Raw genomic sequence first — 57671 nt, 5'->3', positions numbered from 1 at the left:
CCGGACGTGTCGAAGGTGTCGAGTACAGCGCCGAGCACGCCGTGATCGGTGGCGAAGACTACTTCGTCATCGTGCACAACGAGGTGCGGGACGGCGTGAAGGCGGAGAACTTCGCGATCGACATCGCACCGGTCGACGATCTGTCGGCGCGCCGAGAGCTGATCGCCCACGATCCCGACCGTCGGATCGAGGACCTCGACGCCTTTGCCGACTACCTGGTGCTGTCGTATCGGTCGGGCGCGTTGCCCAGGATCGCGATCGCGGATCTGCGACGCGTACAGGGCATCCCGACCATCGACGACTTCGTCGAGCCGCATTTCGACCAGGAGCTCTACTCGGTGGGGCTCGGTGGCAATCCGGAATGGTCGACGCCGCGGCTCCGCATCGGGTACGGCAGCTTCGTCGAACCGACCGAGATCCTCGATCTCGACGTCGCCACGGGCGAGCGCACCCTGCTCAAGCGGCAGGTGGTCCTCGGCGGGTACGACGCTTCCGAGTACGAGCAGACGCGCCTGTGGGCGCCCGCCGCCGACGGCACCGCGATCCCGCTGTCGGTGGTGCGCCGTCGGGAGACCGACGCGAACCGTCCGGCGCCGCTGCTGATCTACGGCTACGGGTCGTACGAGACGAGCATCGATCCGTCGTTCTCGGTGTCGCGGTTGTCGATGCTGGACCGCGGCGTCGTGTTCGTGCTCGCGCACGTGCGCGGCGGCGGTGAGATGGGCCGGTACTGGTACGAGAACGGAAAGACGCTCACCAAGAAGAACACCTTCACCGACTTCGTCGACGCCGCACGGTATCTCGTCGACGAGGGGTGGACGACGCCGCAGCAGCTCGTCGCCGAGGGTGGCTCCGCAGGTGGGCTCCTGATGGGCGCGGTCGCCAACCTGGCGCCGGAGCTGTTCAACGGGATCCTGGCCGCGGTGCCGTTCGTCGACGCGCTCAACTCCATCCTCGACCCGTCGCTGCCGCTGACCGTCATCGAGTGGGACGAATGGGGCGACCCGCTGCACGACGCCGACGTCTACGCGTACATGAAGTCGTACACGCCGTACGAGAACGTCACTGCGGCACCGTATCCGCCGATCCTCGCGCTGACGTCGCTGAACGACACACGTGTGCTGTTCACCGAGGCCGCGAAGTGGGTGGCGAAGCTGCAGGACGTCTCGACCTCGGGCAACCCGATCTTGTTGAAGACCGAGATGTCGGCCGGACACGGCGGCGTCAGCGGTCGGTACAAGCAGTGGGAGGAGATCGCCTTCGAGCTGGCGTGGATCCTCCAGCAGACGGGCGCAGTCTCGGAGTAGGTCGGCTCGGTCGAACGTCGTTTGGGCGGGTCCTCGGGTTGTCCCGGTACGAAATCTGTACGTGGGCGGGGTGCGGTTGACGATATGTCGATGGCGGGCCGCTGGGGTACAGATTTTGTACGGGCCCTCGTCTGGTGGCTTGGCTGTGGCCCTGCGTGCTCCCCGGCTCGGTGACGCCTGCCGGGTGGCCACGATCTGCCGCTGAGCGGGGTGCAGTGTGGATAGTGCACGCGACCCACCGCTGGACGGCAGATTGTGGTCAGGCCCAGCCCCGAACCCGGCCCCGAAAACCCGACAGCCGCACCGACCCCGGAGAACCGGGACCGATGCGGCTGTCGGACGAGAACGCGCGTCAGTGCACCATGGTGGGTGCGCGGTTGACGTCCTCCTCGGTGAGATTCGACTGGATCTTCTTGCGGGGCAGGAAGAAGGCCGGGATCAGGGTGACCGCGATGAGGATCGCCGACACCACGAACGTGTGACCGAAGGCGGTCGCCGCGTGATCGAAGGCGGAGTCGGGCACCGGCAGTCCGCCGAGCTTCTCCGGTTGCGTGTTCGACACGATCGCCAGCCCGGCATCCGAGTTCGACTTCAGGTTGGTCGCCAGGATGACGGCGATGACCGCGGAGCCGATCGACGATGCGGTCTGCTGGACCACGTTCATCATCGTCGAACCGTCGGGCACCTGCTGGTTGTTCAGGGTGGCGAGAGCGGCCGCCATGATCGGCATCATCGTCATACCCATGCCCAGACCCTGGACGAACAGGGCCGCGCTGAGCAGCCAGTACGAAGTCCCGGCGCCGAGGAACACGAAGGTCCCGAGGCCGAGGAACATCAGCACGACGCCCGACAGGACGAACTTGCCGGGACCGATCTTGTCGGTCATCCGACCGGCGATCGGCATCGTGATCATCGCGCCGATGCCCTGTGGGGCGAGCAGCAGACCGGCCATCAGCGTCGACTGTCCGCGAACGCCGATGTAGTACTGCGGGAACAGAAGTGCTGCACCGAAGAACGCGATCATGAACAGCGTCATCGTGATGACCGCGACGGTGAGCGTGCGGTTCTTGAACAGTCGGAGGTCCAGCAGCGGCTTGTCGGCGCGCAGGGCGTGGAAGACGAACGCGACGATCAGCACCAGTCCGACGATGGCCGGGATCAACACCTTGGGTGCGATGAAGGTGCCCTCCTCGTTGGATGAGGAGATGCCGTACAGGAAGAGTGCGAGGCCCGGTGAGAGCAGCAACAGTCCGACGATGTCGATCTTCGGTTTGCTGGTCTCCTCGTCGCTGCGCAGCACGATGGCGGAGTAGACGATCGCGACCAGACCGATCGGGACGTTGATCAGGAAGACCCAGTGCCAGGACGCGTACTCGATGAGCAGTCCGCCGAGGATCGGGCCGGCGATCGGGCCGAGGAGCATCGGGATGCCGAGCACGGCCATGACGGAACCGACGCGCTCGGGTCCGGCCGCCTTGGTGAGGATCATCATGCCGATCGGCATCAGGAGACCGCCGCCGAGGCCCTGGATGACACGGAACGCGACCAGCGAGCCGATGCTCCAGGCCAGGGCGCAGAGCGCCGAGCCGAGGACGAAGAGGACCAGCGAGGTCAGGTATACGCGCTTGGTGCCGAATCGCGATGCGGCCCAGCTCGACAGCGGGATGACGGCCGCGAGCGCGAGGGTGTAGCCCGTCATCGTCCAGGCGGAACCGGCGGCGTCGGTGCCGAACTCCTGCTGGAAGGTGTTCTGTGCCACCGAGACCACGGTGACGTCGAGGATCGACATGATGGCGCCGAGCACGACGACACCGGCGACCATCAACACGTTGCGGTCGAGTTTGATGTCCGGCGGACCGGCGTGTGCGTGGCTACCGCCGGATGCGGCCGTAGATGAGGTCATGAGCAGGCTTTCTGTGAGTCGGACCGGGCTGCGGCCGCGGTGTTCGGGAGTTCGAAGTAGTCGGTGTCGGCGTCGACGATCGGGAGGAGTGCGGCCCGCAGGTGAGTCCGCACCGTTGCGGGCAGGCGGGCGATGAACATACGGATGAGGTCCTGCTTGATGGTCAGCTGCGAATCGACCAGGTGGCGTCCCTCGTCGGTGAGGGAGACACGCTTGACGCGTCTGTCGGATGCGTCTTCGCGTCGGTCCACCAGCCCGGCGCCGACCAACTTGTCGACGACGCGCCCGGTCGCGGCGAGTGAGAGGCCGACCTGGTCGGCGATCTCGTTGACCGACATCGCCACACCCTCGTCGGAGCGATGCGAGTAGAGCGCGAAGACGACCCGCAATTGCGAGAACGTCAGGTCGGTCGATGCCAGGGTGTCCATCGCATGGGCCTTGCCGAGGCAGCTCAGCCGGTCGAGGAACGCGATCATCGTCGAACAGGCCTCGTCCACCGACACCTCGGGTGCGGTGGAGGGGGACTGTTCAGCGGTGCTCACCGGATAAAGCTAACGCCCACGCAACTATCTCGCCAGCACAACTAATGGTGACTTCGCACACAAAACCGCAGCTCAGTGTGATCGGGGACACTTTTCGCGGAGGTGACCGACGACGCAGCGTTAGTGTCGAACCCATGAGCAACCTCAAGGACATCCCGGTCACGGCACTCGACGGTTCGACGCTCTCCCTCGCCGACTTCAGCGGTCCGCTGCTGGTGGTCAACGTCGCGAGCAAGTGCGGACTCACGCCGCAGTACACCGGGCTGGAAGAGATCGCATCGACCTACCGCGACCGCGGTCTGACCGTCGTGGGTGTGCCGTGCAACCAGTTCATGGGACAGGAGCCCGGCACCGCGGAGGAGATCGCCACCTTCTGCTCGACGACCTACGGGGTCAGCTTCCCGCTGCTGGAGAAGTCCGATGTCAAGGGCGACGACCAGCATCCGCTCTTCCAGGAGCTCACCAAGGCGACCGATGCCGACGGTGAGGCGGGAGACGTCCAGTGGAACTTCGAGAAGTTCCTCGTCGACTCCGACGGTCGGGTCGTCAACCGCTTCCGGCCGCGTACCGAGCCCACTGCGCCGGAGGTCATCAGCGCCATCGAATCCGTCCTCTGACCCGGTGAGGGGCACCCGGTAAACTGACCGCAGTCTCCCGTCGGCCACCGGCGCCCGGGAGGTGAAGCGAGCGGGTGGTCGCCGACATCTGCGACCAGCCCGCGAGACGACGAAGGAGCCCCTGTCCCCATGGCACGTGTGGTGGTCGATGTGATGCCCAAGGCCGAGATCCTCGACCCGCAGGGCCAGGCGATCGTCGGAGCGCTCGGACGACTGGGCTTCGGCGGTGTCGCCGATGTCCGGCAGGGCAAGCGATTCGAGCTCGAGGTCGACGACTCGGTCGACGACGTGACCCTGGAGCGGATCGCCGAGGAATTGCTGACCAACACGGTCATCGAGAACTTCAACGTGTCCCGCGTCGCGGGCGAATAGGGGCTCGACGTGACCGCTCGTATCGGAGTCATCACCTTCCCCGGCACCCTCGACGACGTGGACGCCGCGCGCGCCGCCCGCCTCGCGGGCGCCGAGCCGGTCGCCCTGTGGCACGGCGATGCCGACCTGAAGGGCGTCGACGCGGTCGTGGTCCCCGGCGGCTTCTCCTACGGCGACTACCTCCGTGCCGGTGCCATCGCGCGGTTCGCCCCGGTGATGGGCGCGGTCGTGGAGGCGGCGGCCAAAGGCCTCCCGGTCCTCGGCATCTGCAACGGTTTCCAGGTGCTGTGTGAGGCAGGGCTGCTGCCCGGGGCGCTGGCTCGCAACGATGGATTGCACTTCGTCTGCCGCGACGAGTGGCTGCGCGTCGAGTCGAACACGACCGCGTGGTCGACCCGATTCGAGCGCGATGCCGAGATCCTGATCCCGCTCAAGTCCGGCGAGGGTCGGTACGTCGCCTCGCAGCGGACGCTGGAGGAGCTCGAGGGCGAGGGCCGGATCGTCTTCCGCTACGCGGGAGGCAATCCCAACGGCTCGGCTCTCGACATCGCCGGCATCGCGAGTCCCGACGGCCGCGTCGTCGGGCTGATGCCGCACCCCGAGCACGCCACGGAGCCGCTGACCGGTCCCAGCGATGACGGACTCGGACTGTTCTACTCGGTGATCGACTCGGTTCTCGCGTCGGTCTGATCGGAGAGCCGTGACCCTGGCGACCACCGCGACCGCCTCCGGGCTGGGCGAGTTCATCGATGCTTCCCCGTCGCCGTTTCACGTGGTGGCGACAGTTGCGCGCACCTTGGACGACGCCGGGTACCGCCGGGTGTACGAGGACCAGCCGTGGGAGCCGGCGACCGGACGCCACTACGTCATCCGCGGCGGATCGTTGGTCGCCTGGAACGGCGCCTCGGCGGTCGACGGCGACCCGGCCGGCGGTTTCCGCATCGTCGGCGGTCACACCGACAGTCCGAACCTGCGGGTGAAACAGAACCCCGACCGGGTGGTCGCCGGCGTCGGCACCGTCGCGCTCGAACCGTACGGCGGAGCGTGGCTCAACTCGTGGCTCGACCGCGATCTCGGCTTGTCGGGTCGGCTCGCGCACCGCGTGGGGGATTCGGTGGCGCACACGCTCGTCCATGTGACCGAGCCGGTGCTGCGTGTGCCGCAGCTGGCGATCCACCTGTCCGAGGACCGCAAGGGTGTCCATCCCGATCCGCAACGTCACCTCGACGGGATCTGGAGCATCGGCGACCGACTCCCCGACGTCCTGGGCTGGGTGGCGGAGTACGCGGGGGTCGACCCGTCGACGGTGCTGGGCTGGGAGTTGATGACACACGACGTGTCGCCGTCCCGGTTGGTGGGCCCCGACGAGGCGCTCCTCAGTGCCCCGCGACTGGACAACCAGGGGACCTGTTACACGGGTCTCCGCGCATTGCTCGACGCAGATGATCCGGTGAACACGACCGTGCTTGCCCTCTTCGACCACGAAGAGGTGGGCAGCGGCTCCGAGCGAGGCGCCGCATCCGACCTGCTGTCCAGCATCTTGGAACGTATCGTGTTGTCGCTCAACGGCGACCGCGCCGATTACCTACGCTCCCTGGCGTCGAGCATCTGTGTGTCGGGGGACATGGCGCACGCCACGCACCCCGGCCATGTGGAACGTCATGAGCCCGGCCACCGGATCGCCATCGACGGCGGACCGGTGCTCAAGGTCAACCAGAATCTCCGATACGCCTCGGATGCGGTGGGAGAGGCGGTCTTCGCGCTCGCCTGTGAGACCGCCGGTGTCCCGCTGCAGCGCTACGTGCACCGCGCCGACCTACCGTGTGGCTCGACCATCGGCCCCATCACGGCGGCCCGGACGGGGATCATCACGGTCGATGTCGGCGCGCCCCAGTTGGCCATGCACAGCGCCCGAGAGCTCATGGGAGCCGAGGACGTGTGGATGTATTCCGCTGCGCTGCAGGCGTTCTTCCGCAGCGAGTGAAGACACGGTCGGGCTGACCTTTCTCGGGTGCCTCGCCCTTGCCCGGCTCAGTAGGACTTGGCGAACCCGAGCACGTTGTCGACGTATTCCATCGAGTTGTTGTATCGGAGGATGGCCGAGACCTGGGCGGCGGCGGTGCTGAGATCGAGGTGGTCGTCGCACAGGTAGCGCCCGGTCGCCAGGGCTGCGTCGTAGATGTTCTGCGGATCGGCCTTGCCGTCGCCGTTGCCGTCGGCGCCGTACTTCTCCCAGGTCGCCGGGATGAACTGCATCGGACCGACCGCGCGGTCGTGCACCGGATCACCGTCGATGCTGCCACCGTCGGTGTCGGTGATGACCTCGTTGCCGGCAAGCGAGCCGTCGAGAGTCGGGCCGTAGATCGGGGTGCGCAGCGTGCCCTTGGCGTCCGCGTCACCGTTGTTGGCGTGATGCGACTCGACCTTGCCGATGCCCGCGATGAGCGTCCAGCCGATCCGACAGCCGGGGCTCGACTTGTCGACGGAGTCGGCGGCCGCGCGGTACGCCTGGTAGTTGATGGCCGGGACCGCGCCACTGGCGACGCTGGGGGGCGGCGGGGGCGGCGGTGCCTGACGGATCGGGGCGGGCGGCTGGGAGACCTTGCGCACGGTGGCGTCGGTGGTGTCCGGTCCTGCGGGCCCACCGGTCGCTGGGCTCCCCGAACCGATCTTCTCGGGTGTGGTGTCGGCGGCGGGGTGCGCGGCCGGGGCCGGCGAGGTGAGACTCGGGCCGGCCTCGTTGGCACCTGCGGCCGCGGCTCCGGCGAGCACTCCGACCGGGACCAGCGCGGTCACCACCCACGGGGACCGTTTCTTCCGCTGCTTCGAATGCTTACCCACGTCTGCACACCACCGATTCACATCGCGTCGAACTGAATTACTCGATCTCCGGCCCGACACGAGTCCGGCAGAAATCCGGGCCCGACCGTACATGAGTTCGTGAGCGTGCTGTTATCTATCCGTTACATACTCTGAGCGTTTGCTGAGCAATGCCGGGGAAGCCGCTGGTCATTAGGCATCTGTCGGGGCCTGTGTGAGACGTCCCACGAGTAGGGCGGAATGTCCGTTTCGGGGTGCGAGTTGGGTGGTGTCGGCGCCGACAGCTCGATGGGGTGGGAGTACCGCCAGCTCAGTTGGGTCGGAGCACCGACAGCGAGGTGCCCTGGGTGAGCACGATGTAGCCGTCGACGACCTGCGTCGTGCCGATCACGGGGAGTTCCCATCGCACCGACCCGCGACGCGCGTCGAAGGCCGTCAGCTGGTTCGGGTTGGCGAACACCAGGGTGTCGCCGGACGAGCCCACGCAGCGGAGCTGATCCAAGTTGGTGTCGGGACTGTCCAGCGACGGGACGCCGAACGTGCCGATCCGATTGCCATCCGCGAGGTCGTAGACCACGCGGGAACGGTCCTTGAGGGCAAAGGCCACATCGCTGCCACATGGGCGGGTGTTGGCCTTCGAGAGTTCCGGATCGGTGATCTGCCACAACGCCTCGGAGTCCGCCGGATCGCGCATCTCGTACCGTCCCTGGCCTGCCTGGATCTGCGCCGCGCCGACGCCGGTCAGCACCGGCAGGACGGTGGGTCCCGGCACGACGCGCAGTCCACGTCCCGACCACACCGGCTTGTCGGTGAGGGAACCGTTGCTCAGGCCGTACGTGTCGGTGTGTTCGTCGCCGAACTCGTTGTGCTGGACGGTGATACCGCTCGGGTACACGGTGATCTCGCAGACCGAACAGGCCACCCGGTCGGCGCCGGTGCGGGGGTCGACGACGAACTCGGAGCCGTCGACCGTGGAGATCACCACGACCCCGTACTCCACCCGCGCCGCTGCGGCCGCAGCGAAGGTGCGGTTCCACAGGGTCTTACCCGCAGGCGTGCGCACCGAGACGCCGTACCCCGCCTGGTCGATGCGCAGGAATGCCGACCCGAGGCCCACGACGTCCGCAGTGTCGTCCAATGGCGACCGCGATCGCGGCGTGCCGTCGTCGTCGACCACGTAGAAGCCGTCGGGCACGGTCCCGACCTTGACCGCGCAGCCGACGGTCCCGGTGCTGTCGAAGGCGCATCCGCCGAGACCCGAGATGACCGGCTTGTCCCACAGCGGGGCCCCGGTCCGACGATCGACGGCCAGGAAGGCGCGTCCGATACCGGACGGGTACGCGAGCAGCCAACTCTCCTGCCAGGTGTCGACGACCTGGATGTCGGTGTCGGCGCCGAAACCCGGGAGTGTGTCGCTCGACTGGGTCCACGCCACCGCCGGTGCATTCGGATAACTACGGAGCAGCCCCGATTCGTAGGAGTCCGGGGTGTCGGGAGTGCCCATGGCGAGCACCACTCCCACGCAGGCGATCAGCGCTGCGACCAGCACGATGGAGACCGTGCCGATGCCGAACGGCAGACGCCGGGCGGCGCCGGTGACGGACGACAGGACGGACATGGCTATCAGTGAATCATGTGATGGCACTGACACCTGTCATCCGACCGACAGGGGCCGAACGACAGGGGTCGAGAACGGTGGGCGGTGCGGGTGATCGAGCGAGGACGCGAACTCAGACGGCGGCCAGGCCGCGACGGTAGTCGGCCGGACTCATTCCGCGATGCCTCTTGAAGGCGGCACTCAACGCGAACGGGGTGCCGTAGCCGACCCGAGCGGCGATCGCGGCCAGCGTCGAGCCGCTGTCGGCGAGGAGTTCCGACGCGACCGACACCCGCCAGTTCGCGAGATATCCCATCGGTGGCTCGCCGACGAGTTCGGTGAACCGTCGGGCCAGCACGGCTCGGGACACGCCGGTCGCCGATGCCAGTGAGGCCACCGTCCACGGCCGCTCGATGTTGTTGTGGAGCAACCGGAGTGCGTGTCCGACGATGGGATCGTTGTGCGCGGCGTACCACGCCGGTGTCTGGGCCTGTCCCGACTCCATCGACCGGCGCAGGGCGGTGACCAGGATCAGGTCGAGGAGTCGGTTGAGGACCGCCTCCTGGGCCGGTGCGTCGCGGACGATCTCGAGTTCCATCATCGCGATGAGCGGATCGTCGGTGAGGTCGACCACGGTGAGCCGATCCAGTGCGGAGAGCAGGCGCCGGCCGACCTCGCCCAAGAGGTAGGCGCCGATGAGCATCACCGAGTCGGCGGTCGTCTCGCCGGTCGCGTTGCCCCACGACCGCACGCCGAGCGACATGGGTTCGGCGACGCTGTAGGTGCCGGTGGGGTCGTAACAGTCTCCGCGAGCGTCGATGTGGGCGACGAGCGGTGAGTCGACGGCGTCGCCGATCGTGTAGTGATGGGTGCCGCGGAACAGCGCGACCTGACCCGGGGTGATCTCGCGGTGTTCGCCGTCGTCGTAGGTCACCAGCAGGGTGCCTCGGGTGACGGCCACGACCGTCATCGGCGACTCGTCCTCGATCCGGACCGCCCATGGCTCGGTCATGACCATCCGCAACAACATCGCCTGCTGTGCGCGCGGGCCGTTGAGAAGACTTCCGAGGGCGTCCATGAGCGAGACGCTACGCGATTGTCGAGACGTTCACGTATGTAATCGAGCGGATGATCGATGGATCGTCTCGCTGGTCCGGGCTGTACTGGGTCCATGACAACGCCAGGAACCACCACACCCCAGAACCACGACACCGCCGCCGGTCCGATCCTCGTGGTCGGCGCGACCGGTAAGACCGGCCGCCGGGTCGCCGACATCCTCGACGCCCGGGGCATCGCGAACCGCCGGGCCAGCCGATCGAGCGCCACCGCGTTCGACTGGTCGGACCGCTCCACCTGGGCGCCCGCGCTCGACGGTGTGGTCGCCGCCTACATCACCTACCAACCCGACCTCGTCGTGCCTGCCGCGCTCGGCGACATCGGCGAGTTCGTCCGGTTGGCCGATGCCGCCGGCGTCCGACGGCTGGTCCTGCTCGCCGGTCGCGGCGAGGCGGAGGCCGACGCCGCGGGGCGTGTCGTCCACGATGCCGCTGCCGAATCCACGGTGCTCTCCTGCGCCTGGTTCGATCAGAACTTCAGCGAGGGCCCGTTCGCCGAAGAACTCGCACAGGGGTCCCTGACGCTGGCGGTCGCGCCTGTGGGTGAGCCCTTCATCGACACCGACGACATCGCCGAGGTGGCGGTCGCAGCTCTGGTCGACACGACCGAGGGAATCAATCCGCACGCGGGTCAGACCTACGAGCTCACCGGTCCGCGCCTGCTGACCTTCGCCGATGCGGCAGCCGAAATCGCCACGGCACAGGGCCGACACATCGAGTACACCGCGGTCCCGCCGGAGGTCTATCGCGGCATCCTGTTGGAGGTCGGGGTACCGGAGCCCGAGGTGGATCTGATCCTGACCCTGCTCGGGACGTTGTTCGACGGACGCAACGCCTCGGTCACCGGCGACGTCGAGCGGGTGCTCGGTCGGCCTGCGCGTGACTTCGCCGACTACGCAGCCGATGTGGTGCGCGGGGGTGCGGTGGCATGAACGACGTCAAGGGAGTCGTGCTGGTCCTCGCCATCACCACGGTCGGTCTCGCCGCCGGCTTGTTCGCAGCCTTCGCCTACTCGGTCATGCCCGGCCTCGATCGCTCGAATCCCGCTGCGGCCGTCCAGGTCATGCAGCGCATCAACGTCGCGATCCTCAACCCGGTGTTCGCGGTCGTCTTCGCCGGCGGGCTCGTCTTCGCCGGACTGGTGGTCGTGCTCTGGTGGGGCACGGGATTGCGGTGGTGGGCCGTCGCGGCACTGGCGCTCTACATCGTCGGGATGCTGGTCACCTTCGCGTGCAACGTGCCGCTCAACAATCGGCTCGATGCGGCGGGCGATGTGACCGTCGCCGACGCGGCGCGGATCTGGTCGGATTTCACCGTCCCGTGGGTGCGATGGAACATCGTCCGCGGGGTGGCGCAGATCGGCGCGGTGATGGCACTGGCGGGAGGGCTGGTCCAGCAACTCCGGTGAGCAACAGAGGCGTCACGGGCCCCATGACATCGGTCATGGGGCCCGTGACATGTGCCGTGATCGCGCCACAGCATCAGATCTGGGGCATCAGCTCTGGGTGAGCGCCGGACGGATGACGTCGGCGAATGGGACCAGCGGGCGGCCCACCAGGGTGACGAGATCGTCGGAGTCCGAATCCAATCCGCCGATGGCTGCTCCCGCGTCGGAATCGGCGAGCACTCCGGCGAAACCCTCGGGGAGCCCGGCCTTCACCAGGGCCGCGGCGTAGTCCTGCTGCGGCAGGTTCTCGTAGCGCACCGGCGTGCCGCCGATCTCGGCGAAGGTGGCCGCGATGTCGGCGTACGTGAGGTGTTGGGTGCCCGCCAGTTCGTAGACGGCGCCCGGATCGGCGCTCACGAGCGCTGCTGCCGCAGCCGCGGCGTAGTCGGAACGCGCTGCGCCGGCGACCTTTCCATCTCCAGCACTGCCGTAGAACACCCCGAGTTCGAGCGCGGTCGGTGCCGAAGCGGCGTAGTTGTCCCAATACCAACCGTTACGGAGCAGAACGAAGGGCACGCCGGACGCCGCGAGTGCCTTCTCGGTGGCCAGGTGCTCCTGCGCCAGCAGCAACGGGGAGGAGTCTGCCCGCAGGATGCTGGTGTACGCGACGAGGCCGACCCCGGCGGCGGCTGCGGCATCGACGACCGCGGTGTGCTGTGCGACGCGTGCGCCGACCTCCGAGCCGGAGATGAACAGCAGTTTGTCGACTCCGGCGAAGGCAGCGTCCAACGAGGGGCGGTCGGCGTAGTCCGCGACCCGGATCCCGATGCCCTTCGCCTCGAGGTCGGCGGCCTTGGCGGCGTCCCGCACCACGGCGACGATGTCGCGCGGGGCGACCCCGCGGTCGAGGAGCGCGGTGATCGATGCGCTTCCGAGTCCGCCGGTGGCTCCGGTCACGGCGTAGGTGGTCATGTCTTCTCCCTTGTGTCTGGTTCCGAGATCCCTGTCGTCGATCCCGACGTTCCGTCGGAGCCGCGCAGTGCGCGGCTGCCGAGCAGTTCCGTTTCAGTATGCACTTACTATTGATAAGTGCATACGTGATGATTAGCACATGCCGAGCTGTGCGTCTACACTCGAACTCATGAGCGGTCCGATCTCCGGGGAGGGTGCGATGGTCGACGAAGTCGACGCCGCCGGGGGACCCGACTCCGGGGCGCTGGACCCCGGTCTGGAAGCAGACGTCTTCGCGCGGAACTGTCAGTCGCGGGACATCCTGCAGAACGTGACCAGCCGGTGGGGATTGCTGGCGCTGGCAGCGCTGAACGAGGGGGAGCTCAGGTTCAGCGCCCTACGGCGCCGGGTCGACGGCGTCAGTGAGCGGATGCTGTCGGTGACATTGCAGACGCTCGAGCGTGACGGCTTCGTCCGCAGGTCCGTGCTGCAGGACATCCCGCCGAAGGTGGAGTACTCGCTGACCGACCTCGGTCGTACGGTTGCAGTTCAGTTGATGGGGCTGATCGAGTTCGTGGAGTCGCGGGTCGACGAGGTCGCCGACGCACGCGACTCTTACGACGAGCGGCGTCGGGACAGCTGACCGTCAGCGTGCCGCCGGGGTGCTCGACCCACCTGCGGTGAGTGTCGCGACCACGCCGCGGATCGCTTGTACGGCAGGTCGGATGGAGATGGTCGGGTCGACGGCGCGTTGCACGCCGAGCCCGAAGGTGGTGGCCACGATGAGGTCGGCGAACTCCGAATAGGTGCGGTCCGATTCGTCGGCCAGGCCGAGTCGCGCGCCGACGCCCCGGAGGGCGGTGACGATGGCATCGTGCATGCCGCCGTGCAGCGAGCCGATCATGCGGGTCAGCTCCACATTGCCGCGCGAGACCACGGCGAACTCCATCTCCAGCATCGTCCAGCCGACGTCGCCGACGGTGCGCTCCAGCCAGTCCTCGATGTCGGCGAGCAACTCGTCGATGTCCCGATCGGCCGCGATGATCGAGCGGACCTCGCCCAGCTTGGTGTCGTGAATGGCCTCGAGGACCTCGCGACACAGCGTGGGTTTGTCGCGGAAGTTGGAGTACACCGCGCCCTTCGAATAGCCGGCGTCCTCCGCGATCTGTTCGAGACTCGTCGGCGCATACCCGTCCCGGAGGAACCGGGCGCGCGCGGCGGCGAGGATGTCGGCGCGCGTCGCCGCCTGCCGTTCTGCCCTGGTGATGCGCGCCATGTCGCCGATGATACGAGAGACGAGCGTTGACATACCACCAGTATCCAAATACCGTCGGTATTTGAAATCTGACGGCGAGGGCAGGAGCAGCAACGATGGTGGTACGACAGGATCGGCCGATCTCTGGATCGGTGGTGGTGATCACGGGGGCGGCCCGTGGGATCGGGGCCGCGACCGCCGAGCTCTTCGCGGCGCAGGGCGCGGATGTGTGGATCGGGGATGTCGACCTCGCGGAGGCCGAGACGACCGCCGCATCGATCGCCCGTGCTCGGGCTGCTCGACTCGACGTCACGGATGTGTCGTCGTGGCAGGACTTCCTCGGGAGCGTGCTTCAGGAGTCGGGCCGCGTCGACATCCTGGTCAACAACGCGGGTGTGATGCCCCTGGGCCCCTTCGAGGACGAGACCGACGAGGTCACCGACCTGATCCTGGACGTCAACGTCCGCGGCGTGCTCAACGGGATGCGCGCGGTCCTACCGGGCATGCTCGACCGCGGCGACGGCCGCATCGTCAACGTCGCCTCGATGGCCGGCATGATCCCGATCCCCGGGATGGTCACGTACAACACCAGCAAGTTCGCTGCGCTCGGTGCATCGTTGGCCGCTCGACGCGAGTACGCGGGAACCGGGGTCGTCGTCTCGGTGGTGCTGCCGTCGGCGGTTCGAACCGAACTGGCGTCGGGAGCCCGGCTCGGTGGCGGGATGCCGACGGTCGACCCCGCCGATGTCGCTGCCGCGATCGTCCACATCGCTCGTACCGGAGCCCGGCGGGTGTCGGTACCCCGGTGGGTGGCGCCGGGATGGTCCGCTGTCGCCGCGGCCGTCCCCGAGATCGTGGAACGCCTGGCGCGCAGGCTGATCGACGATCGTCGGGCTCTGACCTCGATCGACGCGGACAGCCGTCGCGCGTACTCGGATCGCCTGAGTCGTCAGGTCGCTGCCCATCATGTGGCGCGGATCGACGCCGGGGAGTCGCGATGACCGGCACCGCAGTCGTGATCGGTTGTGGTGGCACCATCGGCGGTGCCTGGGTGGTCGCGGCCCTGCATGCCCTGGCTGACCAGACCGGCCTGGATCCTCGCGATGCCGATGTGCTGCAGGGCACCTCGGCCGGCGCCGAGCTGGTGACGATGCTGGGCAGCGGGATCGGTGTCGACGAACTGGTCGCGATGCAGCGCGGCACCGCAACGGATTCACGTCTGCGAGCACACGTCGCCGCCACGCCGTCCGGCATCCCACCGGTACCCCGGCTTCCGCTGCTCGCTCCCGCTCTGCTGCGCCGCCGTTCGGGGCATGCGGCACTGACCGGGATGGCGCCGACCGGGCGTGGCGACGCGTCGTGGTTGCAGCGTCTCGCCGATGGGATGGGCGCTACCGGCGGCGGTGAGTGGTTGCCGCATGGCGGGGCGCGGATGGTCGCCTACGACGTGCGATCAGGTGATCGCGTGGCCTTCGGTGCACCGGGCGGACCCACCGTGTCGGTGGGCGAGGCGCTGCGGGCGTCCTGGGCGATCCCGGGCTGGATGCCGCCGGTCGCCGTCGACGGTCGGCTGTTCGTCGACGGGGGTGCGGCATCGACCGCATCAGTCGACCTGGTGAGTGCTGCCGACGCACACACCGTCTACGTGATCGCGCCGATGGCCTCGGCTGTCGGGGAACGGGTTCCGGGTGTCGGCGGTGCCGTCGAGGATCGGTTGCTCCGGCGGCCGATGTCCGCGGGGCTCGCCGCCGAGATCGAGACCGCCCGCGCGCGGGGGCAGACGGTGATCCCCATCCTGCCGACCACGCAGGATCTCCGGGGACTCGGTGCGAACTTCATGCGACGATCTCATCGGGTGGATGCCTTCGGGTCGTCGATGCGAACTGCCCCGCACACGGTCCGAGCCGCGTTGTCGCGGAGTGGGGTCGGCGCATGAGCGGGACTGCGCGGGAGCCTCGTGTGGTGATCGTCGGTGCCGGCGTCGCCGGGATCACCGCGCTGCACGTCTTCCGCCGTCGTGGCTTCTCCGATGTCACCGTGCTCGAAAAGGGTTCCGATGTCGGTGGGGTCTGGCACTGGAACCGGTATCCGGGGCTCACGTGCGATGTCCCGTCGCAGCTCTACCAATTCGGTTTCGCGCCCAAACCCGACTGGTCGCACATCTGGGCGTCGGGCACGGAGATCCAGCGATACCACCGGGCGGTGGTCGACGATCTGGGGCTCGATCGGTTCATTCGACTCGACACCGAAGTGGTTGCCGCACAGTGGAATGATTCGGAGTCGACGTGGATCGTGACGATCGCCGGCGGCGAATCGATCGTCGCCGACGTCCTGGTCTGTGCAACCGGCGTACTGCACCATCCTGCTGTTCCGGACATTCCCGGGCTGGACGACTTCGCGGGCGAGGTGGTGCACACCGCGCGGTGGCCGGACGGGTTGGAGACCGACGGGCGTGACATCGCCGTCGTCGGAACGGGGTCGACCGGCGTGCAGGTGGTGTCGGCGTTGGTCGGTGGCGCGTCGACGATCACCCATTACGTCCGCTCGCCGCAGTGGATCCTGTGGGCTCCGATGTCGTTGCGGCAACTCGCCGCGGTCGGTTCCCTGTTGCATCGCTTCCCCGGCGTCCATGATCGGCTGTATCGGATTCTCCTGTGGGGCTCCGGAATTCTTGCCGACATCACGACCCGGCCATCGTGGCGACGACGTGCGGTGCAGGCATACGCGCGACTCTCGCTGCGGGTCGGTGTGCGCGATCGGGAGCTGCGGGCCCGACTCACGCCGACGGACGAGCCGCTGTGCAAGCGTCAGGTCGTTTCGGGGACGTATCACCGTGCCATCCAGCGACCGAATGCGGAGCTGGTGACCGAGAAGATCATCGAGGTCACGCGGACCGGCATCTGCTCCGCCGACGGAACCACGCGGGACGTCGACATCATCGTGCTGGCAACGGGGTTCGAGGCGCACAACTACATGCGGCCGATGGAGATCGTCGGTCGGGTCGGGCGGACGTTGGCGCAGGAGTGGTCGGCAGGGCCGCGCGCGTACCGGATGACCGCCATCCCTGGCTTCCCGAACCTCTTCACCGTGCTCGGGCCGAACTCGCCGACCGGGTCGATCTCGCTGCAGTACACCTCCGAGCTGACGGCCGAGTACATCGCGCAGTGGCTCGATCGTTGGCGGGCCGGGGAGGTGCGGTCGATCGAGGTGACCGACGAGGCCACGGACGCCTTCAATGCCGACGTGGCAGCGGCGATGGGGCCGACGGTGTGGAACACCGGATGCAACTCCTGGTACTTCAGCGAAGGCGGCAGCATCGACCTGTTCCCGTACGACCGTGCGCGATTGACCGCGATGCTCTCGGTACCGGATCCGAGCGACTTCCACCTGAGGTGATCCGCGTCGATCGTGCGCTCTGATTCGTTGACCGTGCGCTCGAAAGCGTTGATCGTGCAGGTTGCTCGACCGCGGGTGCGTCCTGTCGATCGCGCCCTGTTCCGTGAACAGGCCGCTCGCACCGGTGGCGGTCTCGGGATTTCTGACACTGGAGCGGCTGGTGCTGTGGGTATTCCACAGCGCGGCTCGCTCGGGTGTCAGAGATCCGGCTTGGGCGGCCGCAAGGGGCACGCTCGACGACGGCTCAACGCAGCCGGGCGCACGAGGGACGAGCCAGGGCGCACGGTCGACGACTTCAAGCGCACGGTCGACGGGCCGGTGGTCGGTCGACAACAGCTCAGAAGAGCTGTCCCAGATAGAACTCGGTCTCCTGGTCGTCTGCGCACAGTGCCATGATCCCGTAGGGCTGCGGGTCAGGATCGGTGATCACCCGACCACCGGCGTCGCGGACGCGCTGCACGGCAGCGTCGATGTCGGCTACATTCCACATGGGCACGGCCACTTCACGATCCGCGCCGCCGGCGATCCCGACCTGCGGGTGGACGTCGTCGGCCTCCCAGCCGTCGGCCATCCGTCCTGCGGTGAACTCCCAGCCGAGCACCGATCCGTAGAAACGGCGGAACCGCTCGCTGTCGCGGGTACTCACGGTCAGGTACGACATCTCGCCGACTCCGCTCGGGTGCTGATCGAGTCGGGCGTCGCCGGGGTCGGGAACGTACACCGCGAAGGCGACCCCGGCGTCGTCGACCGCATCGAGGACAGTGCGTCCGTTGCGCGTGACAGCCTGTTCGGCACGGCCCCCCGCCGCGACGATCCGCTCGCGGGCAGCATCGAGGTCGTCGACGGCGTAGGCGCCGAACAGTGTTCCCGGACCGTCGGATTCGACGACGCCGAGCGGATGGCCGACGTTGGTGACCCGCCGGGTGGCCTCGTCGTACTCCCAGCCGAGGACGGCGCCGTAGAAGGCGACGGCGCGCTCGACGTCGGGGGTGTTCAGGGACATGTACCCGACATCGCCGGCTCGGACGGTCGATGGTGGGGGCGTCGCCGACGGTCCGGTCAGCATCCACCGATGGCCGAACGGGTCGATGATCGTGGCCCCACGGGTGCCGTAGCCCTCGTAGGGTTCTCGCTGGATGGTGGCGCCCCCACGGCGAGCGGTCTCCAGCGCGCTATCTGTGTCGGCGACCGGGAGCATCAAGCTCACCGACACGTGGCCCGGAGCCGGCCCGGTCAGTCCGATGTCGGCGAACTCGTCGGCGATATAGATGACGCCGCCGCCGATCTCGAGCTCGGCGTGACCGATGCGGTCATCGTCCATCACGATCGGCTCGCCGCGCAGGCGCGCCCCCAGACTGGCGACATACCAGTCGATGGCGTCGCGGGCGCCGGCCACGGTCAGGTAGGGAAGCGCCCCTGGTCGCTCGACGACCTCGGTCGCGGTGTCCGGGCTGGTCGACGCGCCGACCGGTGTATCTGTCTCTCGTGTCTCGATGGTGGTGCTGCTCATGACGACTCCTCTCGGCAGGGTCGCACCGCGCTCGAGTCGATCGCGCAATGAACGCGCGAACTCGGAGTCCGGTGCGAGCGGTTCGGGGGTTCGCAGATCGGAGGCGCGCAACGCGGTGAACGGGTCTGCCGCACCGCTGAACTCGGTGCCGTCGTGCGTGCTCATGCGCGTCCTCCTCTCGTCGCGGTCCGGGCGTCGGTGTCCGGATAGGCCGCGCGGAACGCCCGCTTGGCCCGCGTGAGCAGCGCCTCGGTCGCGCCGACCGTCCGATCGAGGAGTTCGGCGCATTCACCGACCGGCAGATCGTCGACATAGCGGAGGGTCAGTACCGCCCGATGGGTCGGTGACAACTGGCCCAGCGTGTGGTGCGCGACCATCCGGTCGAGGTGGACGTCCCAGGGGTCGTCTCCCGGCTCGGGGAGTTCCTCCACGGGTTCCGGCGTGCGCTGCATCCGACGCCAGTGGTCGGCGAGCTTGTGCCGGGCGACGCCGATGAGCCAACCGACATGCGGTGCAACCGTGTCGTCCTTGCGCACGGTGTCCATCGCCGCCAGGAAGGTCTCCGAGGTCAGGTCCTCGGCAACGCGACGGTCCGAGCAGCGTCGGAAGACGTAGCCGTACACCGCGGGCAGTGCTTCGTCGTAGCACGCCAGCAGTGCCTGCGCTCCGGTCTCCGGCGCACCCGGTTGTTCGCCGCTCACACCATCATCGTCGTGCGCGAACGTCATTTTCCGACGCCTGTTCGCAAGAAACTTTCAGCCGGTGTAGAAGTGCCTGGTCAGCCGCGTGCGCCCACCGGGCGTCGGGTGAGTTCGGCGACGGCGTCGGCCAACGCTCGGGGCTGGTCGAGGGAGACGAACGTCCGCGAACCGGGGATCTCGGTGAAGGTCGCCTGCTCGAAGACCTCGGCCAACCGCTTGCCCAGCGCCGGGCGGAATGCGCGGTCGTCGGAACCCCACATCACCGACACCGGGGCGGTGACCTTCGACAGTCGGGGCGTGATGGCGGCGAGGTCCGTCGGCCGGAGCGCGCGGAGGAGTGCCGACAGGTCGTCGCGGATCCGGGAGTCGGTGCGCAGCGGTTCGAAGACCGACTTGGTCAGCGCGGGATCGGGGTCGGTGACCAGTAGGCCAACGCCGAGGGCCGAGTGACGGATCGCGCGGACCTGCAGCGGTCCGGCCACCAGTGGGCGGAGCGCCCATGGCTGCTTCAGCAAGGCGAAGACCACCGGGAACGGTTGGGGCGGGAACTTCTCGAACGCGTCGCAGTTGGTGAACAGGACACGGGCGGCGAGATCGGGGTCGGCATCGAGCGCGAACTGACAGAGGGCGCCGCCCGTGTCGTTGCCGACGAGGGTCACGTCGGAGAGGCCGAGGGTCGAGATGAACTCTCCGATCAGTGCGGCCGCGCCACGTGGACTCCGATCGGCGTCCGGACCCCACGGGATGCGATGCGCGCCGAGGGGGAGTGTCGGTGCGTAGCAGCGGTATCCGGCCGCCGCGAGCAGCTCGGCGGTCGGCTCCCACAGACGGTGGTCGACGGCGACACCGTGCACGAAGACCACCGGTGGGTGGGCGGAGTCGTCGGGGCCGTACGTCGCGTACTCGATGGTCCCGGACGGCAGTTCGATGGTCTGCAGCGTGGTCGTCATGATCTCGTTGACCTCTCGGATAGGCTTTGTCGGGAACTTACGAACACTCGGTATGGAAGTTACGTGCAATCTGTATGGAAGTCAACGGTGTGAGATGAACGCTGCTCGTCGCACACAGGCCGAACGAACCGCGGCGACCCGCGCGGCGTTGATCGCTGCCGGACGCAGGCTCTTCGGTGAACACGGGTACGCCGACGTGGGCACCCAGGCCATCGTCGAGGCGGCCGGGGTCACCCGCGGTGCGCTGTACCACCAGTTCACCGACAAGCAGGGGCTCTTCGCGGCGGTCTACACCGACCTCGAGAAGGAGATCACCGAGCGCATCGCGGCCGAGGTCGGCGAGATCGTGCTCGACGATCCGGTCGCGGCGCTCCGGGCCGGGATACGGGTCTTCCTGCGGGCCTTCGCCGACCCCGCCGCACACCTCATCGGGCTCGTCGACGCGCCGGCTGTGCTGGGGTGGAAGGAGTGGCGGGATCGTGGTGAAGAGTTCGGGTTCGCGCTCGTCGAAGGGTTGCTGCAGGCGGCCATCGCCGTCGGGCAGATCCCCGACCAGCCGACCCGGCCGATCGCGCACGTGGCCATCGGCGCTCTCGACGAGGCGGCGTTGTTCGTGGCCGCGGCCGACGACACCGAGCTCGCCACGGATCAGGTCGTGCGGGTGATGGACCGCATCGTCGACTCGTTCCTCGGCTAGCGCCGAATCGGTAGAAGTTGTTCCCGGAAAACGGGAACTTCTGCTACGAAATCGACTGGGCGGCCACCAGTTCGGCGCAGCGCTCGCCGACGAGCATCACGGTGATGTTCGGGTTGACCGTGGTGTGTTCGGGGAACACCGACGCGTCGGCGACCCGGAGCCCCGCCACACCTTTCACCCGCAGTTCGGGGTCGAGCGGCGACAGCGCGTCGTCGGCAGCACCCATCCGGGCGGTGCCGACCGGGTGATAGACGGTGTTGTGGGTACGTCGGACGTAATCGGCCAGCTCGGCATCCGACGTCGTGTCCGGGCCGGGGTACAGCTCGCGGGCCACCCACTCCGACAGCGGTGCGGCCGCGGCGATCTCGCGAGCCCTGCGGAGGCCGGCGATCATGATGCGCATGTCGTAGCCCTCGGCATCGGTGAAGTACCGGGGGTCGACCCGCGGTTTGTCACGGAAGTCCCGTGATCGCAGCCGAACCGTGCCGCGGGACCGCGCATGCGTGACATTCGGTGTGAGACAGAAGGTGTTCTCGCTCGTCGGGTAACCCTGTCGCAGCGTGTGCATGTCGAACGGCACACTGCCGTAGTGCATCATCAGGTCGGGACGGTCGAGCCCGTTGTCGACGGTCGTGAAGATGCCCGCCTCCCACCACTGGGTCGATTCGGTGATCATCGGGCGCGTGGTCTCGAATCCGATGACCCCCTCGGGATGATCCTGCAGGTGTGCCCCGACACCCGGCGAGTCGACGAGCACGTCGATACCGTGCTCGGCCAGATGGTCGGCCGGCCCGATCCCGGAGAGCATCAACAGCTTCGGGGTGTCGATGGCCCCGGTGGAGACGATCACCTCGCGGTTCGCGCGGATGGTGGTCGTGCGCCCGAAGGCGTTGTCGGTGATGTCGACACCCACCGCGCGCGGGCCCCCGTCGACGGTCTCGGTAACGATCCGCTTCGCCCACGACCCGGTCCGGATGGTCAGATTCGGGCGGTCGAGATTGGGGTGCAGGTAGCTCACCGACGACGACGACCGGACGCCGTCGGGACGTCGATTGATCTGGAAGAAGTTGGCGCCGTTGACGACCGTCGATCCGCTGTTGAACTCGGTCCGCGGGATGCCGACCGCCTCGCACGCGTCCAGCACCGCGACGCCGCACGGATCGTCGGGCGGCACCGTCATCAGATGCACCGGACCGCTGCGACCGTGGTGGTCTCCCGGTGCGTCGTTGGTCTCGATCTGCGGGTACAGCCGGTAGAGCGACTCCGAACCCCACCCGGCGCAACCGTGGTCGCGTTCCCAGGCGTCGAGATCCTCGCGGGGGGCCCAGAACGCGATGCAGCTGTTGTGTGAGCTGCAGCCGCCCAGCACCTTGGCGCGGGCGTGCCGCATGAAGTCGTTGCCGTTCTCCTGCGGTTCGATCGGGTAGTCCCAGTCGTAACCCGACTCGAGCAACTCCATCCAGCGGTCCAGCCGCAGGATCGCTTCGTCACCGACATCCGACGGCCCCGCCTCCAGCAGGCACACCGCCACCGCCGGGTTCTCCGACAGGCGGGACGCCACCGCGGCACCCGCCGACCCACCACCGACGACGACGTAGTCGTAGGTGTCCGTGTCGCTCACTGTGCGCTCCCTCGATCGGCGAACCAGCCGGTGACACCCGGTCGCAGGTTCTCGTAGACATGTTTGGCCTCGCGGTACTCCGCCAGCCCCGACGGTCCCAGTTCGCGGCCGACGCCGGAGTGGCCGAATCCGCCCCACTCCGCCTGCGGCAGATACGGTCCGAAGTCGTTGACCCACACCGTGCCGTGGCGCAGACGCGCCGCGATGCGGCGGGCGCGAGCGGCATCCGACGACCAGACGGCGCCGGCGAGCCCGTATTCGGTGTCGTTGGCGATCGCCACCGCCTGGTCCTCGTCGGTGAAGGTCTCGACGGTCACCGTGGGGCCGAAGGCCTCGTCGTGCACGCATGCCATCGACCGGTCTGCGCGGTCGATGACCGTCGGCAGGTAGAACCAGCCATCGTCGAGCGAGCCCGCCCCGTGGTCGCCGGTGGCGAACGCACCGCCGGTCCGGATGGTCGCGCCGTCGGTGCGGGCCTGCTCGACGTAGGCATGGACCTTGTCGCGATGGGCCCGAGAGATCAGCGGGCCGGTCTCGGTGGCCTCGTCGAAGGGCAACCCGAGGCGGATCTCCTCGGCACGCCGTACCAGTTCGTCGACGAACCGGTCGTGCGCCGACTCCTCGATCACGAGACGCGCTCCGGCAGAGCACACTTGACCGGAGTGCAGGAATGCGGCGTTGAGCGCGTTGTCGACGGACGCGGCGAGTCGCTCGTCGGTGTCGCAGGCGTCGGCGAACACGACGTTCGGGTTCTTGCCGCCGAGCTCGAGTGCGACCTTCTTGACCGTGGCCGCGGCCTCCCGCGCGATTACCCGCCCAGTCGCCAGGCCCCCGGTGAACGAGACGAGATCGACGTCTCGGTGTGACGACAGCGGTGCGCCCGCGGTCGCCCCAGCTCCGAGCACGAGGTTGGCGACGCCGCGCGGCAGGCCGAGGTCGGCGAGCACCCTGGTGATCAGGATCGACGTGTGCGGGGTGAGCTCGGCGGGCTTGAGCACGAACGTGTTGCCGGCGGCCAGGGCCGGCGCGATCTTCCAGGCGGCCTGCAACAGCGGGTAGTTCCAGGGCGTGATGAGGCCGCAGACGCCCACCGGTTCGTAGACGATCCGGGAGTCGGCATCGGGTGACCCGGCATCGACCACGCGTCCCGCATCGTCTGCGGCCAGCTTGCCGAAGTACCGGAAGCAGTTTGCGATGTCGGTCATGTCGAGATCCGACTCATATGGCCGCTTGCCCGTGTCGAGGGTCTCTGCGCGCACGAACTCGTCTCGGCGCGAGTCGATCTCGTCGGCTACACGCAGCAACAGGTCGCCGCGCTCGGCCGCCGGGGTGGCGCGCCAGTCCCCGTCGTCGAATGCTCGCCGCGCCGCGGCGATCGCGGCCTCGGTGTCGGCTGCGTCGGCCTCGGCCACCACGTCGACCAGGGAACCGTCGGCCGGACAATGGATCTCGCGGGTGTCGCCGGTTGTCGACGCACGCCATTCGCCGTCGATGTAGAGGGTGTCGCTCATCGAGCAGGTGTTCCTTCGGGATCGCTGTCGGGTACGTCGACCACGGTATCGGGGTCGTGGTGATCGGTGGCCGCGCGGCGCAAGTGGAGGTAGCCGAGGTGGCGTTCGTACTGGTCGAGGATGTCGCCGATGATCTGCTCGCGGCCGTAGCCGTTGAGGGAGTACCCCTGTGAGCCCTCGGTCAGGTACACCTCGCAACGGAAGTAGCGGTCGTCGGACCGCTGGGTGAGGACCGCATAGGTCGGAGTCGGCGCCGAGACCGGCCACACGCAGTACTCGAAGCCGGGATCGTGGGCGAGGTCGACGAACAGTCGCGGCGAGGGGAGTCCCTCGTTGACCGCCGACTCGTCGACGCGCGCGGTGATGCCCTCCTTGGCGAACTCGTCGGAGACCTCGCGCATCGCCGGGACCACCGACTTGGTGATGAACTTCCGGGTGGCCGTGGCACTCGGATAACGCAGCGTGCCTACCAGTCGCTGTCGCCAGCTCCCGTGTTCGGACACACCTCTCCCCGCGGCGATCACCTTGGGGAGCGTGGTCCGGAAGCTGTCGAGTTTGAACGACTCGTTGCGCACCGCCCGTAGCAGCGACACCCCGATCAGCCCGAGCACGAACGAGAACGGCAGACCCATGATGACGGTCGCCGCCTGGAGCGTGAGGATCGATCCGTCGCCGCCGCCGGCGAACAACATCGACAGCGTCAGCAGACCGATGGCCACCGACCAGAAGATCCGCAACGAGCGCGAGCAGTCGGCCATCGGGTCGGTGAGCTTCGAGGTGAAGTTGCCCATCACCAACGAGCCGGAGTCGGCGCTGGTGACGTAGAACAACAGGCCGGTGATGGTCGCGATGCCGATCAGCAGCGGCGCGCCCGGGTACTGCTCGAGGAGCGAGTAGAAGCCTGCCTCCGGGGTGGAGGCGGTGACGTCGGCGAACTCCTTGTCCCCGCGTGCCACCTCCAGGGCGCTGTTACCGAAGATCGAGATCCACAGCAGGATGAAGCTGAACGGGACGACGAGGACGCCGAAGATGAACTGCCGCAACGTCCGCCCGCGGGAGATCCGGGCAAGGAAGAGTCCGACGAACGGCGCCCAGGCCACCCACCACGCCCAGAAGAACAGCGTCCAGCCGTCGACGAACGCTCGTGCGTCGTTGCCGGGGTTCGGGTTCACCTGATCCCAGGCGAAGGTGTCCAGGGTGCGGTCGAGGAAGGTCGACACGTAGTCGCCCGCGTTCTGTACGAGTCCGTTCAGCAGGAAGTCGGAGCGGCCTGCGACGAGGATGTAGACCAGCAGCAGGATCGCCAGGATCACATTGAGCTCGGACAGTCTGCGGATGCCCTTGTCGACACCCGAGGTCGCCGATGCCGTGGCCATCACGACCGAGAGCACGATCAGACCGATCTGGGCGGCCTTTCCCTGTGGGATGCCGAAGATCTCGTTGAGTCCGAAGTTGAGCTGCACGATGCCGATGCCCAGCGAGGTCGCGATGCCGAAGATGGTGCCGAGGACCGCGGCGACGTCGATCGCGTCGCCCCAGCGTCCCTCGACCCGCCGGCCGAAGATCGGGTAGAGCGCCGCCCGGATGGTCAGCGGCAGGTTGTGGCGGAAGGCGAAGTACGCCAGAGCGCCGCCCATCAGCGCGTACATCGCCCAGCCGGTCACCCCGTAGTGGAAGACCGTCCAGGTGACCGCCTCACGGGCGGCACCGTTGGTCTCCGGTGGACCGGTCGGTGGGGTGAGGAAGTGGGTGACCGGCTCGGCGACCGAGAAGAACATCAGATCGATGCCGATACCCGCGGCGAAGAGCATCGACGTCCAGGTGAACAGGCTGTACTCCGGGCGTGATTCCTCAGGGCCGAGCCGGTACCGCCCGTACTTGCTGACACCGAGGAAGACGACGATGCCGACGATCGCGGTGGCGAGGATGAAATACCACCACCCGAACCAGCGCGAGATGAAGTCCCGGACGTCGCCGATCACCGTCTCCGCGGTGTCCGGCGCGGCGAGCGCCCAGACCGCGAAGGCGAGGACGATGCCCGCCGAGATCAGGAAGACCGGCTTGTTCACCGATCCGCGTCCGGCTTCCGAAAACGTGGTCCCCCCGGATTCGCCCATGAGGAGGAAGTTAGTCCATTACCGACGAAACGGACGCCGATCGCGATGAGTTCGGGCCGCTCGCGGAGTCGGTATCGGTATGGCTACCGCAACGATCTCCAGCATGCTCCTGTCCAGCGACGACCCCGACCGGCTGCGCGACTGGTACGCGTCCGCCTTCGAGGCCACGTTGTCGGCGACCGGCGACGATCCCGGCGATCCGGGCTATCACGTGGTCGACCTCGACGGCTTCTACATCATGTTCGACCGCCGGGACGACGTGAACGGCCCCAATCCGGGCGGCGCGCGGGCCATCCTCAACGTCGAGGTGGACGACCCGCAGGCCACGGCTGCCCGCCTCGACGAGCTCGGCGCGCGCTGGGTCAGCCCGCTCGAGGACCGTGACGGCAGCTGGTTCGGTGTCGTCGAGGACCCGGACGGCAACTGGTTGCAGATCCTGCGGCTCTCCGACGAGGTCGAACAGCAGATGACCGCAGAGCCGACGTCGCCCTTCAGCGGGTTCGCCGTCCGCGACATCGACGAGGCCGCCGCGTTCTACGCGGACGTGCTGGGCATGCGGGTGCTCCGCGGGCCGATGGGCATCCTCGACATCCGCATCAACCGCTCGACCACGGTGATCGCCTATCCCAAGCCCGACCACGAACCCGCCGGCTTCACCATCCTCAATATTCCGGTCACCGACATCGACGCAGCCGTCGACGACCTGGTCGGCAAGGGCGTGGAGTTCGTCCGGTACGACGGGATGGGACAGGACGAGCGCGGGGTCATGCGCGGCAACGGCCCCGACATCGCGTGGTTCACCGACCCCAGCGGAAACGTCCTCTCCGTCCTCCATCCCTGATCGCTCCCGATGCAGGTCAACGGCCCGGATACGCACGGATCCGGGCCGTTCGCTGTGGGCGTAGCGCGCGCGGAACTACCGGCCCTGCCTGCGCGGTTGAACCTCGCAGAGCCCAACTTCAGGCCCCACCCATCGGATTGGGGCTGGCGTTAACTGCAGGTGTGGTGGCGACGACCTCTAGAGTGGAAGTCAGGCTGGTCGTCGCATATCCGCAAGCCGCCGCCAGGACGCCGACGACCGGGGCGTTAGCAATGTGAGGGAGAACAATGTTCGAACGGTTCACCGACCGCGCACGCAGGGTTGTGGTTCTGGCCCAAGAAGAAGCGCGGATGCTCAACCACAACTACATCGGGACCGAACACATCCTCCTGGGTCTGATCCACGAGGGCGAGGGTGTCGCCGCCAAGGCGCTGGAGTCGCTCGGGATCTCCCTGGAGGGCGTCCGCAGTCAGGTCGAGGAGATCATCGGCCAGGGCCAGCAGGCGCCGTCGGGACACATCCCGTTCACGCCGCGCGCCAAGAAGGTGCTCGAGCTCTCGCTGCGCGAGGCCCTGCAGCTCGGCCACAACTACATCGGCACGGAGCACATCCTGCTCGGCCTCATCCGCGAGGGTGAGGGCGTTGCCGCTCAGGTCCTGGTCAAGCTCGGCGCCGATCTCAACCGGGTGCGCCAGCAGGTCATCCAGCTGCTGTCCGGCTACCAGGGCAAGGAGCCCCAGGAGGCCGGCACCGGCGGGCGCAGCAGCGAGGCGGGCACCCCGTCGACGTCGCTCGTGCTCGACCAGTTCGGTCGCAACCTGACCGCCGCCGCGGGCGAGGGCAAGCTCGACCCCGTGATCGGGCGCGAGAAGGAGATCGAGCGGGTCATGCAGGTGCTGTCCCGCCGCACCAAGAACAACCCGGTGCTGATCGGCGAGCCCGGCGTCGGCAAGACCGCCGTGGTCGAGGGCCTCGCGCAGGCCATCGTCAACGGCAAGGTCCCCGAGACGCTCAAGGACAAGCAGCTCTACACCCTCGACCTCGGGTCGTTGGTCGCCGGCAGCCGCTACCGCGGCGATTTCGAGGAGCGCCTGAAGAAGGTCCTCAAGGAGATCAACACCCGCGGCGACATCATCCTGTTCATCGACGAGCTGCACACCCTCGTCGGTGCGGGCGCCGCCGAGGGCGCGATCGACGCCGCCAGCATCCTCAAGCCGAAGCTGGCCCGCGGTGAGCTGCAGACCATCGGTGCCACCACCCTCGACGAGTACCGCAAGTACATCGAGAAGGACGCGGCCCTCGAGCGCCGCTTCCAGCCGGTGCAGGTCGGCGAGCCGTCGGTGGAGCACACCATCGAGATCCTCAAGGGTCTGCGCGACCGCTACGAGAGCCACCACCGGGTGTCCATCACCGACGGTGCCCTGGTCGCGGCGGCCACCCTGGCCGACCGCTACATCAACGACCGCTTCCTGCCGGACAAGGCGATCGACCTCATCGACGAGGCGGGCGCGCGCATGCGCATCCGCCGGATGACCGCACCGCCAGACCTGCGCGAGTTCGACGATCGCATCGCCGAGGCGCGCAAGGAGAAGGAGTCCGCGATCGACGCGCAGGACTTCGAGAAGGCCGCGAATCTCCGCGACAAGGAGAAGCAGCTGGTCGGCGAGCGCGCCGAGCGCGAGAAGCAGTGGCGCAGTGGTGACATGGACGTCGTCGCCGAGGTCGACGACGAGCAGATCGCCGAGGTCCTGGGCAACTGGACCGGCATCCCGGTCTTCAAGCTCACCGAGGAGGAGACCACACGTCTGCTCCGTATGGAGGACGAGCTGCACAAGCGGATCATCGGCCAGGAAGACGCGGTCAAGGCCGTCTCCAAGGCGATCCGCCGTACGCGTGCCGGCCTGAAGGACCCGAAGCGTCCGTCCGGATCGTTCATCTTCGCCGGACCGTCGGGTGTCGGTAAGACCGAGCTGTCCAAGGCCCTGGCGAACTTCCTGTTCGGCGAGGACGACGCACTCATCCAGATCGACATGGGCGAGTTCCACGACCGGTTCACCGCGTCGCGGCTGTTCGGTGCCCCTCCCGGCTACGTCGGCTACGAAGAGGGCGGCCAGCTCACCGAGAAGGTGCGCCGCAAGCCGTTCTCGGTGGTGCTGTTCGACGAGATCGAGAAGGCGCACTCGGAGATCTACAACACGCTGCTGCAGGTCCTCGAGGACGGCCGCCTCACCGACGGTCAGGGCCGCACGGTCGACTTCAAGAACACCGTGCTGATCTTCACCTCGAACCTCGGCACCAGCGACATCTCCAAGGCCGTCGGACTGGGCTTCAGCTCCGGCGACGACTCGAAGTCGAACTACGAGCGGATGAAGCTCAAGGTCAACGACGAGCTGAAGAAGCACTTCCGTCCCGAGTTCCTCAACCGTATCGACGACGTGATCGTGTTCCACCAGCTCACGCAGGACGAGATCATCCAGATGGTCGACCTGATGATCGGTCGCGTCGAGGCGCAGCTGAAGAACAAGGACATGGACATCGAGCTGACCGATCAGGCGAAGAACCTGCTCGCTCGGCGCGGATTCGATCCGGTGCTGGGTGCGCGGCCGCTGCGTCGCACCATCCAGCGCGAGATCGAGGACCAGCTGTCGGAGAAGATCCTCTTCAACGAGCTGACCGCCGGTCAGATCGTGGTGGTCGACGTCGACGGCTGGGACGGTGAGGGCGACGGCGAAGACGCCACCTTCACCTTCGCCGGTTCGGACCGTCCGCGTGAGCTGCCGGACGTTCCGGTCGAGCTCACCAAGACCGGTGGAGAGAGCCAGGGAGACACCGCCTAGCTGGTAGCTTCTCGGCCTATGACGACAGAATCAACGGAACCCGGTTCGGCACCCGCCGAGCCGGGTTCCGTCGTTGTGACCGAACGTCGGGGACCGATTGCCGTCCTTCGGCTGAATCGTCCGGATCGATTGAACGCCTTCACGATCCCGATGATGGAACAGTTGATCGCCGCCTTCGACGAGACCGACGCCGACGACTCGGTGCGAGCAGTGGTGCTCACCGGCACGGGCCGCGCATTCTGTGCGGGCGCCGACCTCGAAGCGGGGGCGTCGACGTTCGCCTCGCCGACCGACGAGGTCCCACCCGACGGCGGGGGTCAGGTGGCGCTGCGCATCCATCGGTCGCTGAAGCCGGTGGTGAGCGCCGTCAACGGGGCGGCGGTCGGCGTCGGGGTGACCATGACCCTGCCGACCGACATCCGGATCGCCTCGGACGATGCGCGCTTCGGATTCGTCTTCACCAAGCGTGGGATCGTGCCGGAGGCTTGCTCGAGTTGGTTCCTACCGCGGCTGGTCGGGTTGCCGACGTCGCTGCGGTGGGCGATGGGCGGTCAGACGGTCGGCGCCGACGAGGCGCTCGAACGCGGACTCGTCCAGCAGGTGGTCGCGAAGGATCAGGTCCTCGACACGGCCGTCGACGTGGCCACCGAGCTGATCACCGACACCGCGCCGGTGTCGGTGGCCCTCACCCGACAGTTGTTGTGGCGCATGGCCGGTGCTCCCGGCCCGTTCGATGCGCACCTGGCCGACTCGCGCGGCATCCATCACCGCGGTCAGTCGGCGGACGTGGCGGAGGGTGTCACGTCGTTCCTGGAGAAGCGCCCACCGCGGTTCACCGACCGGGTGTCGACGGATCTGCCCGACATCTTCTGACCGCTCCCATCCGCGCTCGCGCAGTCGGATGGGTCGACTATCGGACTGCGGCAGTCGGGTGGCTCCGGGGAGGTGCGATGACCGGGATCAGGCCGGCAGTGGCGCGGCGTCACGGTCGGCGAGCATCAGGGTCATCTGCCCGACCTCGTCGCCCTGGTCGCTGATCATCGCGAGCGCCAACTGTTTGGTCGCGGCGCTCGCGGTCGGATCGTTCTGAGCGGCCGCAGCCATGGCCATCCCGCCGCGATGATGGCGGATCATCAACTGCAGGAACAACACCTCCGCAGCCCGACCCTGCAACTCCGACAGTCGGCCGATCTCCGCGACGCTCGCCATCCCGGGCATCGGCGGTGCGTCACCGGGTGCGGCGGCATGCTCGCCACCGCCGTGGTGGTCGTGGCCGCCTGCCGGGATGTTCTGCATCCAGCTCATCGGTGTCTCCGATGCCATCGGTGCGCCGAACCATGTCAGCCATCCGCGCATCGTCGACGTCTCTCCGGTCTGGGTCAGGATGATGCGGTCGGCCAGTCCGCGGACGTCAGCGGATGGGGCTGCGGCGATGGTCCGGGCCATCAGGATGGCCTGGTCGTGGTGCGTCGACATGTCCTGTGCGAAACCGATGTCGGTCGCGCTGGGCCTCGGTCCGGCCGAGTCGCCCGGATGGCCGCTCTGCCAGGCGATCCCGACGACCACTCCGATCGCCACCAGTATGGTGGCTATCCCGATCGCACCGAGTGCCCGCACTCCCCGCATCCCGCTCATCCGATGTGCGACTCCTGGTCGGGCGGCGGCGTGTACACCTGCGGACTGAGCGCGAGTGCGTAGAAGCCGCCGTCGGCGCACGTCGTCCAGATCTGGTTGCCGCGGAACTCCGGCGGAGAGAAGCACCAGTCGGTCGACATGTCACCGCCGACGACCATGCCGGTACGCGGCCCGATCATCTGATCGAGGCGGGCCTTGCCGTTGACGATGGACATGCCGAGGCTGAGGAAGTCCACCGCCGGCACTCCCAGGAACGACGCGAGCACATGCGGCGAGTTGGGTAGGTCGGCGACGGTGGAGTTCTTTCGCGCGGGTGGGTTGTAATATGCGATCTCCTTGATACGGTTGGGATTTCGCACGTCGAACACGCGGATGCCCGACGACTCCCACGCACACGCCAACGCGGTCGGGTCGCGCGGACGGTCGACCGCACAGTAGTGCGGGTTGCTGCTGAAGATCGAACCGCCCGTCGCCGACCGGAGGTTGGTGTCGAGGTTCTTCGGGAGATTGATCTCGAGCTTGATCTGCGCGACATAGCGCGGCTGGTTCGCCCGCCCCACGTCGAACAACTTCACACCACCCGAACCGGCCTCGTCGGCGGTGAAGATGTGCGCCCGACCCCGATAGGTGATCGGGATCGAATGCTGGTTCAGCTGACCGTCGGGCCACAGGTACGCCGCGACATGCGGCACCTGCGGATACGGCGCCCTGCGCTGCACCTGGCTGGTGTCGAGGATGGTGATGCCCGCCATGTTCGACAGGTACATCCGGTTGCCGTCCGGTGACATACCGAAGCCGTGGCCCAGGAAGCTGTGCAGTCCCTGCCAGATGACCCGAGGCACAGCCGGATTCGAGATGTCGATGGCGGTGAGGTGGCCGGGGAAGACACCCGATGCCCAGTACGTCCGACCGTCGGGTGAGAACCCGCCCTCGTGCGAGGTGAAGGGAAGTGGCGATGTTGTCCCCGGCCCGCGGTTGAGCAGGCGTGGATGTTCGCAGTCGGAGATGTCGTAGACCGAGAAGAATCCACCACCCCACAGGAGCGGGACGGCCGTCGCGGCGAGCAGTTTGCGCGCGGGATTGACCTTGAGGGTCTCCCACGTGCCGCCGCGCATGGCCGGTTCGGTCAGGGAGCCGACCACCCGTGGTCGGGTGGGGTCGGCGACGCTGACGACCTGTACTCCTGGCTGACGCAGCACGTTGTTGCCGGGGAACAGGCTCCCGGTGTAGCTGCAGTGGTCGAAGGACGCGGACACGATGCCGCCTCCCGCGCCACGGGCGTTGCCGAGTTTCGTGAGGTTGCAGCGGTACCCGAGTCGGCTGCGTCCCGAGTTGCGGTCCTCCGCACTCACGTCGCCCTGTAGCCCGACCTCCGGCAGCGAACCCGGACCGCAGTCGGCGCGCGGTACCGACTTCTCCGAGATGTCGCCGAACCAGTGGTTCGCCGCGCTCGCGGTCGGCGCGGTGACCGACGCGATCATCGCGACACCGAGCACCGCCACGACGAACGTCGCGACCGCCGGCGAGGAGATGAATCGCGGGCCCGTCCGCCGAATCCTGGTGTCGTGCATCCCGCCGCCTTCGTCCGACCCGATGTGACCGGGTGGACACTAACAACGCCGCGCCAGCCGAGTGGGTCGTTTGTCCATACCGACTGGTCAGCCTGTCTCGCTGGCCGGGACAACCGGTGCCTGGCGGCGTCGGTGTGGCCGGACGAGTCGGACGGCGACCCCTCCGGTCAAGTGAGCCGGACCGGCTCGTGCGCCCGCTGCCTGCGGTGGGCGAGCAGCCCGATCGCCGCGGCGACGAAACAGGTCGCCGCACCGACGCCGAGCCCGACGCGCGCGCCGGCGGTCTCGCAGATGGCGCCGATGATGGGACCACCGATCGGAGTCGAGCCCATGAAGGCCACCGACCACAGGGCCATCACCCGACCACGCATCTGCGGGTCGGAGTTGAGCTGCAGCGTGGCGTTGCCGGTCGACAGGAACGAGACGCTCAGCCAGCCGACGAAGAACAGCGCGCCGATGGCGACCGGCAGGCTCGGCGAGAGCGCGGTGACCGCGATGGTCACGCCGAACCCGGCGGCGGCGATCGACAGCGGACGCAGTCCGGTGGTGCCCCGGGCGGCGACGATGAGTCCGCCGACCACGGCGCCGACGCCCATCGCCGACGTCATGAACCCGAATGCCTGTGGCCCACCGTCGAACACGTCGCGCGCGGCGGCAGGCAGCGACACCTGGAATTCGTAGGCGAGGGTGCCGACCAGGCCCATGGTCACCAGGGGAATCCAGAGTGTCGGGATACCGGCGACGTATCGGAGTCCTTCGCGCAGCTGGCCCTTGGCGCGGGGCACCGGGGTCTCGGCATGGATTCGATCCGTGTTCATCACGATCAGCGACACCACCACCGCGACGAAACTGACGGCGTTGATCGCGAAGCACCATCCGGCACCGATCGCGGCGAGGATGATGCCGGCCGCCGCAGGCCCGACCGCTCGGGCGGCGTTGACCATCACCGAGTTGAGCGTGACCGCGTTGCGGATCAGCGACTCGCCGACGATCTGATGGATGAAGGCCTGGCGCGCGGGATTCTCGAAGGCATTGTTGAGTCCGAGCAGCGCGGCCAGGATGCCGACCTGCCAGACCTCGATCCAGCCGCCGATGGTGAGAGCGGCGAGCACCGCGGCCAGCACGCCCATGATCGACTGCAGCACGATCATCAGGCGTCGACGGTCGACCCGGTCGGCGATCACGCCCGCGTACGGACCGAACACGAGGACCGGCACAGCCTGCAGGGCGACGATCAGTCCCAGCATCGAGGCGGATCCGCTGAGCGTGAGGACCAGCCACGCCTGAGCGGTCGCCTGCATCCACGTACCGACCAGTGAGAGGGCCTGACCGCCGAAGTAGAGCCGGAAGTTGGCGTTGGACAGAGCTGCGAAGACGCCGCTGGGCGGCGTGCCTGATTCGTCGGGATCAGATCGAGTCCGGGTGTCGCACACCTCGGCCATCCGATCTTCGGTCATCGATCCCAGTCTAGAACCGCGATCCGTTTGCTCCGACGCCGGAGTTCGCCGACCGTCACCGAACGGGACGCCAACTCCGGATCTCCAGGGCGGCCGCGATGGCGACGAAGTCGTCGGCCACCGAACCCGGCAGCAACTCGTCGGCACGCGTGAGTCGCCGGATGACCGTGTTGCGGTGCGTGTACAGCTGCTCGGCGGTGCGGGAGGTGTTGCACTGTTGCGCGATCCAGGTCCGCACGGTCTCGGCGATCTCGGCATGGCCGTGCGCCAGTTCACCCAGGGTGTCGGCGACGAACTCGTCGGCCGCGGACCGATCATCTGTCAGCAGCGTGACGAGCCGGGTGTCGTCGTAGCGTGCCGATTGCCGGGGTGATCCGAGCTGAGCCATGAGCCGTTGCACCGACAATGCGTCGAAATGACTCTGTCGGAACCCTTCCACGTCGACCCCCGATCGTCCGATCGCCACCCGGACGTCGGGATGCTCCGACAATCCGGTCACCTCCCCGACATCGGCGACCGGTAACCACAGCCACATGGCGGTCGCGCCGGCCATCACCGTGAGCCGACGGTCGGTGCCCGCGGCCGTCGACACCCGGTCGGCGACGGCCTCGATCTCGGCGGGCGACGAGTGGCCCTCACCCCAGACCACCGCCGCGGTGTGTGGACCGGTGAGTCGGTGACCGAGGCGTTCCTCGGCGCGCGGTCGGGGGATCGGGGCGTTCTCGAGGATCAGCGCCACCGTCGCGCGACGTTCGGCGTGGGTGCCACGCGTCAGGTCCGCGCGCTCGGCCCGCATGCGTTCGGACATGGCCGCGACCGTGTCGTCGATGAACGTGGAGATGGACAGCGACGAGAGGTCGAGGAGTTCGCGCAGTTCGTCAGGGTCGTCGGTGAGCGCGAAACAGATCTGCATCCATCGTCGCCATGCCACGCTCTGCGCGGTGCGGAACGCATCCAGCGACGATTCGTCGAGCCCGCGGCGTACCAGGTCCCGGGCGGTGTCGAGCACCTCGGTGGTGACGTTCGCGCCGACCCGGTCGCCGGGATGATGGACGTTCGCCGCGGCCCAGTGGAGCAGGTTGGCGAGGTTGGACCGTTTGGTCCCCTCGGCCAGGGTCGGGTCGTCGGCGACCTCGTTCATCCGGAACCCGCCGAGTGCCGCCGAGTGCAGTTCCGCGATCCACTCCGGCGGCGGGCTCAGGACCTGCTCCGCGCCGCGGCGGAACAGCTCCCTCGTGCGTGCGGTCGGCGTCGGCCACTCGATGTCCATCCGAACATCATGCACCGCTGGATGTGGTGAGACGTTGCATATTGCACCTGGCGTCGCTGTGGTGTCGGCGCGATGATGGAATGCATCAGCCCAGCCCCCGTCCGCAAGGAGATCTCGGTGACCGCATCCACGTCCGTAGAGACCATCGACGTACTCATCGTCGGAGCCGGGATCTCGGGAATCGGCGCCGCCCGTTACCTGACCACCGAGCATCCCTCGAAGTCCTTCGCCATCCTCGAGGCACGCGAATCGTCCGGCGGCACGTGGGATCTCTTCCGGTATCCGGGTATCCGCTCGGACTCCGATCTGCACACGTTCGGTTACGAGTTCAAGCCGTGGCGGGACAAGGAGTCGATCGCCGGTGCGCCGCGCATCCTCGACTATCTGCGGGAGACGGCGTCCGAGAACGGTATCGACGAGAAGATCCGCTATCACCACACGGTGGTGTCGGCGAACTGGTCGAGTGCCGACGCGCGCTGGATCGTCGACGTCGAGCGCGCCGACACCGGCGAGCGGGTGATTTTCGATGCCGGCTGGATCTTCTGCGCGTCGGGCTATTACCGCTACGACGAGGGCTACACACCGGAGTTCGAGGGGCGTGACCGGTTCGCCGGCCAGATCGTCCACCCGCAGCATTGGCCGGAAGACCTCGACTACAGCGGCAAGAAGGTCGTCGTGATCGGCAGCGGGGCCACCGCGGTCACCCTGGTGCCGTCGATGGCCGACACCGCCGGACACATCACCATGCTCCAGCGCACACCGACCTACGTGATGCCGATCCCGCGCGAAGACGCCATCGCCAATGTCGCCAGGAAGGTGCTCGGCGACGAGCGCGGTTACGCGCTGACGCGGCGTAAGAACATCGCCCAGCAGCGGCTGGTCTATCAGTTCTGTCAGACGTTCCCGTCCTTGGCGCGCAAGGCGATCCGCGCGGTCAACGCCAGCAGGCTGCCCGCCGACTTCCCGGTCGACGAGCACTTCAACCCGCCGTACGACCCCTGGGATCAGCGACTGTGCGCAGTCCCCAACGGCGACCTCTTCCGCTCGATCCGCAACGGATCGGCATCCGTCGTGACCGATCGCATCGCGACCTTCACCGAGACCGGCATCCAGCTCGAGGGCGGTGACCACCTCGACGCCGACATCATCGTCACCGCCACCGGTCTGAACCTCCGGGTGGCCGGCGGGATCGCGCTGAGTGTCGACGGGCGGCCGGTCGAGATGTCCGAGACGGTCGTCTATCGCGGCATGATGCTGAGTGGAGTCCCCAACTTCGCTCTCGCCATCGGCTACACGAACTCGTCGTGGACGCTCAAGATCGGGTTGCTCTGCGAATACTTCTGCCGGATGCTCGGCTATCTCGACGAGCACGGTCTGGACGCCGTCTGGCCGGTGGCAGACGCCGACATGGAGACGCGGCCGCTGCTCGACTTCGGGGCCGGATACGTCAAGCGTTCGCTGTCGTCGCTGCCGCGCCAGGGGCAGACCGCACCCTGGGTCATGTCGATGAGCTACCACGACGATCGCCGGCTGCTGCGCAACGGAACCGTCGCCGACGAGCATCTTCGCTTCTCGTCGCCCACGAATCGCACCGCGGTGGACGCGGCGCCGGTCGTCGATCGTCGGGCCGAACTCGTCGAGTAACGCGGGGCGGCCCCACGCGCGACATCACAACTGCCTAACATCGGTGCTACCGCACTTGGGGCGGTGATGGGACGGTCGATACGATTCGTTGCATCTGTGACTGCTGATACCAAAGGGGAATACGTGCGCGCTCAGTGGGTTCGTCGGAGTGCTGTCCTGCTCGGCGCCGCGGCGGTCGTGACCGGATCGGTGACCGCGGTCTCCGCCCCGGCGTCGGCGGCCTCTCGGATCGACACCGTCGTCCGTGACAGCCCGAAGCGTGCGACGGCCATCGTGTGGTCGGAGTCGATGCACAAGATGATCCCGGTGACGGTTCTGCGCCCGAAGGACACCAGCAAGCCCCGTCCGACGCTCTACCTGCTCAACGGCGCAGGCGGCGGCGAGGATTCGGCCACGTGGGCGGCCCGTACAGATTACGAGAAGTTCTTCGCCGACAAGAATGTCAACGTCGTCACCCCGATCGGCGGCGCGTTCTCGTACTACACCGACTGGCAGAAGGACGATCCCGAGCTCGGTCGCAACAAGTGGCAGACCTTCCTGACGAAGGAACTTCCCCCGCTGATCGACAAGGAGTTCGGCACCAACGGCCGCAACGCCATCGCCGGAATCTCGATGGCGGGCACCTCGGTGCTGAACCTCGCGATCGCCGCACCGAAGCTCTACCGGGCGGTTGGCGCCTACAGCGGCTGCGCCCGCACCAGCGATCCGGCGGGGCAGGCGTACATCCGTCTGGTCACCGGCACGCGCGGCGGTGCCGACGTCACCAACATGTGGGGTCCGCTCAACGGGCCCGGCTGGCGCGCCAACGACCCGTACATCAACGCCGCCAAGCTTCGTGGCACCAAGATCTACATGACGACCGGCAACGGACTGCCCGGCCCGAACGAGACCCTCAACGGACCGCAGATCGACGGTGATCCGGCCACGCTGGCCAACCAGGTCGCGCTCGGTGGTCTCATCGAGGCAGCCGTCGACCAGTGCACTCAGCAGATGGCACAGCGCCTGCGGCAGTTGCGGATTCCGTTCAAGCTCACCTCGCGACCCAACGGGACCCACTCGTGGGGCTACTGGCAGCAGGATCTGCACCGGACCTGGCCGCAGATCTCGGCGGACCTGAACCGCTAGGTTCGACGGCCACACCGACGAGAAGACCCCGTCCGCGCTCTCCGCGCAGGCGGGGTCTTCTGCTGTGTTCGTGAGAAGGACGATCAGCGGCTCGCGCGGCCCTCGAGAAGAAGCTTGACCGTGAGCTCCATCCGGTTGGTGACGTCGGTCGCCGACGCCCGTCGGGTCAGCCACTGCACCAGGTTCGACATCCAGACATCGGACAGCACGCGAGCGACCGAGAGATCTTCTTCAGTGGGCTCACCCTCGACCATGGCACCGGCCAACAGTCGGTCGATGATGCCGGCGACCTGGTCGACCTCGGCCGTCGCCGATGCGTCGGCGAACATGAACGCGCGGGTCATGGCCTCGGTCAGCAGCGGGTCGCGCTGCATCGCGAACGTGATCATGTCGAGGACGTGCCGGAGGCGCTCGACCGGGGTGTCACCGCGCAGCTGGGACCGGTCGACGCGTGACTCGACGCGCTCGAACTCGCGTGCCAGTGCGGTCACCAGCAGGTGGACCTTGGACGGGAAGTACCGGTACAGCGTCCCGACGGCGACGTCGGCCTTGTCGGCGACCGTGCGCATCTGGACGGCGTCGTAGCCGCCCTTCGACGCGAGCGCGAGCGTGGCGTCGAGAATCCGTCGACGACGCTCGCGCTGGGCGGTCGAGCCGGCTTCGGTGCTGGTGGGCGGCGCGGTGGCCGGTGCCGCCGCGGCGGTCGACGACTCCGCCGACGTCTCGACGTCGGCGGCGTTGCCTGATGCGGAACGAGCCATGGTGGTCGCGGTGTCCTCACTGGTCGGTGAACAGCGGGTGGCTACCGCGTGATAGACACCCATGGCATATTAGAACAGGTTCTATTTGACCGTCACAACTCGACATACAGGGAAATCACGTGACAATCGCCACGTCTGACGAGCAGATCGCCGTCTGCGACGCCATCGCCGAGTGGGCCGGCCGGGTCCGCGCCACCGAACTCGTCCGCGCCGACATCGACAAGCCACGCGACCAGTGGACCGGATTGCTCGACCAACTGGCCGAGTTCGGCATCGTCGCGGCCGCGCTGCCGGAGAGCGCCGGGGGACTCGGCGCGACCTTCACCGATGTCGCCGCGATGATCGAACGCTGCGGCGTCGATCTGGTCCCCGGGCCGATCGGTGCGACGGTGACGGCGGCGCTCGGGCTGTCGCGGTCGACCGATCCGCGCGCCGGAGATCTCGTCGCCGCTCTCGGCGAGGGCCGGCTGTCAGCGTCGGTGCCGACCTCGGCGACCAGCGGCGCGCCGACGATCCGGCTCGATGGCGGGACCCTCGACCTCGGTCTCGTGCCCGGTCACGTCGACGGCGGTTCGATCCTCGCCCGCCTCACTGTGGACGGTACGAGCGGCTGGTGGTTGGTGCCGCCGGGAGTCGGTGCCCACGACCTCGCACCGATCGCCCCCGCGGACGGTCGGATGTCGGTGTCACGGGTGCGGATCGGAGGGTTGACCCCGGCCGACCTGATCGAACTGCCCGACGCCGACCTGGTCGAGGGAACGTTGTCGGCGACCACGGCCGCGTACGCGAGCGGGGTCACCCGGTGGGCGCTGACCACCGCGGTCGACTACGCGAAGGTCCGCACCCAGTTCGGTTCGCCGATCGGTGCATTCCAGGCGGTCAAACACATATGTGCCGAGATGCTCTGCCGCAGTGAGCAGGTCACGGCCGCCGCGTGGGATCTCGCCCGCGCTGTCGACGACCTGTTGGGCGGCGCCGACGACGCCGCCGACCAGCTCCGCCTGAGTCGGCTGGCCGCCGACGTCCTGGTCGCCGACCTCGCGGTCGCCACCGCCAAGGACTGCATCCAGGTACTCGGGGGGATCGGCTTCACCTTCGAGCACGACGCCCACCTGTATCTCCGGGCGGCGATGGCGATCCGGTCGACGCTGGGATACGGGACGGCGCAGGGGGCGGATCTCGGCCGTCTGGGTCTCGCCGGCGCGCGTCGACGGTTCGAGGTCGACCTGTCCGAGGTCGAGGACCGGCGTGCGGAGGTGCGCGCAACGGCCGAGTCGATCGCCGCCACCGCGGAGTCCGACCGTCGCGCCGCACTCGCCGACACGGGGTACCTCACCCCACACTGGCCGGCGCCATATGGCCTGGGGGCATCGCCGGTGGAGCAGTTGCTCATCGACTCCGAGTTGCAGCGCGCCGACGTCACGCGACCCGATCTCGTCATCGGCGCCTGGGCCATCCCGACCATCCTCGAGCACGGCACCGACGCCCAGCGCGAACGATTCGTGGGCCCGACCCTCGTCGGCGACATCGTGTGGTGCCAGTTGTTCAGCGAGCCGGAGGCGGGCTCCGACCTCGCGGCGCTGCGCACCAGGGCCACCCGCGTCGACGGGGGCTGGCAGCTCTCCGGACAGAAGATCTGGACCTCGCAGGCCCACAACGCGCACTGGGGCATCTGTCTCGCGCGGACGAATCCCGATGCGGCCAAGCACAAGGGCATCACCTACTTCGTCGTCGACATGACCTCGCCCGGGATCGACATCCGGCCTCTGCGTGAACTCACCGGTCGCGCGAACTTCAACGAGGTCTTCTTCGACGACGTCTTCGTACCGGACGAGAACGTCGTCGGCGAGGTCGACGGGGGATGGCGACTGGCACGGACCACGCTCGCCAACGAGCGCGTGGCCATGGGTGGCTCGTCGCTGGGCAAGGAGATGGAAGACCTGCTCGGCCAGGTCGGCCGGTCCGAGATCCCCGTCGCCGAGCACGACCTGGGGCGGATCGGCAGGCTCGTCGCCGATGCCCACATCGGACGGGTGATCGACACCCGGATGGTGGTCCAGCGACTCGCCGGACACGATCCGGGGGCGCTGGCCAACGTGCGCAAACTGATCGGTGTGGCCCACCGGCAGTCGGTGCCCGACCTCGCTCTGGAACTGCTCGGGGCCGACGGTCTCGCGACGCCCGAGGCGTTCGACGCTGATCTGCAGAACCGATGCCTGTCGATCGCGGGTGGGACCACACAGATCCTGCGGACCGCTGCTGCGGAACGGATTCTAGGATTGCCGCGCTCCTGAGGGCGCTTCACCGCAGGAAATGTGCAGTTGAGGCACCAAAACGGACACCTTTCAGTTCGGCCGTGATACAACTAGAACAGGTTCTAATTCATGGCGAGGAGGCTGAGGGGTGGACTTTGCCCTCGACAGCACTGCGACAGCGGTGCGCGACGTCGCGGCCGACGTGTTCACCCGACATCGACCCGACTGGGAATCCCGGTTCGGGTCAGGTGGTCGGGGATCGTCGGCGCCCGGAGGATTCGACGAGCCGCTGTGGCGGTCGCTGGTCGACGCGGGGCTGATCGCCCTGCCGTTGCCCGCCGACCTCGACGGCGACGACGTCTCGGTGCTCGACCTGCTCCCGCTTCTGCATCGGATGGGCGAGGCGGCGGCCGTCACCCCGGCGCTCGGGTCCCTGGCGTCGGCGCTGATCCTGCGATCCGCGACCGACGACGCCCGTCGGCGGTGGGGCGCGACGCTGTCCGGGGGGGCCTGGCATGCCATCGCGATCGGCGAACAGGGTGATGCCTTGACCGCGACGCCACGCGCGACTGTGCGGGACGGACGGCTGACCGGCACCAAGATCGGTGTTCTGCACGCCGATGGCGCCGCGGTCCTGCTGGTCGTCGCCGACGCCGGTGTGGTCGCGGTCCCCGCCGATGCCGATGGCGTCTCGATCACGCGGACCCCGACGTCCAGCGGATGGGGCGAATACACGGTCCGATTCGACGGTGTCGCCGTCGATGACGCCGACATCGTGACCTCTGATCGGGCGGTCGCACGCGATCTGTACCGGCTCGTCCTCGCCGCATATGCCGACGGTCTGGTGGCGGGTGCGGCCCGGCTGACCGCGGATCACGTGTCCGAGCGCAATCAGTTCGGCAAGCCGATCGCCCTGTTCCAGGCGGTGGGGCAGCAGCTCGCCGACATCTATGTCATCGGTCGGTCGATGAATCTCGCGGCCACCGCGGCGGCCTGGCGCCTCGCCGAAGGTCTCGATGCGCGTAGGGATCTCGCCATCGCGGCATACTGGCTGGCCGCCGAGCTGCCGGCCACGACGCGGACGATGACCCATCTGCACGGCGGGGTGGGCGTCGACATCACCTACCCGTTGCACCGCTACTTCTCCATCACCAAGGATCTCGCCCGACTCGCCGGTGGCGCCACCGCGCGTCTGGACGAGCTGGCCGATCTCGACGAGGTCGCCGGAACGACCGTCGCCCAGGGAAAGGCGAGCTGATGTACATCGACCTGACCTCGGAACAGCGCGAGCTGCGGGCCGAACTGCGCTCGTACTTCGCGAACCTGGTGGGTGCCGACGACGCCGACGTCATGCTGACGGAGCGACACGGTGAGACCTACCGCAAGGTGATCCGGCAGATGGGCCGCGACGGATGGCTCGGTGTCGGATGGCCGAAGGAATACGGCGGCAAGGGTTTCGGCGAGATCGAGCAGCAGATCTTCACCAACGAGGCCGTGCGCGCCGATGTCCCGCTCCCCGCCGTCACCCTGCAGACCGTCGGTCCGACGCTGCAGGTACACGGCACGCCGGAGCAGAAGGAGAAGTTCCTCCCGTCGATCCTCGCCGGTGAGGTCCACTTCGCCATCGGCTACACAGAGCCCGAGGCGGGCACCGATCTCGCGTCGCTGACGACCTCTGCGGTTCGCGACGGCGACCACTACATCGTCAACGGGCAGAAGATCTTCACCACCGGCGGACACGACGCCGACTACATCTGGTTGGCCGTCCGTACGGACAAGGATGCGCCGAAGCACAAGGGCATCTCCATCCTGATCGTCGACACCTCGGATCCCGGCTACAGCTGGACGCCGATCATCACCGCCGACGGTGCCCACCACGTCAATGCGACCTATTACAGCGATGTGCGCGTACCGGTCTCCATGCGCGTCGGGGACGAAGGGGGCGGTTGGAAGCTGATCACCACCCAGCTCAACCACGAGCGCGTGATGCTCGGACCGGCGGGCCGGATCGACGGGCTCGCTGCTCGCGTGCGGGAGTGGGCCGCGCGCCCGGACGCCGACGGCACCGTGATCGCCAAGCATCCGGATGTGCGTCGGACCCTGGCGACCATCGACGCGCTCGCCCGGATCAACGAATTGCTGAACTGGCAGGTCGCCTCCACCGGCGAGGCGATCTCGATGGCCGATGCCGCTGCCACCAAGGTCTTCGCCACCGAACGGCTCCAGGAGATCCATCGGATGATCAACGAGATCATCGGCCGCCACGGCGATCTCACCGACCCGGAGACGGCGGCACTGGTGGATTGGCTGGACGTCCAGCAAAAGCGGAACGTGGTCATCACCTTCGGTGGCGGCGTGAACGAGGTGATGCGCGACATGATCGCGACCGCCGGCCTCGGACTCCCGCGGGCCAAACGGTGACCACGGCGGAGTCGGCGCGGTTCCGTGATGGCATGTGCACCATCGTGATCGACGGAGGGAATCAGTGACCACGACCGGCGACCGGGTCCGCGCGTCGGCCCCCGAGCGCATCAGTCCGGCGTCGGACGCCGACACCATTCGTGCGGTGGCCGACGAGATCATCGCGGGCGGGCGGAGTGCCCCGGTTCGCGGCCGTGACCCGATCAACCAGCCGATGATCAACAACTGGGTCGAGGCGATGGGGGACACCAACCCCGTCTACGTCGATGCGCAGGCAGCGCGTGCGGCCGGCCACGACGACATCGTCGCCCCGCCGGCAATGGCCCAGGTATGGACGATGCGCGGTCTGCATGGCGCGCGGACGGACGACGACCCACTCGGTCGCGCTTCGGAGCTGTTCGACCAGGCCGGGTACACCTCGGTGGTGGCGACCAACTGCGACAGCACCTATCACCGCTACACGCGCCCCGGCGAGGAGGTCAGCCTGTCGGCGGAGCTCGTCGAGGTGGTCGGTCCCAAGACCACTGCGCTCGGTGAGGGGTGGTTCTTCACCACCCGCAACGTGTGGACGGTCGGCGACGAGGTGGTCGCGGAGATGGACTTCCGCATCCTCAAGTTCCGTCCGCCCACTGCACCCGAGGCTGCGGCGGACGCCGGAGGCGGCGACAGTCCCGTACCGTCCGATCTCGATCCGACGCGGTTGATCAAGCCGTCGGCATCTCGCGACACCGCCTTCTTCTGGGATGGTGTGGCCGCCCACGAACTGCGTATCCAGCAGGTCGCCGACGGTTCGCTCCGGCATCCGCCGATCCCGGCCACGTGGAAGCCGCGCCTGGCCGACGGCACGATGCCCGACACCGACTACGTCGTTTCCACCGGGCGGGGAACGGTGTTCAGCTACGTCGTCCACCATGCACCGAAGGTGCCGGGTCGGCAGCTGCCGTTCGTGGTCGCCCTGGTCGAACTCGACGAGGGCGTGCGGCTGTTGGGCGAACTCCGCGACGTCGACCCCGCCGACGTGCGGATCGGGCAGCATGTCGAGGCGGTCTTCCTGGACTTCCCGGCCGATCCGGAGGCCGGAACCGATGCGTGGACGCTGTACGCCTGGCGTCCGGTCGCAGACGAAGGAGCACGCGCATGACTGCCGCCGCACCGCAGCAGATCTCGGTGGGTGACGTGCTGCCCCGGCTGACGATCGACGCATCGCCGACATTCATCGTGTCGACGGCGCTGGCCACCCGGGACTTCCAAGACGTCCATCATGATCGGGATCTGGCACAGGCCAAGGGCTCCAAGGACATCTTCGTCAACATCCTCACCGACACCGGCCTCGTCGAGCGGTTCGTCACGGACTGGGCCGGGCCGTCGGCGCGGATCGGGTCGATCGCGCTCAAACTCGGCGTGCCGTGGTACGCCTACGACTCGGTCACGTTCACAGGAGAGGTGACCGCAGTCGACGACGATGTGGTCACCGTCGCGGTCACGGGCACCAATTCGCTGGGCAAGCACGTGATCTCGACGGTCACACTGGGTTACGACCGGACCGGGGAGGCGCGCGATGGGAACGGCTGAGAGGGAAGCACTGTCGGGACGGGCCGCGATCGTCGGTGTCGGGGCGACCGAGTTCTCCAAGGACTCCGGCCGCAGTGAACTACGACTTGCCGCGGAGGCCGTCTCGGCTGCCATCGCCGACGCAGGCCTGACACCGGCCGACGTCGACGGCCTGGTGTCGTTCACGATGGACACCAACGCCGAGATCGCGGTGGCCCGCGCGGTCGGTATCGACGAGCTCACCTACTTCTCGCGAATCCACTACGGCGGCGGTGCGGCCTGCTCGACCGTCCAGCAGGCCGCGATGGCCGTGGCGACCGGGGTCGCCGATGTCGTGGTCGCCTATCGGGCGTTCAACGAGCGGTCCGGCAACCGGTTCGGTCAGGTCAGCACGGCTGTCGCGGGGCAGGAGAACTCGTCCGGTACCGACAACGCGTTCTCCTACCCGCACGGGTTGTCGACACCTGCCGCCTTCGTGGCGATGGTCGCGCAGCGGTACATGCACGACTACGGCGCCACGAGTTCGGATTTCGGGCAGATCGCCGTCGTCGACCGCAAACATGCCGCGACGAATCCCAATGCCTTCTTCCACGGCAAACCGATCACCCTGGACGACCACCAGAACTCCAGGTACATCGCCGAGCCATTGCATCTGCTCGACTGCTGCCAGGAGTCGGATGGGGGTGTCGCGCTGGTGATCGTGTCCGCCGAGCGTGCCCGAGACCTGCCGCATCCGCCCGCGGTGATCGCCGGCGCGGCGTCGGGGAGCGGGACCGACCAGTTCATCATGACCAGCTACTACCGCGACGAGCTCGCGGCCCTGCCCGAGATGGGGCTGGTTGGCCGCCAGCTGTGGGAGCAGTCGGGCCTGGGCCCCTCAGACATGGACCTGGCGATCCTGTACGACCACTTCACCCCGTACACGCTGATCCAGTTGGAGGAACTGGGTTTCTGCGGTCGGGGCGAGGCCAAGGATTTCGTGCGTCGACCCGGCGCACTGGAGGTCGGCGGCGACCTCCCGCTGAACACGCATGGGGGACAACTCGGTGAGGCGTACATCCACGGGATGAACGGCATCGCCGAAGCCGTCCGGCAGTTGCGCGGCGACTCGGTCAATCAGGTCGAGGATGCCGACAAGGTTGTGGTGACCGCGGGTACGGGTGTGCCCACCAGCGGTCTGGTTCTCACTCGGTCGTAGCGACGAGTCCCTTTCCAAGGAGTCAGAAGATGAAGTTCAATCTCGCCGATGTCTTCGAGACGGTCGCCGATTCGGTGCCGGAGCGGATCGCGCTGAGTTTCGAGGGTCGACAGATCAGCTACGCCGAACTGGACCGGTTGTCGAATCAGGTCGCCCACCTGTTGGCCTCGGCAGGCATCGGTCACGACGACAACGTCTCGCTGTTCCTCAAGAACAGCGTCGAGCATGTCACCAGCCTGCTGGGGTTGCTCAAGATCCGCGCGGTGCCGGTCAACATCAACTACCGCTACACCAACCCGGAGTTGCACTACATCTTCGACAACTCCGACTCCCGGGCCGTCATCGTGGAACTGCCCGAACATCAGCGCAGCGTCGCCGCCCTGCTCGCGGAGTTGCCGACCGTGCGAGTCGTGTTCGTGATCGGTGACGTCACCGACGAGTTGCGTGCCGCCGTGGGCGGACTGCCAGACGGCCGCGAGGTCCGGATCGTCGACTTCGGTGATGCCGAGACGCAGTCCCTCGAGCGGGATTTCGAGTCGCGCACCGGTGACGAGCTCTACCTGCTGTACACCGGCGGCACCACCGGGTACCCGAAGGGCGTCATGTGGCGCCACGACGACTTCTTCCGCAAGCCGCTGTCGGGTGGTAACCCCTACGGCGACGCTCGGAAGGACCTCGCCGAGATCGGCACGGCGGTCAAGGATTTCGGTTCCATCGGCTTCTTGCTAGCCGCCCCGCTGATGCATGGCGCGGCGTCGTACTCGCTGTTCACCTTCTTCACGCTCGGCGGCCGACTCATCCTGATGCGGGACTTCGATCCGGCCAAGATCGTCAGCGGAATCGAGACGGAGCAGATCCAGATCATCCTGATCGTCGGCGACGGTATGGGGATGCCGCTCGTCGAGGAGCTGGAGAAGCGCAAGGACTCCGTGGACCTGTCGTCGCTGTTCTCGATCACCTCCGGCGGGGCGATCTGGTCGCAGCACGTCCGCGACCGGATGGTCGCGGTCAAACCGGATCTGCTGTTGCGCGACAACTTCGGTGCGTCGGAGTCGGGCAACGACGGCGAGATCATGCTCGACGACAACGGCAACCTCAAGGTACCGCCGACCGACAAGATGATGGTCGTCGACGAGAAGCTCAACCGGTTGGAGCCGGGCTCGGGAGACGTCGGTTACATCGCCCGGATCGGCAACGTCCCGCTCGGCTACTACAAGGACGAGGAGAAGTCGGCGCGGACCTTCCCGACGCTGCCCGACGGCACCCGCATCTCGGTCCTCGGGGACATGGGGTACGTGGAGGCAGACGGGAGCATCGTGTTCCTCGGCCGCGGCTCCCAGTGCATCAACACCGGCGGCGAGAAGGTCTATGCGGAGGAGGTCGAGGCGACCTTGCACGCACATCCGGCCATCCACGACGCGCTCGTGGTCCCGGTGCCCGACGAACGGTACGGGCAGCGGGTCGCCGCTGTCGCGGAGCTGACCGACGGCTTCACCGAACCGACTCTCGAAGAGGTGCAAGCACATTGCCGGGAGTCGCTGGCCGGTTACAAGGTTCCGCGCAACATCGTGTTCGTCGACGCGGTCAAGCGGACCCCGGCGGGTAAGGCCGACTACCGCTGGGCCAAGGACACCGCATCGGCTGCCGCCGAAGCGGCCAGCGGGGCGTCGGTCTAGGCGCACCGCAGGCAAACCCGGCGCGGGACCCTCGATGTCGGCGACGTCAGTACGTCGCCCCTCCTCCCCCCAGCATCGAGGCCCGCGTCCGGGGTCGACTCAGGTTCGCCGCGTCAGCCCAGGGCCTCCGCGTCAGCCCAGGGTGGCCGTGTCGATCACGAAGCGATACCGCACGTCGCTGTCCACCACGCGGTCGTATGCCTCGTTGATCTGAGCGGCGTCGATCGTCTCGATCTCGGCTCCGATCTCGTGCTCGGCGCAGAAGTCGAGCATCTCCTGGGTGAGTTGGATGCCGCCGACCATCGATCCGGCCAGTGAGCGTCGGTTCGTCAACAGTGAGAACGCCCTCGCCTCCAGCGGATTGGCGGGCACCCCCAGCTCGACGAGAGTGCCGTCGACCGCGAGCAGCGACAGGAACCGGTCCAGGTCGAGGTTGACCGAGACCGTGTTGACGATCAGGTCGAACTCGTTCTGGAGTTCGTCGAAGGTCGCATCGTCCTTGGTCGCGAAATAGCGGTCGGCGCCGAACCTCTTGCCGTCGTCCTCCTTGCTCAGCGACTGGCTGAGGACGGTGACCTCGGCTCCGAGTGCGTGGGCGATCTTCACGCCGACGTGACCGAGTCCGCCCATGCCGATGATCGCCACCTTCTTGCCCGGACCGGCCTTCCAGTGGGTCAGCGGCGCATACAGCGTGATTCCTGCGCAGAGGAGAGGGGCAGCGACGTCCAAGGCGATTCCGTCCGGGATGCGCAGGACGAACTTCTCGGTGACGACGATCTGCTGTGAGTAGCCACCGTGGGTGAACTCACCCTCGTAGGTCTCTGAGTTGTAGGTCTGTACAACGCCTTTGACGCAGTACTGCTCATCCCCGTTCTTGCAGGGACCGCATTTGCCGCACGAGTCGACGAAGCAGCCGACGCCGACCCGGTCGCCGACCTTGTGCAGGGTGACCTCGGAGCCGACCTCCGCGACCGTGCCGGCGATCTCGTGGCCCGGCACCACCGGGTAGGTGGTCCCGCCCCATTCGTCGCGGGCGGTGTGGATGTCCGAGTGGCAGATGCCCGCGTACGCGATGTCGATCCGCACGTCCTTGGGGCCGAGCTCACGGCGATCGATGGTTGTCGCGGTGAGCGGCTCGTCGGCTCCCGTCGCGATGTATGCGTTGACGGTCGTCATTGCATTCCTCTTCCGGGGTTCGCGTCGCACCACGGCGCTCTGTCGCGGGGCGAACCCCCGCTCTCCACTGTGCCGACGTATCGCGATCCATGCATCCGTGGCCGGTCATCCAGACCGATCCGAGACCTGCGCCGGTGAGTGTGACCTGATCGTGACCAAACCCCGTGAAAGTCCTGATCAGGTCAGACGCAATGCCAGCCACAGAGCGACCACGGACGCCAGCAGGGTCGGTGGCACCGTCACCAAGCCCAGCCGCAGGTAGGTCCGGGGCGGAGCCGACGCACTGTCGCGATGCAGGACCTCGCGCCAGAGAAGAGTGGCGAGGGAGCCGAAGTAGCCGAGGTTGGGGCCGATGTTGACGCCGAGCAGGACCGCGAGCACCAGAGCGGGCTGGTGCACGGTCAGCGGGACCAGCAGCAGCGTGGCGGGCAGGTTGTTGACCACATTGGCCAGCAACGCGGCCAGCACTGCCACCGCGAGGAGCGCGGGCAGGCCCTGACCGTCCGGGATGAGACCGGCGATCGCCGACCCGAGTGGGCCTTCCCGGACGGGGAGGATGATCGCGCCCAGTGCGGCGACGAACGCGAGGAACAGCGGGTCGGTGGCGCGCACCATCCGCACCGCGGCCTCACGCGGTGTGCGGAACAGGTACGGGAGAGCGAGGACGACCGCGCCGATCGTCGCCACCACGGCCAGGGGGATGTGCAGGGGCTCGGCCACCACGAAGCCGATCAGGAGCGCGGAGAGGACACCGAGTTCGAACCAGGGGGCCGACGGCTCGGATCGGGACTCGTCATCGGGCGGTCGAGGTGTCTCGCCGCTGGGGGGTGCCGACAGCTGATCGGCGAAGAACCAACGGAACAGCAGGTATTCGACCACGATGGCGACCACGAACGGTGCGGCCATCACCTGGGCGAAACCGAGGAACGTCAGTCCGGTCGCGCCGAAGGCGAGCAGATTGGTGAGGTTCGACACCGGCAGCAATGTCGAAGCGCTGTTGGCGAGGTGGGCGGTGGCGTGCGCGGTCGGCGCGATGCGTGCGCCGATGCGTCGGGCGGTCAGCACCGCCACCGGGGTCAGCAGGACGATCGTCGCGTCCAGACTGAGGACCGCGGTGGTCGCAGCGGCGACGACGAAGACGATCTGCAGCAGTCGGTTCGGGGATCCGCGACTGCCGCGCGCGATGATCCCGCCCACCCACGCGAAGACGCCGCGGCGCGCACAGATGTCGGCGACGACGAGCATCGCCGCAAGGAATCCGATGGTCGGGCCGATGAACGCCAGTTCGTCGCGGATCGACGTCCAGTCGGCCAGGCCGAAGAGACCGACGAGGGCCGCGGCGGGCACCGCGACCGTCGCCGGAGGGATGCGTCGGCCGGCCACGGTGACGCCGGCCATCGTGACGACGAGGACCGCCGCGAGCAGAGCAAGGGACACGACTGCGCCGACGATGCCGTCCGGCGAGATCATGCGGACGTCCGGACGGAGGTCGTCACTCCGTGCCGGGCACGACGGCCCGGTCCGAGACATCGTCGCGCGCCTCGGGATCGCTGCCGCCGGCCGGTCCGTCGGCACCGGCAGAACCGCCCGTGGCGGCCTCGGAGTCGATCGGTGTCACACGATTGGGGGCCAGCCACAACAGGAACGCGGCACCGACGATCAGCACGATGCCCAGGATGATGCAGGCCTGGCCCATCGGCGTCAGGAACGCCTGCTCGGCGCCCTCGCGGATCCGTGCCGCGAGGGGCGCGGCCTGACCGGCCAGGCGCTCGGCCACCGCGGTCGCCTCGGCGAGTGAACGCCCGATGGTGTCCGCGGCCTGATCGGCCTGGGCGAGCATGGCCTGGCCACCCAGGGTGTCTCCGGCCGCGATCCGCTGCTGCCCCGCGGCGGCCAGCTGATCGTGGGCCAGCTGCGCGGTGGGCCCGATCCGATGCGAGTAACCGGCCGCCATCACGCTGCCCGCCAACGCGATCCCGATCGCGGCGCCGATCTCGCGCGCGGTGTCGTTGACTGCGGACCCGACCCCGAGGTTGTCGGTCGGCGTGTTCGACATGATCGCGGTCGTCGACGGCGCGGTCGCGATACCGATCCCCGATGCGCAGATGGCCAGCACCCACGCGAACGTCCAGTAGTTCTTGTCCATGTCGACGATGCCGAGCAGCAGCACGCCGATCCCGGCGATCAGGATGCCGCCGGCGAGGACGAATCGCAGCGAGTGCAGTCGCACCGCCAACCAGTTGCCCAGGAGCCCGAACAGGACCACGCCGGCGACCATCGGGGTCAGTGCGGCAGCGGATTTCAGTGGTGAGTAACCGAACACCAACTGCAGCATCTGCAGGCACAGGAAGAACGCGCCGAACGATGCGAAGAACTGCAGTCCGACCGACAGCGATCCGGCCGCGAAGGCGCGATTGGCGAACAGACGCACGTCGAGCAGTTTGTGTGACTGCTTCAGTTCTATGAGGCAGAAGGCCGCCAGCAGCAGGACACCGCCGATCAGGCCGACCAGGATCAGTGGGTCGGCCCAACCACGGTGTGGTGCCTCGAGGAGCCCGAACACGATGCCGGTGATACCGAGCACGGAGGTCGCCGAGCCGGCGAAGTCGAAGCGGTCGGGATCGCGGTCCTTCGATGTGCCGATCGTCAGGCACAGCAACGTCATCCCGGCCGCCGACGCGGCGAAGGTGATGAAGACCGAACGCCAGGTGAAGAACTCGAGGAGCAGACCGGTGACGAAGAACCCTGCGATGGCGCCTGCACCGACGATCGCGGCCCAGATGCTGATCGCGACGGGACGTTGCGACGGCGGTACGCCCGACGTGATCAACGACAGTGTCGCGGGCATGATCAGCGCAGCTGCCACACCGGCGAGGCAGCGGGTGGCGATGAGTTCGGTCGGTCCGTTCACCCAGATCGCCACCAGGGACGCGACGGCGAACAGGACCAGGCCGAGGATCAGGATCCCCCGGCGCCCGAACCGATCTCCGATCGCTCCCGCAGGGAGCAGACAGGCCGCCAGCGCCAGTGTGTAACCGTCGATGATCCAGGTCATCTGGCCGGAGTCGGCACCGGTCGCGATCGCGATGTCGGGAAGTGCTGTGTTCAGCGCGGCCATCGCTGCGACGACGATGCTCACGGCCAGGCAGGAGACCAGGATCAGCCAGGCCGATCGGAGGTCGACGGAGAAGCGTCGGCTGCCCGCAGCAGGCTCGTCGACGGTCGGTGATCCGGTCGCGGATCCGCCGGCCTCTGTATCTCCCATGGAGGCATCGTCGCTCATCGCCGCACCGATCTCCACCCTTCCCGGCCGGTTCGCCGGGACCGGGGCTCGACACCGAAAGTCGATGGTGCATCATCGAGATCGCGACACGCGGTCCGTATTGCGAGACTCGCAATGTAACTTGTGACACATTGGTCACTGCAGTAACTCACCCGGAGACCGTCGACTGCCCCCGTCTGCGACCCTCCGGACAACTGAAAGTGGGAGATCATGGCCTCACCCCCGGTCGCATCTTCACAGGTCACCGACTATTCCTCGACCCGCATGCGGGTCTGGCGCGTGCTGTCGATGCTCGCCGCCCTCGTGGCGGTGGTCGTCGGACTCGTCGTCATCGTCACCTCGGCGGCCTGAGACACCTCGCGAGGGCCCGGAGAGACCCTCGCGAGGAGCGGATCTCAGCTCGCGTTCTTCTCGATCGCTGCGCCGACACGCGGCAGTGCGGCGATCACGTTCTCTTTGGCCTTGCCTCGCAACCCGTTGTAGGCCTTGGCCAGCGCCGGCTTGGCCGAGGCGACCTGATCGTCGGTGATGGTCAGCAGGGCCTCGGCTGCGGCCTCGGAGTTCGCGGCGAGGTGATCGCCGAACGCCCCGCCGGCAGGCTTGGTGTCCCAGAACGATTGCAGCGCACCGATGAAGTCGGGCAGCAACTGGTCGGTGGCCTTCGCGACGACTCCCGGGCGTACCTTCTGCACGGTCGCGTACCCGGCCTTCACGGCTGCGCCGGAGAGACCCTTCTGATCGGCCACCTCTGCGTCGATGACCTTGACGAGGTCGTCGACCACGGCGGGACGCTTGTCGGCGAGCAGGGACTGCAGCGAATCGCTCATCGGATCTCCTCGATGCGTGCCGGCACTTCTCGGCCGGCGGACACGGACGGTATCGGTCGGCGTCGAGACTACTGTCCCGTCGCCGGCCACGGCCGATGGGTCAGCGTGGCGGTGCGCACACGACGTTGCCCAGCGCCGGGGCCCCGTCGCGGTCGGCGACAGTCGCTCTGATCACGAGCCGGTCGTCGACCTCCCAGACCTGCACGTCCACGGTCTCGCCGGGGAACACCACACCGGCGAAGGTCGCCGAGAAGTCGCCGACCGCGGCCACGTCGCCACCCAACACCGAATCCGTCACAGCCCGGCACACGGTGCCGTAGGTGCACAGACCGTGCAGGATCGGGCGTGGGAAGCCGGCGCTCTCGGCGAACGCAGGGTCGGAGTGGAGCGGGTTGCGGTCTCCGCAGAGTCGGTACAGCAGGGCCTGCTGCGGCAGGGTGGGGACGCTCAAGCGATGGTCGGGTGCGCGCTCGGGGTAGTCCACCCTGGCCGAGGAACCGCGCTCGCCACCGAAACCGCCCTCGCCCTTGGCGAAGATCGAGGACCGTGTCGTCCACAGGGGTTCGCCTGCGTCGTCGACCGTCACGCCCTCCTGGATGATCACCGCCGCCGAGCCCTTGTCCTGCACCTCGACGATGCGGGTTCGCGTGGTGGCCTTGCCTTCCGGGGGCAATGGGCGGTGGGCGGTGACCTGCTGACTGCCGTGTACGACCTTGGCCAGATCGATGTCGACACCGGGGAAGGAGACTTTCGGCGCCTCGGTCGCGTGGAAGGTGGCAGCGACGGTGGCGAAGGTCGGGAGGACCTTCGGCGTGACGTCATCGACGTAGGCGAGACCGCCGGCGTCCAACGGATCGGCGGCCGCTCCGACCGCCAGGTGGTAGAGCGCCACGTCGGAGGGCGACCAGCTGAAGCTGACCTCGGGCAGTTCTGCGCCGACGGCCACGGTGGGATCGATCGGCACGGTTCAGGCTCCTGCCGTCTCGGTGGCCGCAGTCGCGTGGTCGGCGATGTCGAGGGCGGCGAGGTAGCCGAACACGAGCGCCGGACCGATGGTCGCGCCGGGGCCGGCGTAGGTGTGACCCATGACGGGCGCGCTGGTGTTGCCCGCGGCGTAGAGGCCTTCGATCACCGAGCCGTCGGCGCGCAGCGCGCGACCCGCTGCGTCGGTCTCGATGCCGCCCTTGGTGCCCAGGTCGCCCGGCACCATCTTGACCGCGTAGAACGGCGCCTTGTCGACAGCACCGAGACTGGGGTTCGGCTTGTTGGTGATGTCGCCGTAGTAGTGGTCGTAACCACTGTCGCCGCGGTGGAAGTCCTCGTCCGTGCCCGATCGGGCGAACCCGTTGAACCGTCTGGTGGTCGACTCGAGTGCATCCGCGGACACCCCGATCTTGTTGGCGAGGTCGCGGATGGTGCTCGCCTTCACCACGACCCCGGAGTCGAACCACTTCTTGGGCAACGGCTGTCGGGCGTTGATGCCTGCGAACAGATAGCGGTTGCGACACCGCTGGTCCATGATCAGCCACGACGGGACGTTCTCGCCGGGACCTTCGCCCTGACCGAACTGTCCGCCGTACATCTGATGGACGGCCTCGACGTAGGGCAGTGACTCGTTCATGAACCGTTGGCCGCGTTCGTTGACGATGAAGGTGCCCGGGACGGAACGCTCCGATAACGCGAACCACGGGCCGCGGGGGAGTGGGATGGTCGGCCCCCACCAGGCGTCGTCCATCAGGGCGACGGAGGCGCCGATCTTGAGACCGGCGTTGATGCCGTCGCCGGTGTTGCTCGGCGCGCCGGTCGTCCAGTCCGAACCGATCGGCTCACGCTGGTACTTGCGACGCATCTCCGCGTTGTGTTCGAACCCGCCGGACGCCAGGATCACGCCGTGTCGTGCGTAGATCGGGAAGCTGTGTCCCTCGGACTCCGCGGTCACGCCGACGACTCGCCCGTTCTCGGTGATGAGGTCGGTGAGCGCGGTGTTCAATCTCAGGGGGACACCCGCCCGACGGAGGCCGAGGAGGAGTTCGGCGGTGAGTGCGGCGCCCATCGCGATGAGCTTCTTGCCGCGGGAACGCGCCCAGAAGAACCGACCGCCGACCTTCGCCATCCGCAGCGGCCCGCGCCAGTGGCGGAGTCCGGTGTTGAGCCAGCGGTAGTCCGACTGCAACACAACCATGTTCAGCGGAGCCTTGGTGTATTGCGGGTGCAGGGTCTTGAGATCGTCGCCGAGCTGCGCCGCATCGAACGGACGTGGTTCGACCGAACGTCCACCGATGCGACCACCCGGCGCTTCCGGGTAGTAGTCGGAGTAGTTCTTCACCCACTCGAGGTCGAGGGGTGCGTGGTCGAGGAGGAAGGCCAGGGCCTCGGGACCGCGATCGATGTAGGCGTCGATCCGCTCGGCGGGTGCGTGCTCGCCGATGATCGAGTGGACGTAGCGGCGGGCGGTCTCGCGATCGTCGACCACCTTGTCGCGCTCGAGCACGGTGTTGTTCGGGATCCACACGCCGCCGCCCGAGCGGGAGGTCGAGCCACCCCAGTAGGGCGACTTCTCGATGAGGACCGTGGAGAGCCCCTTCGCTGCCGCGGTGATCGCAGCACTCATCCCGGCACCGCCGGCTCCGACGACGATCACATCGTAGGTCTCCGGGGTCGCGCCTGGAGTCTGTTCGCCTGTGCTGGGTTGGTCGGCGCCGGCCATGGAAGGTCCCTTCGTTCCGCTGCTCGTGCTTCCCTGAATTAGAACACGTTGCAGAATGGCGTCGCCACCACATCCGCCGGCGGCGTCTCCGACCTGCCCAGGTGCGTGGATTCTGAGGGCGTTCCCGCAAAACGAGAACATGTTCTAAACTGGAACCCGTTCAGCACTCCGGACGAAGGGTGACTCATGGCTGTCGACGATGCGACACGTGCGCAGATCGCCGCCGATCTGTGGCGGGCGGAGGAGTCGGCGGTGGCTGTCGACCGTCCGTCGGACACCCATCCCGACCTGGACGTGGTCGACGCCTACGAGATCCAGCTGATCAACATCCGCAAGCGTCTGGACGCGGGTGCGCGGGTGGCTGGTCACAAGGTGGGTCTGGCGTCGGTGGCGATGCAGAAGATGATGGGCGTCGACGAGCCGGACTACGGGCACCTCCTCGACACGATGCGGTACCACGAGTCCACCCCGATCGACCGGTCACGGTTGTGTTTTCCGCGGGTGGAGGTGGAGGTCGGGTTCATCCTGGGTGCGGATCTGCCCGGCGAGGGCTGCACGAATGAGGATGTGATCGCGGCGGTGGAGTGGGTGGTGCCCTCGATCGAGTTGATTGATTCGCGGATTCGGGATTGGAAGATCACGTTGTGCGACACGATCGCTGACAACGCGTCGTCGTGTGGCTGGATTCTGGGTGAGCAGCGGGTGCCGATCTCCGATATCGATTGCGGTGACATCGACGCCACGCTGACCCGCAACGGCGAGGTCGTGGCGAAGGGAAATTCGTCGGCGGTGTTGGGTCATCCGCTCAACGCGGTGTCGTGGTTGGCGCGCAAGGTCGAGTCGTTCGGTGTTCGGTTGCGCAAGGGCGACGTGATTCTGCCTGGTACCGCGACGCGTGCGATCGATGTCGCCGCGGGTGATCATTTCGTCGCCGATTTCGTCGGCCTGGGCTCGGTCACGCTCGACTTCAGCTGACCGTCACAACTGTTCGGAATACGTTTTCTTTAGGAGGCATCCGTGGGAGCGAAGTTGACTGCGGCGATCATCGGGTCGGGCAACATCGGTACTGATCTGATGTACAAGTTGCA

The 57671-nt window shown here is 67.7% G+C and carries 50 protein-coding genes (1 of these 50 running past the window's edge); 26 read left to right on the top strand and 24 right to left on the bottom strand.

Annotated elements, in window-relative coordinates:
• Positions 1-1307 carry the 3' portion of a S9 family peptidase gene (locus GS4_RS21905; RefSeq protein WP_007624691.1) on the top strand. The gene continues 856 nt to the left of window position 1, outside the view, so 1307 of the gene's 2163 nt are visible here — the last part of the coding sequence; its start codon lies beyond the left edge, outside the window; it ends in the stop codon at positions 1305-1307.
• 352 nt (positions 1308-1659) lie between these two features.
• Here GS4_RS21905 and GS4_RS21900 read toward each other — a convergent pair whose 3' ends face one another.
• Together GS4_RS21900 and GS4_RS21895 are read right to left on the bottom strand one after the other, a co-directional pair.
• The gene (locus GS4_RS21900; protein WP_007624690.1) at positions 1660-3210 is read right to left on the bottom strand and encodes a DHA2 family efflux MFS transporter permease subunit; all 1551 of its coding nucleotides are present in this window, start codon (positions 3208-3210) and stop codon (positions 1660-1662) included.
• The gene (locus GS4_RS21895) at positions 3207-3686 is read right to left on the bottom strand and encodes a MarR family winged helix-turn-helix transcriptional regulator (RefSeq protein ID WP_007624688.1); all 480 of its coding nucleotides are present in this window, start codon (positions 3684-3686) and stop codon (positions 3207-3209) included. Before GS4_RS21895 ends, GS4_RS21900 begins: the two co-directional genes overlap by 4 nt.
• Positions 3687-3886: 200 nt before the next feature.
• Between GS4_RS21895 and GS4_RS21890 the strand changes: the two genes are divergently transcribed.
• From GS4_RS21890 to GS4_RS21875, 4 genes are all read left to right on the top strand, one after another.
• Positions 3887-4369, top strand: a complete 483-nt coding sequence (locus GS4_RS21890) for a glutathione peroxidase (protein ID WP_007624686.1) — start codon at positions 3887-3889, stop codon at positions 4367-4369.
• 129 nt (positions 4370-4498) lie between these two features.
• Positions 4499-4741 (top strand): phosphoribosylformylglycinamidine synthase subunit PurS, encoded by a 243-nt coding sequence (purS, locus tag GS4_RS21885; RefSeq protein WP_007624684.1) that lies wholly within the window; start codon positions 4499-4501, stop codon positions 4739-4741.
• Between the two features lie 9 nt (positions 4742-4750).
• On the top strand, positions 4751-5431 hold the full coding sequence (gene purQ, locus GS4_RS21880; protein WP_007624682.1) for a phosphoribosylformylglycinamidine synthase subunit PurQ: 681 nt from the start codon (positions 4751-4753) through the stop codon (positions 5429-5431).
• A gap of 10 nt (positions 5432-5441) precedes the next feature.
• Complete coding sequence (locus GS4_RS21875; RefSeq protein WP_007624679.1) at positions 5442-6725, top strand: M18 family aminopeptidase; 1284 nt, start codon at positions 5442-5444, stop codon at positions 6723-6725.
• Positions 6726-6772: 47 nt separating this feature from the next.
• Here GS4_RS21875 and GS4_RS21870 read toward each other — a convergent pair whose 3' ends face one another.
• From GS4_RS21870 to GS4_RS21860, 3 genes are all read right to left on the bottom strand, one after another.
• Positions 6773-7582, bottom strand: a complete 810-nt coding sequence (locus GS4_RS21870; protein WP_007624677.1) for a lytic transglycosylase domain-containing protein — start codon at positions 7580-7582, stop codon at positions 6773-6775.
• Between the two features lie 289 nt (positions 7583-7871).
• A complete protein-coding gene (locus GS4_RS21865; protein WP_007624675.1) occupies positions 7872-9179 on the bottom strand; it encodes a PQQ-binding-like beta-propeller repeat protein in 1308 nt (435 codons plus the stop codon).
• 112 nt (positions 9180-9291) lie between these two features.
• Positions 9292-10236: an AraC family transcriptional regulator gene (locus GS4_RS21860; RefSeq protein WP_007624674.1), complete on the bottom strand. Its 945-nt coding sequence runs from the start codon at positions 10234-10236 to the stop codon at positions 9292-9294.
• Between the two features lie 93 nt (positions 10237-10329).
• Between GS4_RS21860 and GS4_RS21855 the strand changes: the two genes are divergently transcribed.
• Positions 10330-11205 carry a Rossmann-fold NAD(P)-binding domain-containing protein gene (locus GS4_RS21855; protein WP_007624672.1) on the top strand — a complete coding sequence of 292 codons (876 nt, stop codon included), beginning with the start codon at positions 10330-10332 and terminating at the stop codon, positions 11203-11205.
• Positions 11202-11681: an anthrone oxygenase family protein gene (locus tag GS4_RS21850; RefSeq protein ID WP_007624671.1), complete on the top strand. Its 480-nt coding sequence runs from the start codon at positions 11202-11204 to the stop codon at positions 11679-11681. Before GS4_RS21855 ends, GS4_RS21850 begins: the two co-directional genes overlap by 4 nt.
• 87 nt (positions 11682-11768) lie before the next feature.
• Here the strand turns inward: GS4_RS21850 and GS4_RS21845 are convergent, their stop codons facing one another.
• Entirely contained in the window at positions 11769-12632 is an 864-nt protein-coding gene (locus tag GS4_RS21845) for an NmrA family NAD(P)-binding protein (protein WP_007624670.1), read from the bottom strand.
• Positions 12633-12831: 199 nt separating this feature from the next.
• Between GS4_RS21845 and GS4_RS21840 the strand changes: the two genes are divergently transcribed.
• Complete coding sequence (locus GS4_RS21840; protein ID WP_007624668.1) at positions 12832-13254, top strand: winged helix-turn-helix transcriptional regulator; 423 nt, start codon at positions 12832-12834, stop codon at positions 13252-13254.
• A gap of 3 nt (positions 13255-13257) precedes the next feature.
• Here the strand turns inward: GS4_RS21840 and GS4_RS21835 are convergent, their stop codons facing one another.
• The gene (locus GS4_RS21835) at positions 13258-13920 is read right to left on the bottom strand and encodes a TetR/AcrR family transcriptional regulator (RefSeq protein ID WP_007624666.1); all 663 of its coding nucleotides are present in this window, start codon (positions 13918-13920) and stop codon (positions 13258-13260) included.
• 62 nt (positions 13921-13982) lie between these two features.
• Here GS4_RS21835 and GS4_RS21830 point away from each other — a divergent pair, with 62 nt between their 5' ends.
• The 3 genes from GS4_RS21830 to GS4_RS21820 are packed head-to-tail and all read left to right on the top strand — an operon-like array spanning position 13983 to position 17262.
• Positions 13983-14867 (top strand): SDR family oxidoreductase, encoded by an 885-nt coding sequence (locus tag GS4_RS21830; protein WP_007624660.1) that lies wholly within the window; start codon positions 13983-13985, stop codon positions 14865-14867.
• Complete coding sequence (locus GS4_RS21825; protein ID WP_007624658.1) at positions 14864-15802, top strand: patatin-like phospholipase family protein; 939 nt, start codon at positions 14864-14866, stop codon at positions 15800-15802. Before GS4_RS21830 ends, GS4_RS21825 begins: the two co-directional genes overlap by 4 nt.
• Positions 15799-17262: a flavin-containing monooxygenase gene (locus GS4_RS21820; protein WP_007624656.1), complete on the top strand. Its 1464-nt coding sequence runs from the start codon at positions 15799-15801 to the stop codon at positions 17260-17262. The genes GS4_RS21825 and GS4_RS21820 overlap by 4 nt, the downstream gene beginning before the upstream one ends.
• A gap of 337 nt (positions 17263-17599) precedes the next feature.
• Here GS4_RS21820 and GS4_RS21815 read toward each other — a convergent pair whose 3' ends face one another.
• The 3 genes from GS4_RS21815 to GS4_RS21805 form a co-directional block, all read right to left on the bottom strand.
• The gene (locus GS4_RS21815) at positions 17600-18937 is read right to left on the bottom strand and encodes a VOC family protein (RefSeq protein ID WP_007624654.1); all 1338 of its coding nucleotides are present in this window, start codon (positions 18935-18937) and stop codon (positions 17600-17602) included.
• On the bottom strand, positions 18934-19473 hold the full coding sequence (locus GS4_RS21810) for an RNA polymerase sigma factor (RefSeq protein ID WP_040511452.1): 540 nt from the start codon (positions 19471-19473) through the stop codon (positions 18934-18936). The genes GS4_RS21815 and GS4_RS21810 overlap by 4 nt, the downstream gene beginning before the upstream one ends.
• A 77-nt stretch (positions 19474-19550) precedes the next feature.
• The gene (locus GS4_RS21805; protein ID WP_007624650.1) at positions 19551-20423 is read right to left on the bottom strand and encodes an alpha/beta fold hydrolase; all 873 of its coding nucleotides are present in this window, start codon (positions 20421-20423) and stop codon (positions 19551-19553) included.
• 94 nt (positions 20424-20517) lie between these two features.
• On the opposite strand from GS4_RS21805, the gene GS4_RS21800 reads away from it, so the two are divergent.
• Complete coding sequence (locus GS4_RS21800; RefSeq protein ID WP_007624649.1) at positions 20518-21120, top strand: TetR/AcrR family transcriptional regulator; 603 nt, start codon at positions 20518-20520, stop codon at positions 21118-21120.
• A gap of 43 nt (positions 21121-21163) precedes the next feature.
• On the opposite strand, the gene GS4_RS21795 is transcribed toward GS4_RS21800, so the two are convergent.
• The 3 genes from GS4_RS21795 to betT are packed head-to-tail and all read right to left on the bottom strand — an operon-like array spanning position 21164 to position 26369.
• A complete protein-coding gene (locus GS4_RS21795) occupies positions 21164-22741 on the bottom strand; it encodes a GMC family oxidoreductase (RefSeq protein ID WP_007624648.1) in 1578 nt (525 codons plus the stop codon).
• A complete protein-coding gene (locus tag GS4_RS21790; RefSeq protein WP_007624647.1) occupies positions 22738-24252 on the bottom strand; it encodes an aldehyde dehydrogenase family protein in 1515 nt (504 codons plus the stop codon). The genes GS4_RS21795 and GS4_RS21790 overlap by 4 nt, the downstream gene beginning before the upstream one ends.
• The gene (gene betT, locus GS4_RS21785) at positions 24249-26369 is read right to left on the bottom strand and encodes a choline BCCT transporter BetT (protein ID WP_007624642.1); all 2121 of its coding nucleotides are present in this window, start codon (positions 26367-26369) and stop codon (positions 24249-24251) included. The genes GS4_RS21790 and betT overlap by 4 nt, the downstream gene beginning before the upstream one ends.
• Before the next feature lie 79 nt (positions 26370-26448).
• Here betT and GS4_RS21780 point away from each other — a divergent pair, with 79 nt between their 5' ends.
• The 3 genes from GS4_RS21780 to GS4_RS21770 all read left to right on the top strand — a co-directional run bounded on the left by GS4_RS21780 (position 26449) and on the right by GS4_RS21770 (position 30899).
• Positions 26449-27210 (top strand): VOC family protein, encoded by a 762-nt coding sequence (locus GS4_RS21780; RefSeq protein WP_040511441.1) that lies wholly within the window; start codon positions 26449-26451, stop codon positions 27208-27210.
• Positions 27211-27476: 266 nt separating this feature from the next.
• Positions 27477-30026 (top strand): ATP-dependent Clp protease ATP-binding subunit, encoded by a 2550-nt coding sequence (locus tag GS4_RS21775; protein ID WP_040511439.1) that lies wholly within the window; start codon positions 27477-27479, stop codon positions 30024-30026.
• 18 nt (positions 30027-30044) lie between these two features.
• The gene (locus GS4_RS21770; RefSeq protein WP_007624639.1) at positions 30045-30899 is read left to right on the top strand and encodes an enoyl-CoA hydratase-related protein; all 855 of its coding nucleotides are present in this window, start codon (positions 30045-30047) and stop codon (positions 30897-30899) included.
• Positions 30900-30986: 87 nt separating this feature from the next.
• Here GS4_RS21770 and GS4_RS21765 read toward each other — a convergent pair whose 3' ends face one another.
• The 4 genes from GS4_RS21765 to GS4_RS21750 all read right to left on the bottom strand — a co-directional run bounded on the left by GS4_RS21765 (position 30987) and on the right by GS4_RS21750 (position 35959).
• Entirely contained in the window at positions 30987-31661 is a 675-nt protein-coding gene (locus GS4_RS21765) for a DUF305 domain-containing protein (RefSeq protein WP_007624638.1), read from the bottom strand.
• Positions 31658-33142 (bottom strand): LVIVD repeat-containing protein, encoded by a 1485-nt coding sequence (locus tag GS4_RS21760; RefSeq protein ID WP_040511448.1) that lies wholly within the window; start codon positions 33140-33142, stop codon positions 31658-31660. Before GS4_RS21760 ends, GS4_RS21765 begins: the two co-directional genes overlap by 4 nt.
• Positions 33143-33399: 257 nt before the next feature.
• Positions 33400-34689, bottom strand: coding sequence for an MFS transporter (locus GS4_RS21755; RefSeq protein WP_007624633.1), 1290 nt, complete (start codon positions 34687-34689; stop codon positions 33400-33402).
• Between the two features lie 55 nt (positions 34690-34744).
• Complete coding sequence (locus tag GS4_RS21750; protein WP_007624631.1) at positions 34745-35959, bottom strand: PucR family transcriptional regulator; 1215 nt, start codon at positions 35957-35959, stop codon at positions 34745-34747.
• Positions 35960-36076: 117 nt separating this feature from the next.
• Between GS4_RS21750 and GS4_RS21745 the strand changes: the two genes are divergently transcribed.
• Both GS4_RS21745 and GS4_RS21740 read left to right on the top strand, forming a co-directional pair.
• Positions 36077-37603 (top strand): flavin-containing monooxygenase, encoded by a 1527-nt coding sequence (locus GS4_RS21745; RefSeq protein WP_007624629.1) that lies wholly within the window; start codon positions 36077-36079, stop codon positions 37601-37603.
• A gap of 123 nt (positions 37604-37726) precedes the next feature.
• The gene (locus tag GS4_RS21740; protein WP_007624627.1) at positions 37727-38728 is read left to right on the top strand and encodes an alpha/beta hydrolase; all 1002 of its coding nucleotides are present in this window, start codon (positions 37727-37729) and stop codon (positions 38726-38728) included.
• Between the two features lie 83 nt (positions 38729-38811).
• On the opposite strand, the gene kstR is transcribed toward GS4_RS21740, so the two are convergent.
• Positions 38812-39489: a cholesterol catabolism transcriptional regulator KstR gene (gene kstR / locus GS4_RS21735; protein WP_007624625.1), complete on the bottom strand. Its 678-nt coding sequence runs from the start codon at positions 39487-39489 to the stop codon at positions 38812-38814.
• Positions 39490-39608: 119 nt separating this feature from the next.
• Between kstR and GS4_RS21730 the strand changes: the two genes are divergently transcribed.
• The 7 genes from GS4_RS21730 to GS4_RS21700 all read left to right on the top strand — a co-directional run bounded on the left by GS4_RS21730 (position 39609) and on the right by GS4_RS21700 (position 48590).
• Positions 39609-41783 (top strand): acyl-CoA dehydrogenase family protein, encoded by a 2175-nt coding sequence (locus GS4_RS21730; RefSeq protein ID WP_007624623.1) that lies wholly within the window; start codon positions 39609-39611, stop codon positions 41781-41783.
• Between the two features lie 109 nt (positions 41784-41892).
• Positions 41893-43002: an acyl-CoA dehydrogenase family protein gene (locus GS4_RS21725; RefSeq protein WP_007624621.1), complete on the top strand. Its 1110-nt coding sequence runs from the start codon at positions 41893-41895 to the stop codon at positions 43000-43002.
• Positions 43002-44165: an acyl-CoA dehydrogenase family protein gene (locus GS4_RS21720; protein WP_007624619.1), complete on the top strand. Its 1164-nt coding sequence runs from the start codon at positions 43002-43004 to the stop codon at positions 44163-44165. Before GS4_RS21725 ends, GS4_RS21720 begins: the two co-directional genes overlap by 1 nt.
• A 109-nt stretch (positions 44166-44274) precedes the next feature.
• Positions 44275-45306, top strand: a complete 1032-nt coding sequence (locus GS4_RS21715) for a bifunctional MaoC family dehydratase N-terminal/OB-fold nucleic acid binding domain-containing protein (protein WP_439644636.1) — start codon at positions 44275-44277, stop codon at positions 45304-45306.
• Positions 45303-45737 (top strand): MaoC family dehydratase, encoded by a 435-nt coding sequence (locus GS4_RS21710; RefSeq protein ID WP_007624617.1) that lies wholly within the window; start codon positions 45303-45305, stop codon positions 45735-45737. Before GS4_RS21715 ends, GS4_RS21710 begins: the two co-directional genes overlap by 4 nt.
• Entirely contained in the window at positions 45724-46914 is a 1191-nt protein-coding gene (locus GS4_RS21705; RefSeq protein WP_007624616.1) for a lipid-transfer protein, read from the top strand. Before GS4_RS21710 ends, GS4_RS21705 begins: the two co-directional genes overlap by 14 nt.
• A 29-nt stretch (positions 46915-46943) precedes the next feature.
• A complete protein-coding gene (locus GS4_RS21700; RefSeq protein ID WP_007624615.1) occupies positions 46944-48590 on the top strand; it encodes an AMP-binding protein in 1647 nt (548 codons plus the stop codon).
• A 132-nt stretch (positions 48591-48722) separates the two neighbouring features.
• Here GS4_RS21700 and GS4_RS21695 read toward each other — a convergent pair whose 3' ends face one another.
• From GS4_RS21695 to GS4_RS21685, 3 genes are all read right to left on the bottom strand, one after another.
• The gene (locus GS4_RS21695; protein ID WP_007624614.1) at positions 48723-49766 is read right to left on the bottom strand and encodes an NAD(P)-dependent alcohol dehydrogenase; all 1044 of its coding nucleotides are present in this window, start codon (positions 49764-49766) and stop codon (positions 48723-48725) included.
• A gap of 177 nt (positions 49767-49943) precedes the next feature.
• Positions 49944-51236 (bottom strand): SLC13 family permease, encoded by a 1293-nt coding sequence (locus tag GS4_RS21690; protein ID WP_007624613.1) that lies wholly within the window; start codon positions 51234-51236, stop codon positions 49944-49946.
• Between the two features lie 22 nt (positions 51237-51258).
• Entirely contained in the window at positions 51259-53031 is a 1773-nt protein-coding gene (locus GS4_RS21685) for an MFS transporter (RefSeq protein WP_007624612.1), read from the bottom strand.
• Positions 53032-53259: 228 nt separating this feature from the next.
• Here GS4_RS21685 and GS4_RS25910 point away from each other — a divergent pair, with 228 nt between their 5' ends.
• Complete coding sequence (locus GS4_RS25910; protein WP_169331495.1) at positions 53260-53400, top strand: hypothetical protein; 141 nt, start codon at positions 53260-53262, stop codon at positions 53398-53400.
• Positions 53401-53444: 44 nt separating this feature from the next.
• Here GS4_RS25910 and GS4_RS21680 read toward each other — a convergent pair whose 3' ends face one another.
• The 3 genes from GS4_RS21680 to kstD all read right to left on the bottom strand — a co-directional run bounded on the left by GS4_RS21680 (position 53445) and on the right by kstD (position 56583).
• Entirely contained in the window at positions 53445-53876 is a 432-nt protein-coding gene (locus tag GS4_RS21680; RefSeq protein WP_007624611.1) for a DUF6918 family protein, read from the bottom strand.
• A 100-nt stretch (positions 53877-53976) separates the two neighbouring features.
• Positions 53977-54840 (bottom strand): enoyl-CoA hydratase ChsH3, encoded by an 864-nt coding sequence (gene chsH3 / locus GS4_RS21675; protein WP_007624610.1) that lies wholly within the window; start codon positions 54838-54840, stop codon positions 53977-53979.
• A 3-nt stretch (positions 54841-54843) separates the two neighbouring features.
• Positions 54844-56583, bottom strand: coding sequence for a 3-oxosteroid 1-dehydrogenase (kstD, locus tag GS4_RS21670; RefSeq protein WP_007624609.1), 1740 nt, complete (start codon positions 56581-56583; stop codon positions 54844-54846).
• A gap of 186 nt (positions 56584-56769) precedes the next feature.
• Between kstD and GS4_RS21665 the strand changes: the two genes are divergently transcribed.
• Positions 56770-57558: a 2-keto-4-pentenoate hydratase gene (locus GS4_RS21665; RefSeq protein WP_007624608.1), complete on the top strand. Its 789-nt coding sequence runs from the start codon at positions 56770-56772 to the stop codon at positions 57556-57558.
• The last annotated feature ends 113 nt before the right edge of the window (positions 57559-57671 follow it).

Origin of the sequence: Gordonia soli NBRC 108243, from assembly GCF_000334455.1 — a bacterium.
Taxonomy (GTDB): domain Bacteria; phylum Actinomycetota; class Actinomycetes; order Mycobacteriales; family Mycobacteriaceae; genus Gordonia; species Gordonia soli.
The sequence above is the reverse complement of the archived record's forward strand: the minus strand, read 5'-3'. Positions and strand labels throughout refer to the sequence as shown.

What these genes read in the sequence shown, in the direction of transcription:
- GS4_RS21900 (WP_007624690.1), bottom strand. Translation starts at nt 3,210, where the DNA reads ATGACCTCATCTACGGCCGCATCCGGCGGTAGCCACGCACACGCCGGT.
- GS4_RS21895 (WP_007624688.1), bottom strand. Translation starts at nt 3,686, where the DNA reads ATGATCGCGTTCCTCGACCGGCTGAGCTGCCTCGGCAAGGCCCATGCG.
- GS4_RS21890 (WP_007624686.1), top strand. Translation starts at nt 3,887, where the DNA reads ATGAGCAACCTCAAGGACATCCCGGTCACGGCACTCGACGGTTCGACG.
- purS (WP_007624684.1), top strand. Translation starts at nt 4,499, where the DNA reads ATGGCACGTGTGGTGGTCGATGTGATGCCCAAGGCCGAGATCCTCGAC.
- GS4_RS21865 (WP_007624675.1), bottom strand. Translation starts at nt 9,179, where the DNA reads ATGTCCGTCCTGTCGTCCGTCACCGGCGCCGCCCGGCGTCTGCCGTTC.
- GS4_RS21860 (WP_007624674.1), bottom strand. Translation starts at nt 10,236, where the DNA reads ATGGACGCCCTCGGAAGTCTTCTCAACGGCCCGCGCGCACAGCAGGCG.
- GS4_RS21855 (WP_007624672.1), top strand. Translation starts at nt 10,330, where the DNA reads ATGACAACGCCAGGAACCACCACACCCCAGAACCACGACACCGCCGCC.
- GS4_RS21850 (WP_007624671.1), top strand. Translation starts at nt 11,202, where the DNA reads ATGAACGACGTCAAGGGAGTCGTGCTGGTCCTCGCCATCACCACGGTC.
- GS4_RS21845 (WP_007624670.1), bottom strand. Translation starts at nt 12,632, where the DNA reads ATGACCACCTACGCCGTGACCGGAGCCACCGGCGGACTCGGAAGCGCA.
- GS4_RS21840 (WP_007624668.1), top strand. Translation starts at nt 12,832, where the DNA reads ATGGTCGACGAAGTCGACGCCGCCGGGGGACCCGACTCCGGGGCGCTG.
- GS4_RS21835 (WP_007624666.1), bottom strand. Translation starts at nt 13,920, where the DNA reads ATGTCAACGCTCGTCTCTCGTATCATCGGCGACATGGCGCGCATCACC.
- GS4_RS21830 (WP_007624660.1), top strand. Translation starts at nt 13,983, where the DNA reads ATGGTGGTACGACAGGATCGGCCGATCTCTGGATCGGTGGTGGTGATC.
- GS4_RS21825 (WP_007624658.1), top strand. Translation starts at nt 14,864, where the DNA reads ATGACCGGCACCGCAGTCGTGATCGGTTGTGGTGGCACCATCGGCGGT.
- GS4_RS21820 (WP_007624656.1), top strand. Translation starts at nt 15,799, where the DNA reads ATGAGCGGGACTGCGCGGGAGCCTCGTGTGGTGATCGTCGGTGCCGGC.
- GS4_RS21815 (WP_007624654.1), bottom strand. Translation starts at nt 18,937, where the DNA reads ATGAGCACGCACGACGGCACCGAGTTCAGCGGTGCGGCAGACCCGTTC.
- GS4_RS21805 (WP_007624650.1), bottom strand. Translation starts at nt 20,423, where the DNA reads ATGACGACCACGCTGCAGACCATCGAACTGCCGTCCGGGACCATCGAG.
- GS4_RS21800 (WP_007624649.1), top strand. Translation starts at nt 20,518, where the DNA reads ATGAACGCTGCTCGTCGCACACAGGCCGAACGAACCGCGGCGACCCGC.
- GS4_RS21790 (WP_007624647.1), bottom strand. Translation starts at nt 24,252, where the DNA reads ATGAGCGACACCCTCTACATCGACGGCGAATGGCGTGCGTCGACAACC.
- betT (WP_007624642.1), bottom strand. Translation starts at nt 26,369, where the DNA reads ATGGGCGAATCCGGGGGGACCACGTTTTCGGAAGCCGGACGCGGATCG.
- GS4_RS21780 (WP_040511441.1), top strand. Translation starts at nt 26,449, where the DNA reads ATGGCTACCGCAACGATCTCCAGCATGCTCCTGTCCAGCGACGACCCC.
- GS4_RS21775 (WP_040511439.1), top strand. Translation starts at nt 27,477, where the DNA reads ATGTTCGAACGGTTCACCGACCGCGCACGCAGGGTTGTGGTTCTGGCC.
- GS4_RS21770 (WP_007624639.1), top strand. Translation starts at nt 30,045, where the DNA reads ATGACGACAGAATCAACGGAACCCGGTTCGGCACCCGCCGAGCCGGGT.
- GS4_RS21765 (WP_007624638.1), bottom strand. Translation starts at nt 31,661, where the DNA reads ATGAGCGGGATGCGGGGAGTGCGGGCACTCGGTGCGATCGGGATAGCC.
- GS4_RS21760 (WP_040511448.1), bottom strand. Translation starts at nt 33,142, where the DNA reads ATGATCGCGTCGGTCACCGCGCCGACCGCGAGCGCGGCGAACCACTGG.
- GS4_RS21755 (WP_007624633.1), bottom strand. Translation starts at nt 34,689, where the DNA reads ATGACCGAAGATCGGATGGCCGAGGTGTGCGACACCCGGACTCGATCT.
- GS4_RS21750 (WP_007624631.1), bottom strand. Translation starts at nt 35,959, where the DNA reads ATGGACATCGAGTGGCCGACGCCGACCGCACGCACGAGGGAGCTGTTC.
- kstR (WP_007624625.1), bottom strand. Translation starts at nt 39,489, where the DNA reads ATGGCTCGTTCCGCATCAGGCAACGCCGCCGACGTCGAGACGTCGGCG.
- GS4_RS21720 (WP_007624619.1), top strand. Translation starts at nt 43,002, where the DNA reads ATGTACATCGACCTGACCTCGGAACAGCGCGAGCTGCGGGCCGAACTG.
- GS4_RS21710 (WP_007624617.1), top strand. Translation starts at nt 45,303, where the DNA reads ATGACTGCCGCCGCACCGCAGCAGATCTCGGTGGGTGACGTGCTGCCC.
- GS4_RS21705 (WP_007624616.1), top strand. Translation starts at nt 45,724, where the DNA reads ATGGGAACGGCTGAGAGGGAAGCACTGTCGGGACGGGCCGCGATCGTC.
- GS4_RS21700 (WP_007624615.1), top strand. Translation starts at nt 46,944, where the DNA reads ATGAAGTTCAATCTCGCCGATGTCTTCGAGACGGTCGCCGATTCGGTG.
- GS4_RS21695 (WP_007624614.1), bottom strand. Translation starts at nt 49,766, where the DNA reads ATGACGACCGTCAACGCATACATCGCGACGGGAGCCGACGAGCCGCTC.
- GS4_RS21690 (WP_007624613.1), bottom strand. Translation starts at nt 51,236, where the DNA reads ATGATCTCGCCGGACGGCATCGTCGGCGCAGTCGTGTCCCTTGCTCTG.
- GS4_RS21685 (WP_007624612.1), bottom strand. Translation starts at nt 53,031, where the DNA reads ATGGGAGATACAGAGGCCGGCGGATCCGCGACCGGATCACCGACCGTC.
- GS4_RS25910 (WP_169331495.1), top strand. Translation starts at nt 53,260, where the DNA reads ATGGCCTCACCCCCGGTCGCATCTTCACAGGTCACCGACTATTCCTCG.
- GS4_RS21680 (WP_007624611.1), bottom strand. Translation starts at nt 53,876, where the DNA reads ATGAGCGATTCGCTGCAGTCCCTGCTCGCCGACAAGCGTCCCGCCGTG.
- kstD (WP_007624609.1), bottom strand. Translation starts at nt 56,583, where the DNA reads ATGGCCGGCGCCGACCAACCCAGCACAGGCGAACAGACTCCAGGCGCG.
- GS4_RS21665 (WP_007624608.1), top strand. Translation starts at nt 56,770, where the DNA reads ATGGCTGTCGACGATGCGACACGTGCGCAGATCGCCGCCGATCTGTGG.